58 protein-coding genes, 1 other RNA gene, 2 pseudogenes, 2 riboswitches and 2 other annotated features (2 of these 65 running past the window's edge) are annotated in these 57,671 nt (G+C 37.6%); of the genes and pseudogenes, 49 read left to right on the forward strand and 12 right to left on the reverse strand.

Going from position 1 to position 57,671, the window contains the following annotated elements:
* The 10 genes from ABS917_RS03275 to ABS917_RS03320 all read left to right on the forward strand — a co-directional run.
* Positions 1-863 carry the 3' portion of a PstS family phosphate ABC transporter substrate-binding protein gene (locus tag ABS917_RS03275; RefSeq protein ID WP_350477656.1) on the forward strand. Its footprint begins 109 nt before the window's first position, so the window shows 863 of its 972 coding nt (coding positions 110-972); the start codon falls outside the window, past its left edge; it ends in the stop codon at positions 861-863.
* Positions 864-968: 105 nt separating this feature from the next.
* Positions 969-1,913, forward strand: a complete 945-nt coding sequence (gene pstC, locus ABS917_RS03280) for a phosphate ABC transporter permease subunit PstC (RefSeq protein WP_350477657.1) — start codon at positions 969-971, stop codon at positions 1,911-1,913.
* A 1-nt stretch (position 1,914) separates the two neighbouring features.
* Positions 1,915-2,793, forward strand: coding sequence for a phosphate ABC transporter permease PstA (gene pstA, locus ABS917_RS03285; protein ID WP_350477658.1), 879 nt, complete (start codon positions 1,915-1,917; stop codon positions 2,791-2,793).
* Positions 2,794-2,847: 54 nt separating this feature from the next.
* The gene (gene pstB / locus ABS917_RS03290; RefSeq protein WP_350477832.1) at positions 2,848-3,621 is read left to right on the forward strand and encodes a phosphate ABC transporter ATP-binding protein PstB; all 774 of its coding nucleotides are present in this window, start codon (positions 2,848-2,850) and stop codon (positions 3,619-3,621) included.
* A 22-nt stretch (positions 3,622-3,643) separates the two neighbouring features.
* Positions 3,644-4,297: a phosphate signaling complex protein PhoU gene (gene phoU, locus ABS917_RS03295; protein WP_350477659.1), complete on the forward strand. Its 654-nt coding sequence runs from the start codon at positions 3,644-3,646 to the stop codon at positions 4,295-4,297.
* Positions 4,298-4,455: 158 nt separating this feature from the next.
* Positions 4,456-4,884, forward strand: coding sequence for a GatB/YqeY domain-containing protein (locus ABS917_RS03300; protein WP_350477660.1), 429 nt, complete (start codon positions 4,456-4,458; stop codon positions 4,882-4,884).
* A gap of 105 nt (positions 4,885-4,989) precedes the next feature.
* The gene (locus ABS917_RS03305; RefSeq protein ID WP_350477661.1) at positions 4,990-5,553 is read left to right on the forward strand and encodes an NUDIX hydrolase; all 564 of its coding nucleotides are present in this window, start codon (positions 4,990-4,992) and stop codon (positions 5,551-5,553) included.
* 184 nt (positions 5,554-5,737) lie between these two features.
* Positions 5,738-5,959 carry a phosphate-starvation-inducible protein PsiE gene (locus tag ABS917_RS03310; protein ID WP_079527783.1) on the forward strand — a complete coding sequence of 74 codons (222 nt, stop codon included), beginning with the start codon at positions 5,738-5,740 and terminating at the stop codon, positions 5,957-5,959.
* Positions 5,960-6,118: 159 nt separating this feature from the next.
* Positions 6,119-6,904 (forward strand): vWA domain-containing protein, encoded by a 786-nt coding sequence (locus tag ABS917_RS03315; protein ID WP_350477662.1) that lies wholly within the window; start codon positions 6,119-6,121, stop codon positions 6,902-6,904.
* Between the two features lie 135 nt (positions 6,905-7,039).
* The gene (locus tag ABS917_RS03320; protein WP_350477663.1) at positions 7,040-8,239 is read left to right on the forward strand and encodes an iron-containing alcohol dehydrogenase; all 1,200 of its coding nucleotides are present in this window, start codon (positions 7,040-7,042) and stop codon (positions 8,237-8,239) included.
* Between the two features lie 72 nt (positions 8,240-8,311).
* Here ABS917_RS03320 and ABS917_RS03325 read toward each other — a convergent pair whose 3' ends face one another.
* Positions 8,312-9,916: an N-acetylmuramoyl-L-alanine amidase family protein gene (locus ABS917_RS03325; RefSeq protein WP_350477664.1), complete on the reverse strand. Its 1,605-nt coding sequence runs from the start codon at positions 9,914-9,916 to the stop codon at positions 8,312-8,314.
* Between the two features lie 155 nt (positions 9,917-10,071).
* Positions 10,072-10,307: a binding site (T-box leader), on the forward strand.
* An 86-nt stretch (positions 10,308-10,393) separates the two neighbouring features.
* Here ABS917_RS03325 and hisS point away from each other — a divergent pair.
* The 6 genes from hisS to ABS917_RS03355 all read left to right on the forward strand — a co-directional run bounded on the left by hisS (position 10,394) and on the right by ABS917_RS03355 (position 16,123).
* Entirely contained in the window at positions 10,394-11,662 is a 1,269-nt protein-coding gene (gene hisS / locus ABS917_RS03330; protein WP_350477665.1) for a histidine--tRNA ligase, read from the forward strand.
* A 14-nt stretch (positions 11,663-11,676) separates the two neighbouring features.
* Positions 11,677-13,449: an aspartate--tRNA ligase gene (gene aspS / locus ABS917_RS03335; protein ID WP_350477666.1), complete on the forward strand. Its 1,773-nt coding sequence runs from the start codon at positions 11,677-11,679 to the stop codon at positions 13,447-13,449.
* Positions 13,450-13,607: 158 nt separating this feature from the next.
* A non-coding RNA gene (ssrS, locus tag ABS917_RS03340) (6S RNA) lies at positions 13,608-13,805 on the forward strand.
* Positions 13,806-13,997: 192 nt separating this feature from the next.
* Positions 13,998-14,759 (forward strand): tRNA threonylcarbamoyladenosine dehydratase, encoded by a 762-nt coding sequence (locus tag ABS917_RS03345; RefSeq protein ID WP_079527771.1) that lies wholly within the window; start codon positions 13,998-14,000, stop codon positions 14,757-14,759.
* A gap of 319 nt (positions 14,760-15,078) precedes the next feature.
* Entirely contained in the window at positions 15,079-15,483 is a 405-nt protein-coding gene (locus tag ABS917_RS03350) for an aminopeptidase (protein ID WP_350477667.1), read from the forward strand.
* A 145-nt stretch (positions 15,484-15,628) separates the two neighbouring features.
* Complete coding sequence (locus ABS917_RS03355; RefSeq protein ID WP_350477668.1) at positions 15,629-16,123, forward strand: GTPase; 495 nt, start codon at positions 15,629-15,631, stop codon at positions 16,121-16,123.
* A 64-nt stretch (positions 16,124-16,187) separates the two neighbouring features.
* On the opposite strand, the gene ABS917_RS03360 is transcribed toward ABS917_RS03355, so the two are convergent.
* On the reverse strand, positions 16,188-17,468 hold the full coding sequence (locus tag ABS917_RS03360) for a replication-associated recombination protein A (RefSeq protein WP_350477669.1): 1,281 nt from the start codon (positions 17,466-17,468) through the stop codon (positions 16,188-16,190).
* Between the two features lie 132 nt (positions 17,469-17,600).
* Between ABS917_RS03360 and cymR the strand changes: the two genes are divergently transcribed.
* The 9 genes from cymR to ABS917_RS03405 all read left to right on the forward strand — a co-directional run bounded on the left by cymR (position 17,601) and on the right by ABS917_RS03405 (position 25,897).
* Positions 17,601-18,020, forward strand: coding sequence for a cysteine metabolism transcriptional regulator CymR (cymR, locus tag ABS917_RS03365; RefSeq protein WP_008408540.1), 420 nt, complete (start codon positions 17,601-17,603; stop codon positions 18,018-18,020).
* A gap of 25 nt (positions 18,021-18,045) precedes the next feature.
* Positions 18,046-19,191, forward strand: a complete 1,146-nt coding sequence (locus ABS917_RS03370; RefSeq protein ID WP_350477670.1) for a cysteine desulfurase family protein — start codon at positions 18,046-18,048, stop codon at positions 19,189-19,191.
* Between the two features lie 59 nt (positions 19,192-19,250).
* Positions 19,251-20,369, forward strand: coding sequence for a tRNA 2-thiouridine(34) synthase MnmA (mnmA, locus tag ABS917_RS03375; protein ID WP_350477671.1), 1,119 nt, complete (start codon positions 19,251-19,253; stop codon positions 20,367-20,369).
* A gap of 57 nt (positions 20,370-20,426) precedes the next feature.
* Entirely contained in the window at positions 20,427-21,092 is a 666-nt protein-coding gene (locus ABS917_RS03380; RefSeq protein ID WP_350477672.1) for a tetratricopeptide repeat protein, read from the forward strand.
* A 154-nt stretch (positions 21,093-21,246) separates the two neighbouring features.
* Positions 21,247-21,888 (forward strand): ATPase, encoded by a 642-nt coding sequence (locus ABS917_RS03385; protein WP_350477673.1) that lies wholly within the window; start codon positions 21,247-21,249, stop codon positions 21,886-21,888.
* Positions 21,885-23,252: a hypothetical protein gene (locus ABS917_RS03390; RefSeq protein ID WP_350477674.1), complete on the forward strand. Its 1,368-nt coding sequence runs from the start codon at positions 21,885-21,887 to the stop codon at positions 23,250-23,252. The genes ABS917_RS03385 and ABS917_RS03390 overlap by 4 nt, the downstream gene beginning before the upstream one ends.
* A gap of 50 nt (positions 23,253-23,302) precedes the next feature.
* Positions 23,303-23,510: a binding site (T-box leader), on the forward strand.
* A gap of 53 nt (positions 23,511-23,563) precedes the next feature.
* Entirely contained in the window at positions 23,564-24,952 is a 1,389-nt protein-coding gene (trpE, locus tag ABS917_RS03395) for an anthranilate synthase component I (RefSeq protein ID WP_350477675.1), read from the forward strand.
* On the forward strand, positions 24,949-25,542 hold the full coding sequence (locus ABS917_RS03400) for an anthranilate synthase component II (protein ID WP_350477676.1): 594 nt from the start codon (positions 24,949-24,951) through the stop codon (positions 25,540-25,542). Before trpE ends, ABS917_RS03400 begins: the two co-directional genes overlap by 4 nt.
* Positions 25,526-25,897 carry a DUF5071 domain-containing protein gene (locus tag ABS917_RS03405; protein ID WP_350477677.1) on the forward strand — a complete coding sequence of 124 codons (372 nt, stop codon included), beginning with the start codon at positions 25,526-25,528 and terminating at the stop codon, positions 25,895-25,897. The genes ABS917_RS03400 and ABS917_RS03405 overlap by 17 nt, the downstream gene beginning before the upstream one ends.
* A gap of 284 nt (positions 25,898-26,181) precedes the next feature.
* Here ABS917_RS03405 and ABS917_RS03410 read toward each other — a convergent pair whose 3' ends face one another.
* Complete coding sequence (locus ABS917_RS03410) at positions 26,182-26,652, reverse strand: glutathione peroxidase (RefSeq protein ID WP_350477678.1); 471 nt, start codon at positions 26,650-26,652, stop codon at positions 26,182-26,184.
* A 239-nt stretch (positions 26,653-26,891) separates the two neighbouring features.
* Between ABS917_RS03410 and ABS917_RS03415 the strand changes: the two genes are divergently transcribed.
* The gene (locus tag ABS917_RS03415) at positions 26,892-27,743 is read left to right on the forward strand and encodes a DegV family protein (RefSeq protein ID WP_350477679.1); all 852 of its coding nucleotides are present in this window, start codon (positions 26,892-26,894) and stop codon (positions 27,741-27,743) included.
* Between the two features lie 19 nt (positions 27,744-27,762).
* Here the strand turns inward: ABS917_RS03415 and ABS917_RS03420 are convergent.
* From ABS917_RS03420 to ABS917_RS03430, 3 genes and pseudogenes are all read right to left on the reverse strand, one after another.
* Positions 27,763-28,967 (reverse strand): annotated as a pseudogene (locus ABS917_RS03420) (MFS transporter).
* Positions 28,968-29,053: 86 nt separating this feature from the next.
* The gene (locus ABS917_RS03425; protein WP_350477680.1) at positions 29,054-29,542 is read right to left on the reverse strand and encodes a hypothetical protein; all 489 of its coding nucleotides are present in this window, start codon (positions 29,540-29,542) and stop codon (positions 29,054-29,056) included.
* Positions 29,539-30,003 carry a hypothetical protein gene (locus ABS917_RS03430; protein WP_350477681.1) on the reverse strand — a complete coding sequence of 155 codons (465 nt, stop codon included), beginning with the start codon at positions 30,001-30,003 and terminating at the stop codon, positions 29,539-29,541. Before ABS917_RS03430 ends, ABS917_RS03425 begins: the two co-directional genes overlap by 4 nt.
* Positions 30,004-30,223: 220 nt before the next feature.
* Here ABS917_RS03430 and rpmG point away from each other — a divergent pair, with 220 nt between their 5' ends.
* The 4 genes from rpmG (at position 30,224) to ABS917_RS03450 (ending at position 33,517) form a co-directional block, all read left to right on the forward strand.
* Positions 30,224-30,373, forward strand: a complete 150-nt coding sequence (rpmG, locus tag ABS917_RS03435) for a 50S ribosomal protein L33 (protein ID WP_008408521.1) — start codon at positions 30,224-30,226, stop codon at positions 30,371-30,373.
* 144 nt (positions 30,374-30,517) lie between these two features.
* A complete protein-coding gene (locus ABS917_RS03440; protein WP_350477682.1) occupies positions 30,518-31,081 on the forward strand; it encodes a 5-formyltetrahydrofolate cyclo-ligase in 564 nt (187 codons plus the stop codon).
* Between the two features lie 17 nt (positions 31,082-31,098).
* Entirely contained in the window at positions 31,099-31,299 is a 201-nt protein-coding gene (locus ABS917_RS03445) for a YqgQ family protein (RefSeq protein WP_350477683.1), read from the forward strand.
* A gap of 313 nt (positions 31,300-31,612) precedes the next feature.
* A complete protein-coding gene (locus tag ABS917_RS03450; RefSeq protein ID WP_350477684.1) occupies positions 31,613-33,517 on the forward strand; it encodes an LTA synthase family protein in 1,905 nt (634 codons plus the stop codon).
* Between the two features lie 83 nt (positions 33,518-33,600).
* Here ABS917_RS03450 and ABS917_RS03455 read toward each other — a convergent pair whose 3' ends face one another.
* Positions 33,601-33,777, reverse strand: a complete 177-nt coding sequence (locus tag ABS917_RS03455; protein WP_008404364.1) for a DUF2759 domain-containing protein — start codon at positions 33,775-33,777, stop codon at positions 33,601-33,603.
* 172 nt (positions 33,778-33,949) lie between these two features.
* Between ABS917_RS03455 and ABS917_RS03460 the strand changes: the two genes are divergently transcribed.
* Positions 33,950-34,594, forward strand: a complete 645-nt coding sequence (locus ABS917_RS03460) for an MBL fold metallo-hydrolase (protein ID WP_350477685.1) — start codon at positions 33,950-33,952, stop codon at positions 34,592-34,594.
* Positions 34,595-34,646: 52 nt separating this feature from the next.
* Here ABS917_RS03460 and ABS917_RS03465 read toward each other — a convergent pair whose 3' ends face one another.
* Positions 34,647-34,889 carry a DUF2626 family protein gene (locus ABS917_RS03465; protein WP_008404362.1) on the reverse strand — a complete coding sequence of 81 codons (243 nt, stop codon included), beginning with the start codon at positions 34,887-34,889 and terminating at the stop codon, positions 34,647-34,649.
* A gap of 117 nt (positions 34,890-35,006) precedes the next feature.
* A complete protein-coding gene (locus tag ABS917_RS03470; protein WP_350477686.1) occupies positions 35,007-35,705 on the reverse strand; it encodes a helix-turn-helix transcriptional regulator in 699 nt (232 codons plus the stop codon).
* A gap of 182 nt (positions 35,706-35,887) precedes the next feature.
* On the opposite strand from ABS917_RS03470, the gene comGA reads away from it, so the two are divergent.
* From comGA to ABS917_RS03500, 6 genes and pseudogenes are all read left to right on the forward strand, one after another.
* Positions 35,888-36,904 (forward strand): competence type IV pilus ATPase ComGA, encoded by a 1,017-nt coding sequence (comGA, locus tag ABS917_RS03475; protein WP_350477687.1) that lies wholly within the window; start codon positions 35,888-35,890, stop codon positions 36,902-36,904.
* Complete coding sequence (comGB, locus tag ABS917_RS03480) at positions 36,885-37,958, forward strand: competence type IV pilus assembly protein ComGB (protein ID WP_350477688.1); 1,074 nt, start codon at positions 36,885-36,887, stop codon at positions 37,956-37,958. Before comGA ends, comGB begins: the two co-directional genes overlap by 20 nt.
* A 15-nt stretch (positions 37,959-37,973) precedes the next feature.
* A pseudogene (locus ABS917_RS03485) lies at positions 37,974-38,120 on the forward strand (prepilin-type N-terminal cleavage/methylation domain-containing protein); the annotation flags it as partial.
* Positions 38,121-39,124: 1,004 nt separating this feature from the next.
* Positions 39,125-39,763, forward strand: coding sequence for a hypothetical protein (locus ABS917_RS03490; RefSeq protein WP_350477690.1), 639 nt, complete (start codon positions 39,125-39,127; stop codon positions 39,761-39,763).
* 175 nt (positions 39,764-39,938) lie between these two features.
* A complete protein-coding gene (locus tag ABS917_RS03495; protein WP_350477691.1) occupies positions 39,939-40,898 on the forward strand; it encodes a hypothetical protein in 960 nt (319 codons plus the stop codon).
* A 51-nt stretch (positions 40,899-40,949) separates the two neighbouring features.
* On the forward strand, positions 40,950-41,207 hold the full coding sequence (locus tag ABS917_RS03500) for a hypothetical protein (RefSeq protein WP_350477692.1): 258 nt from the start codon (positions 40,950-40,952) through the stop codon (positions 41,205-41,207).
* A 607-nt stretch (positions 41,208-41,814) separates the two neighbouring features.
* Here the strand turns inward: ABS917_RS03500 and ABS917_RS03505 are convergent.
* The gene (locus tag ABS917_RS03505) at positions 41,815-43,308 is read right to left on the reverse strand and encodes a DNA/RNA helicase domain-containing protein (protein ID WP_350477693.1); all 1,494 of its coding nucleotides are present in this window, start codon (positions 43,306-43,308) and stop codon (positions 41,815-41,817) included.
* A 352-nt stretch (positions 43,309-43,660) separates the two neighbouring features.
* Here ABS917_RS03505 and ABS917_RS03510 point away from each other — a divergent pair, with 352 nt between their 5' ends.
* A complete protein-coding gene (locus ABS917_RS03510) occupies positions 43,661-44,290 on the forward strand; it encodes a recombinase family protein (protein WP_350477694.1) in 630 nt (209 codons plus the stop codon).
* A 386-nt stretch (positions 44,291-44,676) separates the two neighbouring features.
* Positions 44,677-46,488 carry a recombinase family protein gene (locus tag ABS917_RS03515; protein WP_350477695.1) on the forward strand — a complete coding sequence of 604 codons (1,812 nt, stop codon included), beginning with the start codon at positions 44,677-44,679 and terminating at the stop codon, positions 46,486-46,488.
* 74 nt (positions 46,489-46,562) lie between these two features.
* Here ABS917_RS03515 and ABS917_RS03520 read toward each other — a convergent pair whose 3' ends face one another.
* Positions 46,563-47,477 carry a hypothetical protein gene (locus ABS917_RS03520; protein ID WP_350477696.1) on the reverse strand — a complete coding sequence of 305 codons (915 nt, stop codon included), beginning with the start codon at positions 47,475-47,477 and terminating at the stop codon, positions 46,563-46,565.
* 99 nt (positions 47,478-47,576) lie between these two features.
* On the opposite strand from ABS917_RS03520, the gene ABS917_RS03525 reads away from it, so the two are divergent.
* The 8 genes from ABS917_RS03525 (at position 47,577) to gcvPB (ending at position 54,325) form a co-directional block, all read left to right on the forward strand.
* Positions 47,577-47,750 carry a competence type IV pilus major pilin ComGC gene (locus tag ABS917_RS03525; protein WP_350477697.1) on the forward strand — a complete coding sequence of 58 codons (174 nt, stop codon included), beginning with the start codon at positions 47,577-47,579 and terminating at the stop codon, positions 47,748-47,750.
* Positions 47,751-47,755: 5 nt separating this feature from the next.
* Positions 47,756-48,304 (forward strand): prepilin-type N-terminal cleavage/methylation domain-containing protein, encoded by a 549-nt coding sequence (locus ABS917_RS03530; RefSeq protein ID WP_350477698.1) that lies wholly within the window; start codon positions 47,756-47,758, stop codon positions 48,302-48,304.
* Entirely contained in the window at positions 48,213-48,506 is a 294-nt protein-coding gene (locus ABS917_RS03535) for a type II secretion system protein (RefSeq protein ID WP_350477699.1), read from the forward strand. Before ABS917_RS03530 ends, ABS917_RS03535 begins: the two co-directional genes overlap by 92 nt.
* Positions 48,503-48,958 (forward strand): competence type IV pilus minor pilin ComGF, encoded by a 456-nt coding sequence (gene comGF / locus ABS917_RS03540; protein ID WP_350477700.1) that lies wholly within the window; start codon positions 48,503-48,505, stop codon positions 48,956-48,958. Before ABS917_RS03535 ends, comGF begins: the two co-directional genes overlap by 4 nt.
* A 309-nt stretch (positions 48,959-49,267) precedes the next feature.
* The gene (locus ABS917_RS03545) at positions 49,268-49,780 is read left to right on the forward strand and encodes a shikimate kinase (RefSeq protein WP_350477701.1); all 513 of its coding nucleotides are present in this window, start codon (positions 49,268-49,270) and stop codon (positions 49,778-49,780) included.
* Positions 49,781-49,906: 126 nt separating this feature from the next.
* A riboswitch (glycine riboswitch) is annotated at positions 49,907-49,999 on the forward strand.
* Positions 50,000-50,002: 3 nt separating this feature from the next.
* Positions 50,003-50,111, forward strand: a riboswitch (glycine riboswitch).
* 163 nt (positions 50,112-50,274) lie between these two features.
* Positions 50,275-51,378: a glycine cleavage system aminomethyltransferase GcvT gene (gene gcvT, locus ABS917_RS03550; protein WP_350477702.1), complete on the forward strand. Its 1,104-nt coding sequence runs from the start codon at positions 50,275-50,277 to the stop codon at positions 51,376-51,378.
* Between the two features lie 126 nt (positions 51,379-51,504).
* Positions 51,505-52,851 (forward strand): aminomethyl-transferring glycine dehydrogenase subunit GcvPA, encoded by a 1,347-nt coding sequence (gene gcvPA, locus ABS917_RS03555; protein ID WP_350477703.1) that lies wholly within the window; start codon positions 51,505-51,507, stop codon positions 52,849-52,851.
* Complete coding sequence (gene gcvPB / locus ABS917_RS03560; protein ID WP_350477704.1) at positions 52,844-54,325, forward strand: aminomethyl-transferring glycine dehydrogenase subunit GcvPB; 1,482 nt, start codon at positions 52,844-52,846, stop codon at positions 54,323-54,325. Before gcvPA ends, gcvPB begins: the two co-directional genes overlap by 8 nt.
* A 171-nt stretch (positions 54,326-54,496) precedes the next feature.
* Here gcvPB and ABS917_RS03565 read toward each other — a convergent pair whose 3' ends face one another.
* Positions 54,497-54,880, reverse strand: a complete 384-nt coding sequence (locus tag ABS917_RS03565; protein ID WP_079527702.1) for a rhodanese-like domain-containing protein — start codon at positions 54,878-54,880, stop codon at positions 54,497-54,499.
* Positions 54,881-54,976: 96 nt separating this feature from the next.
* Between ABS917_RS03565 and ABS917_RS03570 the strand changes: the two genes are divergently transcribed.
* Both ABS917_RS03570 and ABS917_RS03575 read left to right on the forward strand, forming a co-directional pair.
* The gene (locus ABS917_RS03570) at positions 54,977-55,813 is read left to right on the forward strand and encodes a lipoate--protein ligase family protein (RefSeq protein ID WP_483316045.1); all 837 of its coding nucleotides are present in this window, start codon (positions 54,977-54,979) and stop codon (positions 55,811-55,813) included.
* Between the two features lie 262 nt (positions 55,814-56,075).
* A protein-coding gene (locus ABS917_RS03575) for a vitamin B12-dependent ribonucleotide reductase (protein ID WP_350477705.1) crosses the window boundary here: on the forward strand, positions 56,076-57,671 show its 5' portion. The gene runs 972 nt beyond the window's last position; only the first 1,596 of its 2,568 coding nucleotides appear in the window; its start codon is at positions 56,076-56,078; the stop codon falls past the right edge of the window.

Genomic DNA, 57,671 nt, shown 5'->3' on the forward strand with positions numbered 1-57,671 from the left:
CAAACACAGAACAAGCAGAAGCTGGCAGCGCACAATTAACAGGTAACGTAGTAGGCGATGGTTCATCAACAGTTGCTCCAATTACAGAAGCGTTAGTTGAAGAATACGCGGCGGTACAAAAAGATGTACGCGTAGCAGTTGGTGTATCTGGTACAGGCGGCGGATTCGAAAAATTCATCAATGGTGAAACGGATTTCTCAAACGCTTCTCGTCCAATCAAAGATACTGAAATGGAAGAGCTTAAAAATGCAGGAGTAGAATATACAGAATTTGAACTTGCTTACGATGGTTTATCAGTAGTTGTACATCCTGAAAATACTTGGGCAAAAGATCTTACAGTTGATCAATTAAAACAGATTTGGGTTGAAGACGGTTCTACGAAAAAATGGTCTGATATTGATCCTTCATGGCCGGATGAAGAAATCGTATTCTACTCACCAGGTTCTGACTCAGGTACGTATGATTACTTCGATGAGATCATTTTAGATGGTGAAGACATTGTTAAATCGGCAACATTATCTGAAGATGACAACGTGTTAGTACAAGGTGTAACAGCAGACAAAAATGCAATCGGCTATTTCGGTTATGCGTACTATCTTGAAAATAAAGACAAATTACAAGTTGTAACGGTAGACGGAGTGGAACCGACAAACGAAACAATCGAATCAGGTGAATATTCTCCATTATCACGTCCACTATTCGTTTATGTGAAAAACAGTGCAGTTAAAGACAATGAAGCTACATATGACTTCATGAAGTTCACACTTGAAAACGCTGGTGAAATGGCAGAAGTAGTAGGTTATGTTAGCCTGCCAGATGAAAAGTATGAAGAAGCTCTAAAAGAGTTGGAAACACTAAAATAATTTCGATGTTTAATAGTGTGGGGTGGCTCTCATGCCCCACACATTTTTTAATTCTGAAAATTGATCGATTTAATTTATATAGATGACTGGAAGGAGTTTTCGCACATGGCTCTTAAACAACAGGAGCAAGTAAGTGTCCAACAATTAATCGAGCGTTCGCGCAATCGCAAAGGAAAGAAAGTAATCGAAAAGTTAGTACCGATGGGGTTATTTCTAGCAGCGACGATTTCGGTTCTTACGACGTTTGGGATTGTATTTACACTGATATTCGAGACATTCGAATTCTTTACGCGAGTGTCGATTACAGATTATTTATTTGGTACAGAATGGCTGCCGTTCTCAGGTAAGGAGCCGTTGTATGGAATATTACCATTAATATTCGGGACATTTAAAATTACACTGATTGCTATTATTGTAGCAGTACCATTCGGTTTAGGCGCTGCCATTTATCTGAGTGAATATGCATCAGAACGTGTACGAAAAATCATTAAACCGATTTTAGAAGTACTTGCAGGAGTACCGACAATTGTTTACGGGTTCTTTGCCTTAACTTTCATTACACCGATATTACAGGGATTTATTCCCGATCTGAAAATTTTCAATGCAATCAGCCCTGGTATCGTTGTCGGAATCATGATACTTCCAATGATCACATCCATGTCCGAAGATGCGATGAGCTCAGTTCCACGGTCGATTCGTGAAGGTGCGTTAGGTTTAGGTGCAACAAAATTCGAAGTGGCAGTTAAAGTTGTTCTGCCAGCAGCATTATCAGGAATTGTCGCCTCTGTCGTATTAGGTATTTCCCGGGCAATAGGTGAGACGATGATTGTTTCCTTGGCAGGGGGATCTACACCAAAATTCGACTTTGGCTTTACTGATTCGATTCAAACGATGACAGCCTATATTGTGCAAGTTACGACAGGTGATGCCGGTTATGGTACAACAATTTACTACTCAATTTACGCTGTAGGATTCACGTTGTTTATTTTCACGTTAGCGATGAATTTACTCGCAACGTATATTTCAAAACGCTTCCGAGAGGAGTATTAATATGCGCTATATTCAAGAAGATTTAGTGATGAAGCGAATGAATAAACGCCTCATTTCAAATAAAATATGGAAAATAATTTTTATTCTTGCCACAAGTTTTGCGCTTGTTTCATTAGGCATGTTGCTTTATCGAATTTTGACACAGGGACTCGGTTTTTTAGATATAAATTTCATTACAAACTTCGCCTCGCGTATTCCTGAAAATGCAGGGATTAAAGCAGCATTGGTTGGATCTTTATGGCTGATGAGTGTAGTTGCTCCTGTTTCAATCATTTTAGGGGTGAGTACAGCGTTATATTTGGAAGAATACGCAAAGCAAAATAAATTGAATGACTTTATCCGGATAAATATTTCTAACTTGGCAGGGGTACCTTCAATTGTTTTCGGTTTACTAGGGTTAACAATTTTCGTACGATTGTTTGGCTTCGAAAAAAGTATTCTGGCGGCCGGATTGACGATGAGTCTACTAATATTGCCGGTTATTATCGTAGCGGCACAAGAAGCTATCCGCGCGGTACCAAATGAACAGCGGGAAGCTTCATACGGAATGGGTGCGACGAAATGGCAAACGATTGTCCGTGTCGTGCTGCCGGCTGCTATTCCAGGAATATTGACAGGTAGTATTTTAGCGTTATCCCGAGCAATTGGTGAAACAGCACCATTAGTAGTAATCGGAATTCCAGTGATATTACAATTTTTACCAACAGGTTATCTCGATACATTTACCGCATTGCCGATGCAGATTTTCGACTGGGCAAAACGTCCGCAAGAAGCTTTCCAGTATGTGGCATCTGCAGGAATCATCGTATTAATGATTTTCCTATTAACGATGAATTCCATTGCAATATTTATTCGAAATAAATTCCAAAAACGATATTAGGAGTGAAATGGAATGGTTCAACTATTAACGAAAAATAAAGTACGTCAACCTGTAATGGGCCACGAACCGAATCAAGCGAATGTCATGCAGTCTAATAACTTTAATTTATGGTATGGGGATCACCATGCTTTAAAAGATATCAATCTGGAAATGAAGGAAAATGAAGTAACGGCAATTATCGGTCCTTCTGGATGCGGTAAATCGACTTATATAAAAGCATTAAATCGTATGGTCGAACTTGTTCCAATCGTACGTACATCAGGGGAAATCAATTACCGCGGCCGCAATATTTTTTCAAACGGCTATGAAGTGGAAGAACTTCGCACGAAAGTCGGTATGGTGTTCCAAAAACCGAACCCGTTTCCGAAATCAATTTATGATAATATCGCATATGGACCACGTATTCACGGTATTAAAAACAAAAAAATTCTGGATGAAATTGTAGAAAAGTCACTGCGTGGTGCAACTATCTGGGATGAGGTAAAAGACCGCTTAAACCAGAATGCCTATGGTTTATCAGGTGGTCAGCAGCAACGTATTTGTATCGCACGCTGCTTGGCGATCGAACCGGATGTCATTTTAATGGATGAGCCGACATCAGCGCTTGATCCGATTTCGACATTAAAAGTGGAAGAGCTTGTACAGCAGATGAAAGAACAGTACTCGATCGTAATCGTTACACATAATATGCAGCAGGCAGCACGTATTTCCGATAAAACCGCCTTCTTCCTGAATGGGGAAGTAGTAGAGTTTGATAAGACAGATATCATTTTCTCGACACCGTCAGATCAGCGCACCGAAGACTATATTTCCGGCAGATTTGGATAATCAGAAAAGGAGAATGAAATCGATGATTCGTGAACGTTTTGAACATGATTTAATAGCTGTTCAGCAAGATTTAATGGAACTTTGTGATTTAAGTATTCATTCATTACAGGAGTCTTTTAAAGCCTTTTTAAAAAAGGATATTGATTTAGCTTTACAAGTTATTGATACCGATCCGAAAATTAACCGATTGGAAGAAATAATTAATGACCGTGTAATTTTACTGATTGCAAAACAGCAGCCTGTTGCGACTGATTTACGTCGATTGATCGTTGTCATTAAAGCGGCATCGGATATGGAGCGAATCGGAGATCATGCGGTCAATATCGCAAAGGAGTCGATACGAATCGGAAAAGCTCCGTTTGTTACGAGCGTGGAACCGATTGAGGAAATGTTCCATAAAACGACCTTAATGCTGCGCCAAATTGTCGATGCCTTTATTGAGGAAAATACAATAAAGGCCAAGGAAATTGCAAATCTTGATGATGAGGTCGACGAATTAACAGGCAATACGCTCAGTAACTTAATGACGCTGTCCGTTTCCAACGAACATGTAGCGCAAGTGACAAGTTTATCATACGTATGCCGCTGTATCGAACGTGCGGCAGACCACGCAACAAATATTGCCGAACATTTATTCTACCTTGTAAAAGGGAAGCATTATGAACTGAATAATTAAGTATTTAAAGTATAGGGAGGAAACTTCTTATACTTTTTGTTTTTTACTTTATTTCAACATTTTGTGTATGAATAATTTATGTAATGAAAGGGTACATGGTACAATAAAGGTAATTCAAATAAGTTACGTACTTATTTATGTGTAAAGGGGTAGACAGCATGTTAAAAACAATTGTGTTTGACCAATTAAAGCAAGCGATGAAGAACAAAGATGCGTTAGCTAAAGGGGTATTGACTTTAGTGAAGTCCGCATTGGATGCTGCAGAAAAGGAAAAGGGCGCGGAATTGACGCCACAGGAAGAAACTGCTGTCATTAATCGTGAAATTAAGCAGACAAACCAGTCACTGGAAGGCGCAAAGCAAGCGTACCGTTCAGACTTAATTGAAAAAGAAGAAGCGAAATTAGTTATTTTAAAAAGCTTTTTACCAAAGCAGTTAACTGAGGAAGAAATTTCAGCTGAGCTTCAGACAGCTGGTATTACTTCCGGCATGAATATGGGTGAGGCGATGAAAATTGCAAAGCCGTTACTTGATGGAAAAGCAGATGGAGCGACAATTTCAAAAGTTGTCAAAACGCTCATTTCCTAAATTAAAAAATCTTGGAAAAGGAGGTGTGCCCCAATTCATATGGCGGTCACGTCCTTTTCACTATATTATTTTCAATCAAAAGGAATTAGGATAGGGAGGATTAAAATGACATTACATGAACAGATTAAACTGTATGTACCTTACAATGAACAGGAAGCAAAGGATCAGGACATCATTTTACGTGCAATGGCTACTTTATCGGATGTCCTGACACGAAACAATGAAGTTCTGCATTTTACTGCGTCAGCTTTTGTGTTCAACCCGGACCGTTCACGTGTATTAATGGCTCATCATAATATTTATAATTCATGGGGCTGGATGGGCGGTCATGCAGACGGTGATCCGGACTTATTTAATGTAGCAAAAAAAGAGCTTTTTGAAGAAGCTGGCCTTACAGAAGCAAAAGCGATACAGGAAGATATTGTTTCGCTTGATATTCTACCTGTTATCGGTCATATGAAAAAAGGGAAATATGTTGCGGCACACTTACATTTCAATGTGACTTATATATTTGAAGTCGGAGATGAAGCAACATTTAAAGCGAAGCTCGATGAAAACAGTGAAGTCGGCTGGATTGAAATGGGCGAAGTTGCTGAGAAATGTACAGAAGCGCATATGATTCCAATATATGAGAAAATTATTGAGAAGGTAAAAAAAATCGGCTGTTAAACGAAAAAATCAGTTGATAAGTATGTTATTTAACAATGAAGTTTTTTCATACGAAGATTTTCTGGATACAACTGGCTGATGCACAGAAAAACACAAACGATTGCTGAAAATGAAATAATTTCACAAAATTAAACAGCCGTGTGCTAAAATAACGTTGTATAAACAAAAGGGAGGCTATTTTCAAATGGCGAAAAAAGTAAAAGAATATAAAATTAACCCAGACCGAGTGGAAGAAGCATTATTAATTCAAAATCGTATGCTTATTGAATTATTCGTTCAAGTTTTAGATGAGCAACTAGTAATTGAACGTCCTGTCTTACACGAACGTTTAGAAAACTTAATCGAGCTTTCAAATAACGATCGTGATTTGAAAGATACTTTACACGCTTTAACTCAAAAATTATAATTACATACATTTATGTGTGGCGCGGTATCCTAGAGATACCGCTTTTTTTTATACAGAAAAACACGAATACTATTCGCGTGCAGTTTAAATTACTACTTTTTAATATTGATTTTCGCTATACTATCGGTATTGATTTGAAAACAGATGGAGGGGTTTCACATGACAAATGAATATAAGACTGTTTTAACCGATGAAATTCTTCATTTTTTATATCGTAATGCATCTTTTCAAGCTTTAGAGGAAAATCAGCAGCAACAGTTTCTCGAGAAATTTGGTCAACAACCATTATTCATAGAGGTCATCGAAATTGCAATTGCACTGGAAGAAATGATTACAGAAGTGGAAGCAACAATGCCAAAAATACAGGATAAAGATTATTTATTCCCGATTGAGCAACAAAAGCGATTGCTGAAAGATCGGACGGTTATTGATGGAAATGTATTGTATGTGCCGTTTGATGAGATGAAAAATCTTTATTCGCCAATGATTGTCATCGTACAGCAATCTGACGCCATGCAGGGGTATGAAGCCTTTACAAAAGGGACCATATTACCGCTATTTAATTTATGCGCTGTCCAGAAGAGGGATTTAATCATACTTCCGTTTAGTAATAAACCGGCTCAACCGCTTCTTTTTAAAAATGGAGCAATTGATATTGGATTGTTCGACCAGTTTTTGCAACAGTATTTAACTGGAGACGCTCAGATTATGCCGGCAATAGACAAGGCGATTGAATTCTTTATTCAAGACAATATCGATAATCAGCGGGATCTCATGATTATTACGGACAATCAATTTACCGATTTCCATAAATTGAATCAACAAGTTACGGCAGAAAAAATGCAGGAGCTTGATATCGATCTGGCCGTCATCGCAATGAGTGAGACGGATTTTGAAAAACAGCCAATTGCATTTGCTGACAAAGTATTTTTTGCAAACGAATAATGACTTCTATTAACGAATCCGTTTACGGGTTCGTTTTTTAATTGGTCGAATTTTGTTATAGACAAGGAATTTTATAAGAAGATGCGGAATAATTAAAGAAAGGATACATAAATAGAGAGAAATGGAGTGTGTTCGATGTATACAGCTTATTGCAGAACCGTCCAAAGTTCAATGCGTGTCGGTATGAAGCTCATGAACTGGAGAAAGCCAGAATTACTTCAAGGGGAAAACAGTCTTGAAAGATTGCCGGACCTTGTGAAAAGTTTGGATTTAAATATGATTTTAGTGATTACAGATGATGGAATTAACAAGCTGGGGCTTATGGATACGTTACTAGAGGGGTTACAGGAGCAAAATATCACATTTGTTGTTTATAATAAAACGGTTCCAAACCCGACTTTCACAAATATTGAAGAAGCGCTGGAACTGTATTATGCACATAATTGTGATGGGATTATAGCATTTGGCGGAGGGTCACCGATGGATTGTGCTAAGGCGGTTGCAGCAAGAATTGCACGCCCTGAAAAATCACTGGCTGATTTAAAAGGTTTATTTAAAGTAAGAAAAGAAATGCCGCCGTTTTTCGCGATCCCGACAACGGCAGGTACGGGAAGCGAAGGGACGATTGCCGCCGTCGTATCAAATAGTGAAACACATGAGAAATTCGCCATTATGGATCCGGTACTTGTACCGCACTATGCTGTATTGGACCCGGTATTAACAATTAATTTGCCTCCGCATATTACATCTACAACAGGAATGGATGCATTGACACATGCCGTGGAAGCCTATATTGGTAAAAGCAATACTGAGGAGACGAGGAAATATGCCCGTGAGGCTGTTATTCTTATTTTTAAGTATTTAGTACGCGCCTATGAAGATGGGACAGATATGAAAGCCAGAACAGAAATGCAACGTGCCTCGTATTTGGCAGGTCTTGCATTTACCCGGGCATATGTTGGTTATGTTCATGCCATTGCCCATACACTCGGCGGATTTTATCAAGTACCTCACGGTTTTGCCAATGCGGTGATTCTGCCGCATGTACTTCGATTCTACGGGGAAAGCGCTGCTAAGCCGTTAGCAGATCTTGCAACAATAGTTGGAATCGGAAAAATAACAGATAGTGATGAAAAAAAGGCAGAGTTATTTATCGAAGCGATTGAAGAATTGAATAACAAGATGGAAATTCCTCGCAAAATAACAGGGATCATCAACCGTGATGTGCCATTGATGGTAGAGCGCGCATTACAAGAAGCGAACCCGCTTTACCCGGTACCACGCATTGTAAATCAAGAGGAAATGTTTTATTTATACCAAATCATCCAGGAATAAAAGATGAGGCTATCTATAAAGTAAACCCCGATTTTCTTTTAAAGAAAATCGGGGTTTAAGATTGGCTGTATGTTATTGTTCAAGCTGGTCGTCAAAGTAGTTTAATAACCCTTGATAAATGCCCAGCGTTGCTTGTTCCCGGTAATAATCTGTAGTAATTGCCCTTTCTTCTGAAGGATTACTTAAATAGCCAAGCTCAAGTAATATAGCATTCTGACGGTTTTCGCGTAGTACTAAATAGTTGCCGAAGCGTGGTCCACGATCCTTCAAATTAACTTTTGACGCCAATCCTTCATGAACATATTCCGCGAGCTTTTGCTGAAAACCATTCGTATAATAGGTCGTAAAGCCGCTCACTGAACTATCTTCATTTGCGTCATAATGAATACTGATAAAAGCATCGGCGCCTGCCTGATGAGACACTGCAACACGCTTTCGCAGGTCGACAAAAATATCGGATTCACGCGTCATGACAACATTTGCACCAGCTGACTGTAATTTGGAGCGGAGCAGTTCTGCTGTAATAATATTAATATCTTTTTCGTCTGTTCCACGAACACCGGTCGTACCACGGTCGTTACCTCCGTGACCGGCATCGAGTACGATTGTTAAGCCCTTTAATGTACCTTTTTTACGTTCGGCTGCCTGACTTATATTGTTTTTAGATGTAGTTCCTTGTGAATTATTTTCACTTACAACCCAGTTTGCGACGTACGCGGTTTGACGATCATTTACTGCGATTTTAAACCAGTCGCCTTCACTTTCCACTATCGGATATGTATGACCAGCATCTGCAATGACAACAACATTTGAAGAAGTCGAAGGGGATTCCCTTAAATTTGTCCCATTATAAATAATCGTAACAAAGTTTTTCGTTTCTTCTTTTTCAGATGAAGGGTTTTGTTTCAATTGTTTTGTAAACGTTCCGTAAAAACTGTATACCCAACCTTTTTTGCCTTTTTCATATTCAATCTCTACCCAATTATGATCTCGGCTAACTACTTTAAATTGCTGTCCTTCAGTGGCAAGCCCTAATTTTTTGGAAGTCAAATCAGGTTTTTTTCGGATATTGACAGCATTTACGTTAACGGTAAATGTGTTCGGGTCAATTTGTTGTATTGGTTCATTTGATTGTTCCTGTTGCCCATTATCAGAAGGAGGAGCCGGCGTTTCCGTCTTCGCTTCTTTCACTGTGACATATTCAGCAAATACCCAACCTGTTATTTCGCCGGACTGAATCTGAATCCAATCCTGTTCTTGTTTTAAAAATTTACTTTCCGCGCCGGAAGAAATTTTTGTCTGCACAGAAGCGGATAATGATGGTGCTACACGAACATTTAAAGAGTTTACCTGAGAAATGACTGTTTTTTCAGTTGATGAGTCTGATTGCCCATTTACTGTTTTCACAAGCCATGCCGCAACCCAGCCCTTTTGTTGTCCGACTTGAACATGGTGCCAATCACCTTGTTTTTCAATCGAAATAATCTCAGTTCCTTCTTTTAATGTCTCAAGTATCGGATAAGAAAGGCCTGGACCTTCACGTAAATATAAAATTTCCGCGTTTACATATAACGGTTCCCCGTTGGCATGAGCAGGACGGGCGGAAAAATTATATGGAACAATTGCCGTGAATAATAATAAAAATGATAAACCTATTATTATTTTATTTTTTTTCATAGTTTCCTCCTTTTAATATAATTTAGTTAAATGACCCTTTCACTATATACCCCTATATTATAAAAGTATTTATGACAAAAAATATAGCGTTTTTTTGAAAATGGTTGACAACTTGTCATGACATCATTAAGATTAGTGTTAATTTAACAAAAGTAACATTGCCAATGACCAAACAAGTAGCGGTTGCCAATGCTGAAAAGAGAGGGAGAGACTTAGGCTGTAATCTTTCCTGCAGTATGTAACATGTGAACAACAGTTGAGAGGCGTTTCCTCGAAAAATTTTTTTCTAGTAGGGGAAGACGGAATCGGCCGTTATCCGAATTTGAGAGGATGTAGTCATACATCAATTAGGGTGGAACCGCGGAAGATTATACAAGCTTTCGTCCCTTGCAGTTTTTGCAAGGGGCGGGGGCTTTTTTTATTTTCTTCTTAATTAGCACGCGAACAGTTTGGTCAACTAAGAGAGGAGTGCTTTTTATGAATTTTAAAGTACCTAAAGGAACACAGGATATTTTACCGGGTCAATCCGAAAAATGGCAGTATGTAGAACGTGTCATTCGAGATTTATGTGATAAATATCGCTATAACGAAATTCGCACACCAATGTTTGAATCAACAGAACTATTTCAACGTGGTGTAGGCGATACAACGGATATCGTCCAAAAAGAAATGTACACATTTACGGACAAGGGAAATCGTTCGTTAACATTACGTCCAGAAGGAACAGCTTCAGCGGTACGTGCATATGTGGAGCATAAAATGTTTGGTCAGGCAGATCAGCCTGTCAAACTTTATTACACAGGCCCAATGTTCCGTTATGAACGTCAACAGGCAGGCCGCTATCGCCAATTCGTTCAGTTTGGTGTAGAAGCTATCGGCTCAGCCGATCCTGCGATTGATGCAGAAGTAATGGCACTTGCAATGGATGTGTATACAACACTTGGCTTGACGGATTTAAAATTAGTCATTAATTCATTAGGTGACAAAGAGACTCGTGATGCACACCGCACTGCATTAATCGAGCATTTCACTCCGGTTGTTGGAGAACTTTGCAGTGATTGTCAAAGCCGTCTGGAGAAAAATCCTTTACGAATTTTAGATTGTAAAGTAGATGCGAAACACCCGGCGATGGCAACTGCACCGGCTCTAACAAATTATTTAACGGATTCTTCAGCGGAATACTTCACGAAAGTAAAACAATATTTGGATGTGCTGGGCATTTCCTATGAAGTGGACCCTAACTTAGTACGGGGGCTTGATTACTACAACCATACGGCGTTTGAAATTATGATTACTGGTGATGGATTCGGTTCAATTACGACACTTTGCGGTGGCGGTCGCTATAATGGTCTAGTTGAAGATATTGGCGGACCGGAATCACCTGGTATCGGATTTGCCCTATCCATTGAACGGTTATTATTAGCACTGGAGGCAAAAAATATTGAGCTTGCAACGGGTAATAATCTGGAAATGTATGTTGTAGCAATGGGTGAAGAGGCAAAACTAAAAGCGGTGGAGCTTGTAAGTTCATTCCGTGCAAAGGGCATTTCAGCAGATATGGATTATTTAGACCGGAAAATGAAGGCGCAAATGAAAGCTGCCGACCGTGCTAATGCAAAATTTGTCATTGTACTAGGTGAGTCAGAATTAGAAGAGCAAGCAGTAAACGTCAAAACAATGGAAACAGGCGATCAGACAAAAGTTGAATTCGGTCAGCTTGTCCAATACGTTTTAGAAAACAAATAGTTGGAGGAATAACAATGGCGCAAAGAACACATGCATGCGGTTTAGTAACAGCTGCAGAAGCGGGACAGGAAGTCGTATTAAAAGGTTGGGTACAAAAACGTCGTGACTTAGGCGGATTAATTTTCGTAGATATGCGTGACCGTGAAGGCATCGTACAGGTAGTTTTCGGTGATCAAGCGAAAGACGCTTTAGAACTTGCAAATAAAATTCGTAATGAGTTTGTCATTGAAGTAAAAGGTAAGGTTGTTTTACGTGATGCTACTCAAATAAATAAAAATATGAAAACAGGCGAAATTGAAGTGGCAGCTTCTGAACTGACTATTATTAACGAAGCTAAAAACCCTCCATTCGCAATCGATAACAATGTGGAAGTTTCGGAAGAATTACGTTTGAAATACCGTTATTTAGATTTACGTCGTCCTGTAATGTATGACACATTTAAAATGCGCTCTGATGTAACACGTACAATCCGTAATTTCTTACAAAACGAAGGCTTCCTGGAAGTAGAAACACCAATTTTAACGAAATCAACACCAGAAGGAGCGCGTGACTATTTAGTTCCATCACGTGTACATGACGGCGAATTTTATGCATTGCCGCAATCACCACAGCTGTTTAAACAGCTACTAATGGTAGGTGGCTTTGAGAAGTACTTCCAAATCGCCCGATGCTTCCGTGATGAGGACTTACGTGCAGACCGTCAGCCGGAATTTACACAAGTTGATATTGAAACTTCATTCTTATCAATGGATGAAATTATCGAAATGAATGAGCGTCTTCTTACTCAAGTTATGAAAGATGTAAAAGGCATTGATGTCGTTACACCATTCCCGCGCATGAGCTATAAAGAAGCAATGGACCGTTTTGGTTCAGATAAACCAGATGTACGTTTCGGGCTTGAATTAAAGCAGCTTTCAGACATCGTGAAAGAATCTGCTTTCGGTGTATTTGCAAATGCAGTAGCAAATGGTGGCGAAGTGAAGGCGATCAATGTGAAAGGCGCTGCAGCAAACTATTCTCGGAAAGATATTGATGCATTAGGCGAATTTGCCGGCCGATACGGAGCAAAAGGTTTAGCTTGGTTAAAAGTGACGGAAGAAGGCTTGAATGGTCCAATCGCGAAGTTCTTTGAAGGAGAATCTGCAGACGGAATTATCCATGCAACAGAAGCACAAGCGGGTGACTTATTATTATTCGTTGCAGACAAATCTTCTGTAGTCGCAGACGCTCTAGGCGCATTACGTTTAAAATTAGGAAAAGAATTAGGCTTAATCGATGAGTCGAAATTCGAATTCTTATGGATTGTTGATTGGCCATTATTCGAATACGATGAGGCGGAAGGTCGTTATTATGCGGCTCACCATCCATTCACTCGTCCATTCGATGAAGATTTAGAGTTAATGAATACAAACCCTAAAGAAGTTCGTGCTCAAGCCTATGATATCGTATTAAACGGTTATGAGCTTGGCGGCGGATCACTGCGTATTTATGAGCCGGATTTACAAGCGAAAATGTTTGAACTGCTAGGATTCAGTGAAGAAGAAGCGCGTGCACAATTCGGTTTCCTACTGGAAGCATTTGACTACGGCGTTCCTCCACATGGTGGTTTAGCAATGGGTCTTGACCGATTAGTAATGCTTCTTGCTGGTCGCACAAACTTACGTGATACAATTGCATTCCCGAAAACGGCAACTGCAAGCTGTTTATTGACAGATGCACCATCACAAGTTTCAGATGCACAGCTTGAAGAGTTAAGCTTACGTATCGCAGCAACAGCAAAAAAATAAAAAGTGAAGGTATTTCTTCTCTCGGGAAGAAGTACCTTTTCTTAAAAAGTAAAATGGTACCATATATTTCTAATAAGTTAGTTCAATTTTAATAATTTATAAGAATAGAATGTTTTCGATTGAATAATCAGAATATTGGTGTTAATATATCCTTAATACGAATCCTGAAGTGTTCGTCGCTATATTTGTTACTAGACACTTTTGACCGAACAATAAATCGTTGGGAGCTACTATTACCGTAGAAGCAAACATGCCCCATTTGGAGCGGGAAGTTTAACGCTGCGATTAGTGCACCCCCTTGCTATAGACGCGGGATCAAAACGATGTTGTAGCAAGACGGCATATTTGGGATTCGTCAATTTCTAATTTTACTCTTCTGCTTTCATGTAGAAGAGTATTTTTATTTTGCGTTCAAAACCGGGATTGAAGCATTCACGAAGCAAAATTATCGGAAATGCTACTTTCTGTCATTATATTGTTGCTTGCATCTCGTAATTGATGTCGATATAATGCCTAGTAGAATGATAAAGATTGAGGGGTAAAATTAGATGTTACATCAATTTTCACGAAACGAATTAGCTATTGGAACAGAAGGGTTAGAAAAGCTTAAAGAAACGACGGTTGCAATTTTAGGTGTAGGCGGTGTAGGCTCGTTTGCAGCGGAAGCATGTGCACGCAGCGGGATTGGCCGTATCATATTAGTAGATAAAGATAATGTGGATATAACGAATGTTAATCGTCAATTAGTTGCCTATTTATCAACAGTCGGAAAATCGAAATCTGCTGTTATGAAAGAACGCATCGCAGATATTAACCCGGAGTGTGAAGTAATTGATATGCATATGTTTTATACAGAAGAAACATATGAACAATTTTTTGCGCAAGGAATCGATTATGTAATCGATGCATCCGATACAGTGATGTACAAAATCCATATTATGAAAGAATGTTTAAAACGTAACATTCCAATTATTTCAAGCATGGGTGCTGCCAATAAAATGGACCCTACACGTTTCCAAATTGCTGACATTTCAAAAACGCATACAGATCCACTGGCAAAAGTAATTCGTACAAAGCTTCGTAAAGAAGGCATTAAAAAAGGTGTAACTGTTGTATTTTCAGATGAATCTCCAATTGTTGTGCGTCCTGATGTTGCACAATATGTAGGAAAACCAGAAGCTGAAATTCGCAAAGCACAATTACCGCCTTCATCAAATGCATTCGTACCATCTGTTGCTGGCTTAATTGCAGCAAGCTGGGTAATTAATACGATTTTAAAAGATGTCCAAATTAACCGCGTTCAAGGGTAAGCAAGGACTTCTTTAAATAAAAGGATGTGTAAAGGGGTTTTCGGACCCTTTTTACACATCTTTTTTATTGGATATTTGCTATACGATATAAACTAATTTAAACTGTTTTTTTCATTTATAATTTTATTGTGGAAGAGATTAAACAAAAAATTAATATTCCATCAATCACTATATTGCGCAATAAATTACATACTTTATTTAGTTATACAAAAATTTCCTAAGAAAGCTATAACATTATGAATAGTTATTCATTTTTTGATTTAGGTTGTTATTATTGTGGTAAAATAATAAAAATGTTTAAGAAAGGAAGCTTAAAAAAATGGTCATTCAGCAAATGGAGTACCGGGGCTTGAATTTAAATGATGTGATCGGGTCAGTGGAAATTGCGATTGATGCCAATTTAAATACAATCCACATTTATGATACAGATCATATTGTCGAACCTGAATATGATTTTTTAACGAAAAACTTCAAGCTAAGTGAAGGTTTCTGGAAAATGGCGGGTGTAATAAAAGAAAAACAATTATTTTTGAGCAATGATGAAAAAAGATTAGATAGATGGATTGAATCGTTTCAATGGGTTTTTTACAGTTCAGGCCAGTCAATAAAAATTTATAAACAAGGTGTAATGGCGGTTTATAATATCAGTTATATTGCTAACGAAAAGTTATTATACGAAAAATACTTTTCTCGTTTGACAGATGAATCTTTGGATAGCAAATGACATAATATTCTATTAAGAGATTAATTATGGCAAAAATATGGCAGGATTTTAATGATTTTTTCGTTTTTGCAGAAAAATTCCTTTTTTTTGCTATAGTTAATATCGTATTGATAATATGCATGGGGATGCAAGGAGGAACGATAGAATGACAATTGAAATGAAAAATGATTTATTGAATTTGCCGAGTCTGCAGTTGAAAATGGATACAATCGTTTTTGAAAATATCGATACGAAACCAAATTGGTCGAAAGCTTTTGAGCAACTTGATGAATTATTGCATAAAGTAGCGAATAATTTTAATGATTACATCGCGAAAAATAACGGGGAATTACCATCAAGCACTACTTATTGGACACTTTATATGGATATTGCTTCAAAGCTTTTATACTTTACAGGTTTAGCGCATGCAAATTTAATAGCAGAAGATGAAGTGGATGCACGTTCACATGTGATCAAGCTATATGAATTAAGTGCGAGCTGTATCCCAAACGCGCATATTGAAAGTAATGAAGAATTGCTTTCGGAAATTCAAAAGAGTATTCATCAGTTAAATGATGAAGAAGTTAAGCTGACAGTTGCCGACAATGTGGAACAATGTATTAAAGCGTTTAAGCAATTTGCCGAGTCATACGAAAAGTGAATTATAAAAGAGTCATTTTCATTAATGTGAAAATGACTCTTTTTGTGTATTTTATAAATGACGTTTATTTTTTAAAAGATTTCAGCTTTTCATATATGGCGGCCATTCTTTTTTCTTCACCTGCAATGACGGGCTTGTAAAATTCGGTTCCTGCAAGTTCATCCGGTAAATATTGCTGTTGTACCCAGCCGCCGAATGTTCCGATAGGAGAGTCGTGCGGGTATTTATATCCGACATGACCGAGTGTTGCCGCGCCAGCATAATGGGCATCCTTTAGATGATTCGGAATATCCCCGGTTTTCCCTTCATGAATTGCTGCAATCGCGGCATCCAAAGCTTTATAGGCTGAATTCGATTTGTCCGATAAACACATTTCAACGACAGCGGTTGACAGGGGGATGCGCGCTTCCGGCAACCCGAGTTTCACGGCTGCTTCAGTTGCTGCCTGCACATGTGCCCCGACACTAGGATTTGCAAGTCCGATATCTTCATATGCCATGACGAGAAGTCTTCGACACACCGCAACTAAGTCCCCATTTTCGAGTAAATGAGCCAAATAATACAGTGCAGCATTTGGATCACTGCCACGTACCGACTTTTGAAGAGCCGACAATAAGTTATAGAAATGGGAGCCTCCTTTATCCCCAAAAATCCCGATCCTTTTTGCAAGGGCATCAATCGCATTATCATTAATAATAGTTACCCCGTCTTTTTCATCTGAAGCATAATAAACCGATTCCAAAAGGGTTAATGCTTTACGGGCATCGCCATTTGAGGCATTCGCAATTTTTTCGGTTTGCTGTTCTGTAATATCAATAGCTAAATGTCCAAGTCCCCTTTCTTTATCTGACAATGCCTGATTGAGCAACTGGACAATATCAGCGCCTGTTAAGCGTTCTAATTGTAATATTTCCCCGCAGCGTGAACGGATGGCAGGGTTTACATCATGGAAAGGGTTTTCCGTAGTTGCCCCGATTAAGACGATTGAACCGTTTTCTACATGCGGCAGCAATGTATCCTGCTGGAGTTTGTTAAAACGGTGGATTTCATCTAAAAACAACAGGACTTTACCGCTCATTCGTGCATCCATCACGATTTGTTCAATATCTTTCTTTCCGGCATGTGTGGCGTTTAATGCAAAGAAAGGAAGTTTTGAACTGCCGGCAATCGCATTTGCAATTGATGTTTTTCCTACCCCGGGAGGCCCGTACAGCAATATCGAAGGTACATGTCCTTTTTCAATCATTTTAAACAATGGTGTTGCCGGTCCAATAATATGCTGCTGACCAACAACTTCGCGAATTGTACGAGGTCTCATTTTATAGGCGAGCGGTTCATTTTGCATAATATTTCGCTCCTTTTCTTTTCTGTTGAATAAAATGGTTTTGTTAATAATCATAAAGGATTTCCGAGTGGTTTAAAAGGAGTTGTGTTATAATGAATAATATTAAAGGACTAGAAAATAAGAGGTGTAACGATGAAAATATCGACTAAAGGACGTTACGGTTTAACGATTATGATTGAATTGGCAAAGCATTATGGTGAAGGACCGATTCCGTTGCGACAAATTGCTGCGGATAAAGATTTATCTGAAGCGTATTTAGAACAGTTAGTGTCACCACTACGAAATGCAGGCCTAGTAAAAAGTGTCCGTGGCGCATATGGCGGTTATATGTTGGCACATAAGCCAAATGAAATTTCTGCAGCTGATGTCATCCGAGTATTGGAAGGGCCGATTCAGCCGGTTGAAGGAATTGAAAATGAAGAAGCACCACAGCGTGAATTATGGATGCGTATTCGCGATGCAGTAAAAAATGTGTTGGATACAACGACGATTGACGATTTGGCAAAATATACGAATAATGAAGTATCTGACGGCTATATGTTTTACATTTAGTGTTATTTAAAGGAGTTAGTTTGTTTTGAAAAATACAATTTATCTTGATCATGCAGCAACTTCCCCCATTGCACCGGAAGTAATTGAAGTAATGGCACGTGCAATGGTCGAGGAAAGCGGTAATGCATCAAGTATTCACACAGTTGGACGCAGTGCACGTAAAGCACTGGATGACTCACGGGCTAGTTTGGCAGCAAAAGTAAATGCGAAGCCCTCTGAAATTATTTTTACAAGCGGTGGAACAGAAGCCGATAATATGGCGATTTTTGGAACAGCGTATGCGCGCCAAAAAGAAGGAAAACATATTATTACAACAGCAATTGAACACCATGCCGTTTTACATGCTTGTGAAAAGCTTGAAAAAGAAGGTTTCATGGTGACGTATTTACCCGTTGACAAAACAGGGCGAATCCGCGCTGAACAGGTGAAAGAGGCCCTACGTGATGATACCATTTTGGTTACAATAATGTATGGTAACAATGAAGTCGGTACAATCCAGCCTATAGCAGAAATTGGAGCTATCTTAAAAGACCATACCGCTACATTCCATACAGATGCTGTCCAAGCATTCGGACTAGAAAAAATGGATGTAGAAGCACTTCATGTTGATTTGCTGAGTGTTTCTGCCCATAAAATAAACGGTCCTAAAGGAATTGGCTTTTTATATGCAAAAACAGGAGTCAAATTAACAAATATCCTATATGGCGGCTCCCAGGAGAAAAAACGCCGTGCAGGAACGGAAAATGTCCCGGCGATAATTGCGTTTGCAAAAGCTGCCGAGTTAGCAGAACAATCTGCACTACAGCGTATAGAGAAGTACAACGGTTTCAAAAATATTCTAATCGAACAGTTCCAGCATGCGGATATTGATTTTCATCTGAATGGACATCAAAAGAGCGTTTTACCGCATGTATTGAATGTCACTTTCCCCGGAACGGATGTTGAATCATTTTTAATCAATTTGGATATGACAGGAGTACTCGTATCAAGCGGTTCTGCTTGTACGGCAGGTTCGATTGACCCGTCCCATGTACTTGTTGCCATGTATGGACAGAACGCGCCTGAGCTTCGTAGTTCCATTCGTTTCAGTTTTGGGTTAGGATTAACAGATGAGTTAGTGCGGGAAGCAGGGAAGCGTACTGCTGAAATTGTGAAACGACTAACTTCGTAAATTTATAAGAAAGACTTCGCGCCTTTTACGCGATTTGTCTAAGAAAAGGTGAATAGTAAATGGTAGAAACAAGAGATCCATCCCAAATTCGAGTAGTTATTGGAATGAGTGGAGGAGTAGATTCATCAGTAGCCGCGTATCTATTGAAACAGCAAGGCTATGATGTAATCGGTATTTTCATGAAAAACTGGGATGACACAGATGAATTTGGTGTATGTACAGCGACAGAAGATTATGATGATGTAATCGCAGTATGCAACCAAATCGGCATTCCATATTATGCGGTCAACTTTGAAAAACAATATTGGGACAAAGTATTTACGTACTTCCTGGAAGAATATAAAGCAGGCCGTACACCGAATCCTGATGTCATGTGTAATAAAGAAATTAAATTTAAAGCCTTCTTGGAGCACGCACTGGCACTTGGCGCGGATTATTTAGCGACAGGCCACTATGCACGTGTAGCACATGACGAAAACGGTGTGAAAATGCTTCGGGGCATTGATAATAATAAAGATCAAACGTATTTCTTGAATCAGTTAACTTCAGAACAACTGGAAAAGGTCATGTTCCCAATCGGACATTTACCGAAGCCTGAAGTTCGTAAAATTGCGGAAGAAGCAGGTTTGGCTACAGCGAAGAAAAAAGATTCAACAGGAATCTGTTTCATCGGTGAACGTAATTTCAAAGAATTTTTAAGCCAGTACCTTCCTGCACAGCCAGGCAATATGGAAACATTTGACGGTGAAGTAAAAGGTACACACGACGGTTTAATGTACTATACATTAGGGCAACGTCACGGCCTGGGAATCGGAGGCGACGGTGAACCTTGGTTTGTTGTAGGTAAAGATTTAACACGCAATGTATTATATGTTGGCCAAGGCTTCCATCATGATGCATTGTATTCCGATGCGTTGACTGCAGTAAAGATGAGCTTTACTGGGGAAGCGAAAACGGGCACATTTAAGTGCACGGCTAAATTCCGCTATCGTCAGGAAGACTCACCGGTAACAGTAACAATGCGTGAAGACGGTACAGCATATATTGAATTTGCCGAGCCGGTTCGAGCGATTACACCAGGACAAGCTGTTGTTCTGTATGATGGCGAAGAGTGCCTAGGTGGCGGTACAATCGATGGCGTATTTAAAAATAGCGAAAAGTTAACATATGTAGGGTAATAGACGATAGACGTTCATTTAAAATGAGCGTCTATACATATTTATAGAGGTGAAAGAATGGATACAAACTATAATGAAATTGGGATTAAAGCATTTCAGGAAAAGCGTTATGAAGAAGCTGCACAAGCTTTCACACAGGCAATTGAAGCACAGCCGAATGATGCGATCGGTTATGTAAACTTCGGTACTTTGCTAGCTGCGATGGGGGATATCGAACGTGCTGAACGCTTCTTCCAAAAGGCGATCACAGTTGATGAAAAAGCTGCTACAGCGTATTACGGATTAGCAAATTTATATTATGAAGCTGAACGCTATACAGAAGCCGCAAAATTATATCAAAAATCTATCGATTACGGAATTGAAGGGGCAGATGCCTATTACATGCTGGCAAAATCATTTGAACGCGAACAGCAATTCAAGTTGGCCCTGCCATTTATGCAACGTGCTGCGGAGCTTGCCCCAAAAGATCTGCAAATTCGTCTAGCATATGGCATTTTGCTTTGCTCTCTGGAGATGTTCGATTTTGCAAAGCCAGAGCTGGAGTACGTTATTGAGGAAGACTGGAATAATGCGGATGCACATTATAATTTAGGTGTACTATACGCTGTAGCTACATCAGATACCGATAAAGCAAAATATCATTTGAAACAAGCCTATACACTGCAGCCTGAGTTTGATCAGGCGAAGTATTTATATGATATGATTTGCCAACGTTCGAATTAATTTAATAAAAAAATATAAAGTGATGTGTTGGAAAGAGATTGTTTCAACCATCACTTTTTTTATATTAAAATGATATTAAAATGAAATACTTCAGAACAGTAAGTTTATGATATGATGGATGAAACTGACAATTATTTGAGGTGAGATATGTAACATGCACGCTAAAATAGATAAAGCAGATTGTATGTTTTTAATTTCTGATGAGACAATGTACCAATTTCAGCAGTTGATCGATGAACTTAATTTATTCACATTAATACTTCCATTCAGTGAGGAGTCCTACCAACGTTCAGTCATCATATTTGATATTTGGTATTTATTGTCTACTGAAGAAATCGATCGTATTTCCAATCCGGAAAATACGATGATTTATCCAATTCGAAAATTTTTATTGGATACAATTAAAACCTTTCAAATAAGACGCTATATTCAGCTTGCTTTATTAGAAAACGAGAAGCTGGCGTTCATTTGTGCAATTTATATTTATTTAAAGCAGGAGCAGTTTCTCGTGCAAAAATTAGCAGATAATGAGGAAGTGGCGGCAGATTTTCAGGCTTTGAAAGGCTTCAGTAGTAAAAGTTTAAGACCTTATTATGATTCGAAATATATTGAAGTTGAAAATTATCCGCAAAAGCTGGCTATATTGCAAAGTACTATATTAAAAGAATTGCAGGAGCAGTTGATAGAATTCGAACAGGATCTCCTTCACGACTATGAACAAGCAATTGCTGAAGCAAGTGAGATTTATGAAGCTGTATTTGGATTAATCAATGACTGGGGTGGGCGAGTGACATGAAAATTTCAAACCAGATTGAACATTTGCGAAATCTCTTCAATGAAATGCGATATATGGAAGTGATCCAGTTCAGCACGATTACATTACCGATCACACTTGAGGAAAAAAGGTATGAAGAAGCACTCCTATGCTATGAATATTTGGCATCAACATATTTTGAAATAGGGAGCTATCAAAACTTTCATGCGGTCATGGATGATTATGAAAAGCTTTGTTTAACATATGGCAAAGATGAAAATAAGATGGTTTATTACTATTTGTTCAGTCTTGAACATATCTTTACAAAACATCATGATGAATCGATAGAAGCAGCAAAAAAATCGCTTAAATATGCGCATCTTTTGCAAAACGATGAGCTTATAATTATTAATTATTGCAATCTGGCAGCACAGTACCGTTACAAAAATGAACTGGAAAATGCTCATATCGCTATAAAGTTGGCGAAGTATTATAAACAGAAAATTCCTGCTGTCAATGCAACAATCGTTAGAGGTTATTTAGGAGCGCTCTATTATTATGCTTCAACGAATTGTGACATGGAATTTAACCAGATAAAGCACGATATCATGCAGTATCTGGATGGCAAATACCCTTATTATGCCGGGAATATACTGTTTGCGGAAGCGATATTAAACTATAGGGCTGGCTATGGGAATGAAAGCTTGGAAATGTTTGAACAGGCGTTTATTCTATTGGAAAACCAACAGAATTATGTATTATTGTCCGTACTTGAAAGATACCTTCAACGTTTTGGACTAATCGGGCAGTTTCGTTATAAAAAGGAATTGCAGCATCTGATTGAAAAGTATAAAAGTGAGCCGATCAGTGTACGCAAAGTACATAACATACATGCGGACTTTTTTTTCGAAGAGGAAACGACCGCGCTTACAGTTAAATTCCCGCATGTCGTTTCGAAAGAGAGCACCATCGAGTTTGTAGAACATGCGCTAACGAACAATGAGGCGATTTACTGTATTCACTGGTGCTTTATCCCAGATAAAATTGAAGAGCTGTTCGGCACCTTATTTACTGAGCAGTTATTATTTACATTATTTGAATCGATTTATTCGAATATTTTCGAGTATGAGGCAAAGGTTAATGTATTATCGAAAAATGCAGGAGAAGCGTTTATAAAAAATATTTCCGAAAGTGACTTTTTCAAGTTGTTAATGAAGCTGGAGGAGAAGCTTCGAACTACTGCTGTTCATTCGACATCAGGAGTCGTAGAAATCCCGATTCATTTTGGATTTATCCATTCAGACCAATTGAAAAAAGAGGAAATATCATATGAACAATTAGTAGCCTTTGCCGACGCAAGTCTATATTATGCAAAATCAAACGGGCAACTATACATTTACAGTTAATTTAAAATAGTTTGTAAAATTAGGACTGAAACGATACAATAGCAAGTATAGTAAAAGCTATGATGAAAAAAGAGTAGTAAAGCGGCGTTTTTTAGAGAGCTGACGGTTGGTGGAAGTCAGTAAACGTACTTTATGAATGGACTTTCTAGCTGCACAGAGGAAATGCTGTGCCGTAGCACTCACGTTACGAGTTTTGAGTGGACTAAATGAATTGTATTTAGTCAATAAAGGTGGCACCACGGCTCTTTCGTCCTTTAAAAGCGAAAGGGCCTTTTTGTGTCCACGAAAAGAAAAGCTGAGGAGAGATGAGCATGGCAGTAAAGACAGACAAATTTGTAATGAAACAGGTAAATGGTGATACTTATACGCCAATTTCAATTTTTGAATCAATCGTTGGAACGAAAAAAGTATTATTCGAATCCAATGCAAAATTTAAGCAAAACGGGCGCTATTCCTTCATCGCCTTTAATCCGGTCGGTGAGCTGAAAGGAAATGCGGAATCCAGTTCTTATTCTATCCATAATCAGGAACTGACGACAGAACAGAAACCGGTATTAACTTTGCTGAAAGAGCTATTGCCAATTCAAAAGGAAGACGCTCCGTTTGCCTTTTTTGGTGGGGCAATCGGTTATTTTGGCTATGAAACAGCATATCATTTTGAACAAATCGGGGAAATTGTAGGCGATGTATACAATATGCCGGATGTTCATGTATATTTTTACGAAACGTTTATCGTAATCGATCATCTGTTACAGCAAGTATCGATCGTGGCAACGGATCTGTTTCAGGCGGGTCATACGATAGAATTGATGCAGCAAAAAGTGGATGATATCGAACAGATGATGATGTCATCTTTATCATATAAGCATACACCAGACATCGACGTACAGTTCGCACCGACTATTAAAAAAGAGGACTTTATTGAAATGGTTGAAACTGCAAAGCGGCATATACGGAATGGGGACATTTTCCAAGTTGTTTTGTCCCAAACGTTTGAAGCTGATTACCTTGAAAACCCTTTGACGCTTTACAGGAAATTACGGACGTCAAATGCTTCGCCGTATATGTTTTTTATGGAATTTGGGGACTATACGGTACTTGGCACATCACCGGAAAGTCTTGTGAAAGTTCAAAAAGGGCTTGTAACTACAAATCCGATTGCCGGAACGAAGCCTCGTGGACAGAATGCAAAGGAAGATGAAGCGATTGCGAATGCATTGCTGCAAGACGAAAAGGAAACTGCCGAGCATAAAATGCTTGTAGATTTAGGACGTAATGATATTGGACGTGTTGCGCAAATCGGAACAGTAGCTGTTACAAAATATATGGAAATCGAAAAATATAAACATGTAATGCATATTGTTTCGGAAGTTACAGGAAAGTTACGGGATGACGCCCACCTAGTCGATGTAATAGCATCAAGCCTGCCAGCCGGAACGGTATCGGGTGCGCCGAAAATTCGTGCGATGCAAATTATAAATGAGCTGGAACAGAGAAAGCGCGGAATTTATGCAGGAGCGATTGGTTATTTATCGGCATCAGGGGATATGGATTTAGCCCTTGCGATTCGCACAATGATAATCAAAGATGAGAAAGCGTATGTTCAGGCAGGTGCAGGGATTGTTTATGATTCAGTACCTGAAATGGAATATGAAGAAACATTAAATAAAGCAAAAGCATTGCTGGAGGTGCGCAAATGATTTTACTTATCGATAATTATGATTCATTTACGTATAATCTGTATCACCAAATCGCACAGTTTGGGGAAGACGTAAAAATTGTCCGAAATGATGCGATGATGGTTGAGGAAATCCGCACATTGCAGCCGAAAGCGATTGTTATTTCACCAGGACCCGGGGAACCGAAAGACGCAGGTATTGTCATTGAAATGATCGGCCAGCTATACAAAGAGATTCCGATATTGGGAATCTGCCTTGGCCATCAATCGATTGGTGAAGCGTTCGGTGCAACTGTGAGCCGTGCAAAAAATATTATGCATGGGAAAACAAGCATGCTTCAATATGAAAAAACAGGTTTGTTTGCACAATTCGAAGGAAAAGTTGAAGTGATGCGCTACCATTCGCTTATTATTGAAAGGCAAACATTGCATAATGATTTTCGAGTTATCGCTACAAGTGCAGATGATGGGGAAATTATGGCTATTCAACATGCCCAATATCCTGTATATGGGCTGCAGTTTCATCCTGAGTCTATCGGAACAGAACTCGGTACATCCATGATTAGTGAGTTTTTAAAAAAGGTGGAGGTTTTGCATGATACCGAAAGATAAACATGACATTGCAGCGGTGGAAAATCTGAAAAGTACGGATGCAGAAGCGGTCGTTCCTTTACTGCCGAAGCTGCTTGAGTGGGTACAGGATATGAACTGGCCTGTCGCAGAGCCAATGGTTGAGCTTCTGCTTCATTATCCGAATGAGCTTACGCCACTTGTTGATGAAGTCCTACGCGGGGACGATGACATGTGGATTTACTGGTGTCTCGTTTCGATTGTACCGAAGCTGCCGTTTTATTCGAAGCTCGTATTGGCAGATGCTATCGAACAAATTGCCATACTGGAGAAAACACCATTCAATGAAGATAATATTGAAGCTGCTCAAGAAACCTTAATAAGTTTTCAGCCATAATAGATTCGCCTAATCATAAATTGGTTAGGCGTTTTTTTATAAAATTTAGAAGAAATGCGTCCAAAATAACTTTGCTTGCGTCTATAAGGGTGAAAGGAGGGCGGCTAGTGGAAATTGATAAACTAATTGATACATACAGTGATTATTTGTACCGCTTTATGTACTCACTATGTTTTTTGTAGTTATGCCATTGTATTTGGAACTAGCAGAGGAAGAGGAGTTCTTGTTTTAAAAAAAGCAGCCGAAATCAATGCGGCTGCTTTATTCTATTGTACAAGTGAACTTTAAAGCAGTTTTGCAATATCATTTTCTGCTTTTGTTGGAGAATCCTGAGGGGCATAACGTTTAATGACATTACCATCACGGTCGACTAAAAACTTCGTGAAATTCCACTTAACCGACTGTCCTAAAAGACCTTTAGCTTCAGAAGATAAATGTTTAAATAGAGGATGCGCTTCTGAACCATTCACTTTCACCATTTCGTGCATAGGAAACGTTACACCGTAATCCAGGCGGCAGAACTCGGCAGCTTCCTCACCGGAAGACAACTCCTGTTTAAATTGATCAGAAGGGAAACCGAGTACGACAAATCCTTCCTCTTTATATTTATCGTATAGTTCTTCCAACTGTGTAAACTGATTTGTAAAACCGCACTTGCTTGCCGTATTGACAATCATCATTACTTGGCCTTTGTAGCGGTCTAAATCATATTGCTCGCCTTTTTCTGTCTTAACAGGAATATCATAAATATTCATGCTTTCGTTCCTCCTCGAAACTACTAATATAATTGTTTTGTACTATTATCGTACGGAAAAAAAGCCCAGAAGTAAAATAAACGGTATCCGTTAAAAATGAAAATAAAACTCGAATCTTGTCGAAATAATGTCGGCCATAGAACTTATCCATTCGAATATGACATGTGTCACTGTGCCGTTACTATGATTACGCTTACATTTTTGTGAGACATAAAATTTTAACATCAAGGAGTTTTATAATGAAGAAAAAGATTGCATGGATAACAGATACTGCAGCATTATTACCAGAAAGTTTTATTAAAGAACACTCAATTCATGTGCTTGCATTGAACATCGTTTTTGAAGAGGGCGCACTTCGTGAAACAGTGGACATGACGCACGATGAATTTTACAATAAATTAAGAAATTCAAAAATGCATCCGAAAACATCTCAGCCTGCATTCGGAGAGCATGTAGCTTTATACGAAAAATTAAAAGATCAGGGCTATGACTGTGCCATTGCGATTCATACTTCAGAGCAACTTTCGGGTACTGTACTAAGTGCTCCAATGGCTGCAGAACAGGCGGGTTTCAAAAGTTATGTTATTGATGCGAAAATTGGTTCATATCCAATGCAAGTCATGCTGGCACTCGGAATTGAGCTTGAAAAACAAGGACATGCCCCGGAAACAATCGTAGAGAAAATAGAAGCAATGCGTGGCAAGTCAGAACTTGCTTTTATCCCTGCAAGCTTGGAGCAATTGCATAAAAGCGGACGTGTTTCAGGAATGGCGATGTTCCTCAGCAACTTGCTCAATATTAAACTAGTGATTGAATACAATAAAGAAGGCGGCGTTGAGGTGGCGAAAAAAGTACGTGCTGATAATCGTGCCAAAAAAGCCGTCATTGAAAAACTTGAGCAAGCTATTTTAAAGTCACCCGTAAAAGAAGTTGCTATTATTCACTGTAATAATGAAGCAGGGGCTATCGAGTGGAAAAAAGAATTATTGAAGGACTTTCCGTCAATTCAATTTACCCCAACACCACTTTCTGCCTGTGTAGGTGTCCATGCGGGAGAAGGAACATTAGGTTTGACTTGGGTGCGGGAATAAAAAAATGCAGGGCCTCTTCCTAGGCGCTCTGCATTTTTTCGTATTTACATTGAAAGTATTGAATAAAGCCAGCTAAAATAAATGTTATTACGAGTGCCGAGCCGATGAAAAGGACAACGCCAGTCCAACCGTACTGCATCCAAAAGATACCGCCGAGAGTTCCTCCGATACTTGACCCCATATAATAGGCGAACAAATATAATGAGGAAGCCTGGGCTTTATCGACTTTGGCTAAATGACTGACCCAGCCGCTTGCAATGGAATGCGCACCGAAAAAGCCAAAAGTAAAAATAATTAGTCCGCTTATTTTTAAAGGCAAACTTACAGGGAAAGTAAGAACTGCACCTAAGAGCATAATGACAATTCCGCTGTATAGAACATTTTGCCGGCCATAATGATCAGACAAGCTTCCGAACCATGTAGAGCTCCAAGTCCCTACTAAATAAACAACAAATAGCCAACTCACAAATGTCATGCTTAAATTATAGGGAGATTCAACCAGTTTGAAGCCGATATAATTATACATTGTTACAAAGCTGCCCATTAAAGTAAATCCAATTCCGAATAATAGAACAAGCCGTCTATCTTTTAAATGCTGGAAAAGTGTTTTAGTCAGTAATCGGAATTGTAATGGACGTGGTGTGAAATGTTTGGATTCTGGTAATGCCCATACAAAGTAACAACTGATAATAATGCTTAAAATTCCGAGTACAATCATTCCGATTTGCCAGCTGAACAAATCACTCATCGTGCCGATTATGATACGGCCCGATAATCCGCCGATCGCATTTCCACTTATGTAAAGACCCATTGCCATACCTAAGCTTGCAGGTTCCATTTCTTCTCCTAAATAAGCCATCGCTATGGCAGGAACACCGGCAAATACAAACCCTTGAATGATACGCAATGCGAGAATCGTTTCAAAATTAGGAGCAAACGCTAGTGCGAGTGTTAAAACGGAAGCAGCAAATATTGAAGCGGTCATCAATTTTTTTCGCCCCAAGCTTCCGACAATGAACCGAACAGTAGCAGGCTAAATGCCAAAACGGACGTAGCAGCAGATAACGATAAACTGGCTATGGCAGGAGAGACGTTATAATCATTTGAAAACTGAGGCATTAGTGGCTGCGTAATATAAAGGTTGGCAAAGGTGATAAAACCTGCAGCAAATAACGCGAAATTCGTCATTTTAAAAGCTTTTGTTCCTTTTTTCATATTGTCCATGTAATCCCTTCAATCTTGAAAACTTATGAATATCCGATAGTTCGGAAGAAGACCTGCTTGCTTCTATCTATAATTTAAAATTGCAATTATTCGGCTGGTTGCCCTGTTAGCACTTGGGCAATTTCTTCAACTGTCATATCGGAGCGGAGATCAAATGCACCTTTTTGAATAGAACGCGCAAATTCCGGTTTGGACAAATAAAGTTCCAGCTCTCGGCCGCTAGTGACAATACCTAAGTCTTCCGCTTGCTGTCCGATTGTATAAATAGAAACATTTTCATAAATATAAATGGTCGCTTCCACAACGTCTGATTTGTTTTCTTCCTTTGTAGAAGCTGTTTTCTCTTCCGTTGTACTAGTTGTTTGCTCGTCCGCTTTTTTAGAATTGGCGGAACCCGGGTTTTGCTTGTTTAACTGTTTTGTCAGTTCAGCGATTTGTTTTTTATAGTCTTCTAATTGCTTTTCGTAAGCGGCGTTATCTTTCTGGCTGGAATCAGAAGGTAACTGGTCGAACAATGCCATGCTCGCACCTGCCACAAAAAGACCGATACCAAATGCTCGCAACGATGATTTCATTGTTGACCTCCATTTGCTATAATCGATTGAATTTGAGCATGAGATAATGTTGAAAGTTTACTAATTTCCTCAATTGTCAGGCCTTGACTATTGAGAGCGAGCACCTGGCTAACTAAAATACCGTTAATCGGTTTCGCGCTTTTTTGCGGAGTTGCCTTAGAAGCCGTTCCATAGCTTTGAGCCGCTTTTACTTGGGCTGCTACTTGTTGGAAAGATGAAAAGGCAGCTTGCTGTTCTGAATTTTGTTGGACAGAAGAAGGTTTACGAACTTGAAAGTTTGGTTCTACAAGCAGTTCCTCTTCCAATGCTTTTATGCGTCGTTTTAAAGCATTCGTTTCTTGATAAATATTGATCGATAAATCTTCGACATCTCTTTCAACCTTTGCTGATTTATCTTTAAACAAGAGGGATATAATAATGACAGCCATTCCAGCAATCATTAATATTGAAGAAAGTCCCATATGAAGTCCTCCATTTCTTTTTATCTTTGTTAGTGTTTTGACAGTAAACTTGCAATTGAAGTAGGTAATTGTTTTCTTACTGCAGATTTCCTTTATTTTAACATAGTAAAACTTATTAAGAAATCATACTAGATTTTTTAAAACAGTGTGTTATAATAGGTAAGTCGTATAAATCATGCTCAAATAAATTTATTCTTAATTTAGAGTGGGAGGGTTAATGATGCGCGTAAACATTACTTTAGCTTGCACAGACTGCGGCGAACGTAACTACATTTCAAAAAAGAACAAGCGTAACAATCCAGAGCGTCTTGAACTTAAAAAATATTGCTCTCGCGAGAAGAAGTACACTCTTCACCGTGAAACAAAGTAATAATCGCTCATTTAGCCAAAACCACTCGTTGGTTTTGGCTTTTTACTTGGTATCCTATTGAATTTTACTATGATGATTCAATGAATTTTGATTTATGATAGTAAAATTTAACTTAAAACAGATTTATTGAAAGTAGGGATTTGTTTGGAGAAAAGAGACTATCGTATAAAAGTGCAGGAAAAGTTGTCCAATATGACAGATCAGGAATATCATGAACGTTCATTGGAAATCGCTCAGCAATTATTACAGGAACCTTCTATTCAAAAAGCAAATATTATAGCAATTACTTTATCAAATCGGCCGGAAGTGGATACGACGTTTATTATTGAAGAATTATGGAAATTAAATAAATATGTTGCAGTTCCGAAATGTAATCCGAAAGATCGCTCGATGCAGTTTTACAAAATTAACAGTTTTGATGAAACCGAACGAGCATATCAAAATATATTAGAACCGATACGAGAAAGAACGGAACTGGTCGAAAAAGAACGAATTGATGTAATGATCGTGCCGGGGGTTGTTTTTGATCATCACGGATACCGCATTGGATTTGGTGGGGGTTACTATGACCGCTATTTAGTTGGGTTTAATGGAATGCGGATGTCCTTGGCATTTGAGGAGCAGTTGTTAAACGAAATACCGAGAGAATCACATGATCTTCCGGTACATATACTAGTTACAGACAAAAATCGCATAATCTGCGAATAATTGGTGGAGGAACAAGAATGAAGTCAATGTTGGATGTGCTTGACATCTTAAAACAATACGGCATTTACATTTATACAAAGGACCGTATTGGAGATTTATACTTAATGGAAGACGAAATTAAGGAATTATATAAATCGAAATTTATTGATACGAAAGATTTTCAGATGGCCTTGTTAATCCTGCGTCAGGAAGAGCAAAGGCTTAAGTCTGGAAAATAACTGGTATTTAACGTATAATAGTATGGATTGTATAAAGAAATGACTGTTTACTTAGGGGTTTTAAACTTTTTGATGCACATATCCTGAGTGAAACAGCGGGAGCAAACCGCTGTTTTCATATTTAACGAAACCTTTTCAAGTTTAATACGTACTAAATATTAGTGCTATTTTATGAATGTAATCTGTTTAAACGAAATAATGTTGCGGATTTGTAAGAAAAGCTTTAACATAGGTTTTGTTTGAAAGAGGATTTTACACAAATAAAACAATGTATTAAAAAAAATCGAATATGTAAAGAGAGGATGTATAGGATATGAAAGATTTCAAATGGCCTAAACATTCGATATTAGCGATTGCCGTAATAGCAACCTGGATTAAAACTGTAATTGTTTATGAAACTAGCTTTGATATGAAGATAGAAAATGCAATGCAATTGTTAATTTTGTTTATCAATCCATTAAGTTTCTTATTATTCTTCTATGGATTGTCATTGTTCTTGAAATCACAAAAAGCGCGAAATCGCTATATTGTCGGCAGTAGTATTTTACTGGCCTTAGTATTATACGGGAATGTTGCCTTTTACCGTTTCTATAATGACTTTGTGACATTGCCTGTTTTATTCCAAACGAGCAATTTCGGAGAGTTAGGTACATCCGCAGCAGCAATTATCAGCTGGATGGATATATTCTATTTTGTTGATGTATTACTGATTATTATTGCTGTGAAGCTTTTACCGAAGGCGGAAGAACAGTTACTGCCTATACGTAAAGATGCGCGTAAAGCATACTTTGTCATGACGGCAGCTATTTTATTTTTAAATTTAGGTTTAGCAGAAACAGAGCGTCCGCAATTATTGACACGAGCATTTGACCGTGAACTGTTGGTGAAAAATATCGGAACATATAACTATCATCTATACGATGTATATGTTCAGTCGAAATCGTCTGCACAGCGTGCATTGGCGGATGGCAGTGAGCTTGTTGAAGTGAGCAACTACGTTCGCGCAAACCAGGCGGAACCTAATGTTGAAATGTTCGGCAAGTATGAAGGCCGAAATGTAATTGCAGTTTCCCTGGAATCATTGCAGACATTTGTTATTAATGAAGAAATGAATGGGGAAGTAGTAACACCGTTCCTGAATTCATTGACAAACGATAAAGATACGTATTACTTCAGTGATTTTTACCACCAGACTGGATTAGGAAAAACTTCGGATTCTGAGTTTATTTTCGAAAACTCGTTATATGGCTTAGGTCGAGGTGCAGTATTCTTTACACATGGCGAAAATACGTATAACTCCTTTGCAGAGCGCTTAGGGGAAAATGGATATTTCACAAATGTTATGCATGCGAACAACAAATCATTCTGGAACCGCGATATGATTTACAAATCATTTAAATTAGATCAGTTTTATGATCTCGAATCATACAATGTTACAGAAGAAACATCTGTAAACTGGGGATTAAAGGATATTCCATTCTTTGAACAATCTGCAGCATTAATGAAAGAAATGCCACAGCCATTTTACAGCCGTCTCATTACTTTAACAAACCACTATCCGTTCTATTTGGATCCGGAAGATATGATGATTCCTGAATATGATTCAAATTCAGGTACATTAAACCGTTATTTCCAAACTGTTCGCTATTTGGATGAATCGGTGAAGGAATTCTTCGATGATTTAAAGGAACAGGGTTTATATGAAAATTCGATTATCGTGATGTACGGAGACCACTACGGGATTTCCGAAAATCATAATAAAGCAATGGCAAAATATTTAAATAAAGAAGAAATCACACCATATGACAGTGCGCTTTTACAGGCTGTCCCATTATATATCCACATCCCTGGTTCAAATGATGGACAAGTGATGGAGAATGTAGCGGGTCAGTTGGATATTCGTCCAACATTACTGCATCTTTTAGGTATTGAGACTTCAAAAGATATGCAATTAGGTGCTGACCTTTTCTCGGAAGAGCATGAGGATTTCGTTATTTTCCGTGATGGTCGCTTTGTAACAGATCAATATGTGTATGCAGGTGAAGTATGCTACGACCGGGAAACGGGAGAAGCAATTGATACGGAAGCATGTCAGCCGTTTATTGATCGTGCAACACAAGAACTGGAATACTCGGACCAGATTATTAATGGTGACCTGTTGCGTTTCTATGATACAGAAACAGGGAACTTGCTGATTGATACGAACTATAAAAATTAAAGCTGCCCCGGAGAAATCCGGGAGCAGCTTTTTTCCATTTAAAAAACGTATTGCTTCTAAAGCAATACGTTTTTTGGTTGCAATTAGTGAGTTGGTGGATAGCCTTGATTTAATACCGTCATAATGACGAACCAACCGAAAACACCTGCAGCTAAAGCATTGAAGGCAGCAGCTAAAAGGTTTTTCTCTTTGATTGATTGGAATATGCCAATTACGCCAAAAATTGCAACTAAACCAAAAATAACCATTAATAAGTTCATAAAAAATTGACACTCCTTTCGACATTCCAAAAAATGTCTCAACAATATTCCTCTTTTATTGTAAAGGTTTCCAAATCGTTTGTCGAGAACTAAAAGTGGCGTTTGTTTGAACGATAACTTTCACTATGAGAACGATAGAAAAAATGTATAATGGAAACTGAGGTGATGATTTATGTTAAATGTTAGAAAATATAGTCTAGGACCGATCCAAACAAATTGCTACATAGTAAGCAATAAAGAAAAAGACTGCTTAATTTTTGATCCTGGTGAAGAAGGGGCACGTATTGTAAATGAATTGCGTAAAAATGGATTAAATCCATTAGCTATTTTATTAACCCATACACATTTCGATCATATAGGTGGAGTGGATGCGATACGGGGCATATACAATATCCCGCTGTATGTCCATGAAAAAGAGTTGGACTGGCTAGCTGATCCGATGAAAAATGGTTCAGGCAAATATGCCGAATTGCCAAATTATATCGTGAAAAAACCTGATGGAGAACATATTATCCGAAAAGAAGGGGAAATGACAATCGGTGCATTTACCTTTACTGTAGCCCATACACCAGGGCATTCTCCAGGAAGTGTATCTTTTATTTTTAAAGAGGACTCTTTTGCGATTGTAGGCGATACATTATTCGAACAAAGCATTGGACGGACTGATTTAATTGGAGGTTCGATGAATGTCTTGTTGAAATCGATTCACGATAAGCTTTTATCGTTACCGGAAGATACAATTATTTATCCAGGTCATGGTGACTATACGACACCTGCTGCGGAAATGGATTCCAACCCCTTTTTAAATGGGTTTTAACCAACTTGTAAATGAAAAAACGACCGCTCTCTATTGAAGAGCGTGTCGTTTTTTAATGTCCGCCACCTGGAGTGTGTATGAATGTTGTGTAGTAGGTGAAACCGGCGAAGAAAACAGTTAAGTATGCGCCAAAAATGTACATGTACATGCGTTCTGAAAGATTTAAGAAGCCTAATAATAAAAATAAACCTGTATTACCTACGAATAATAGCGAAACCTCGTTCATACCTCCAAGGTAGAACATAACGGCGAAAATAGCAGTCCAGAATGCCATAACTTTATACATATTGCTCATGAAATATCCCTCCTTTTCTAAAAAAATAGAATAGTCTCTCATTCATTATAAATCAAGTTTCTGGATAATGTAAACTGGGAGATATGGAAGAGTTGTGACAAACGCATGTTTTTTCCATTAATTGTGTACGGAAATTTTGTATTTACAAAAATCACAGTCACTTACCATGCTTTCAATTTTCGTAATTTCATGTCGTTCAAACAATGTATCAACTTGTCCATACAAATAGGATTCATGTAGCTGGCAAACAATTTCTCCATAGTTCGATATTTGTTCTTGGAAGGGGCAGTTGAACAGCGAGAATATGATTGATTTGGATTGGTGATGCTCAATTACTTCTGGAATATAACCAATTAATGTGGCGCTTTTAGTTAACATGGCCAATTTCTCGTCAAAAGTAAATGGAGATTTTCGTTTAAGAGAATTCATTTGTTCAAGCATCGACTGTTTCCCGTCACGATAACTGATTTCCTGCGCTTTACTCAAAGCTGCTTCACCAAGTTCGCGAATAAGTTCAAGTGACCATTTAATTAATGAAGATGTATCGCGTCTAGGAATACTTAAATTGACTCCTTCTTGTTTTGCTTTATATACTCTTCCAGGTCGCCCGCCTTTTCCGGTTTTTAAATGTTCGGAAGAAATGGCACCGATTTCTGCAAGTTTGGTTAGATGCAAACGTGCTACATTGGAATGGATTTTAAATTGATCTGCAATATCCTGAACGGATAAAAATTGCTTTTGCTGCAACATAAATTCATAAATAGAAAACCGGGTTTCATCTGCAAAAGTGCTCGAAATTTTAATCGGATGTATCATATGTAAACCCCCAATACGGTAAAAATTAAAAATGCTTACTTTATTATTATTCTACATGAATTGTTAGCATATTTGTTGATATTGAAAGAAAATTCCTATTAAAAAGAAATTTCATCTGTTTTTATATGAAATATTGGATAACCCATTTATAATGGAGTCACATCTAACTAATTTGTGAAGGGGTGATTTCCATAAAACAATTATCGATCATTGAACAAAAATGTTTGGAGCTTTTATCTAAGGCAGCACAGCTTAGCGTTACAGACATCCATTTACTCCCTAGAGAAGAATGCTATGATTTGTTAATGAGAAAATACGGCCGTTTTGAAAAGGAGGATGAACTCCCTACAGAGCTCGCTACCCGTATGATTTCCTATTTTAAATTTCTTTCTTCGCTTGATATTAGTGAAAAGCGAAAGCCTCAAAGTGGTTCCTTCCAAAAATTTATCGATCAGTCCATGCATGCCTTCCGGATTTCCACGTTACCTTCCAGCTTCTTTAAAGAAAGTTTAGCAGTTCGAATATTACGGCAGAACTATACGGTCCCATTACAGACTTTATGTCACTTCCAGGAAAGTGTTGAACAGTTGTACAGGTTGGCAAGACTGGAGAGCGGTTTAATATTAATTAGCGGTGCGACCGGAACCGGCAAAACGACAACGTTATATTCATTGCTGCAATATTGTTCTCAGAATTTATCTCGACACGTCATTTCTTTGGAGGATCCAGTGGAAAGCAGACAAGAGCAGCTATTACAAATTCAAGTGAATGAACGAGCCGGAATGACGTATTCAGCTGGTTTAAAGGCTATTTTAAGGCATTCTCCCGAAGTTATTATGCTCGGGGAGATTCGGGACAGGGAAACAGCAAAGGTCGCAATAGAAGCGGCGTTTTCCGGACATCTAGTTATTTCGACGATTCATGCAAAGGATACGGTGAACTGTATTTACCGGCTTCATGATTTGTCGGTTTCATTTGAAGAAATGCGGCAGATGCTAAGAGCAGTTGTTTCGCAGCGTCTAATCCAAACAGAGGATAACGTTTATAAAGCTATTTTCGAATTTTTAACTGATGATCAATTACAGCTTGCCTTTAAATCCATCATTCAAGAAAAATCATTTACATTACCGTTTGATCAAACATTGGCAGGTCAAATCGCAAAACTTCACGGGGACTACTATGAATATACCGCTCCTTAAAAATACAGCATCTGCTGCTTTGTTTAAAAAACCTGTTATAAAGTCCTCTGAGCTTCCTACATTACTCCAACGAATCGCCACACTGTTAAACGAAGGCTATACATTTGCCCACAGTATCGAAATGCTGTTGCCTTATCATGTAAAACAATATGAGCCGGTCCAACAGGAAATTTCCAATATATTACGCGGGGGTGGCAGTGCAACACAAGTTTTTCAGCTGCTTCGGCTTGATAAACAATATTTAGTGTCAATTGAGTTGGCAGAAGTGACGGGCAAGCTAAGCGAAGCGATTGGTCTTGTCGCTAAACAGCTCGTTTTTCAACAGCAGGCAAAAACGAAACTAATAAAAGTGATGTCGTATCCGCTCATTTTATTTACATTTTTAATAATACTGTTTTTAGCATTTCGAACATACTTTCTACCGAATATGTCTTCAGTTATTACATCCCGCGTCCATAGCGAATCGTCCGCCAGCATTCAGTGGTCGAAGTTTTTCCTCCATATGCCAGACTACATTATTGCAGTTGGCATTGCTCTCGGCATTGTCCTCTCCCTTTCTATTTATCAAATTCGTAAGAAACGAATTGATTTGCAGCTTTCTCTATTGTTTAGACTCCCGTTAATCGGTCTTTTTTGGCGGCTATTTTTGACAAGACAGTTTGCTCGCCATTTAGGCAATCTATTATTAGCTGGCTTCTCGCTCCAAAAGGCATTCGATCATTTAAAATCCCAACATCACCAAAAGCACATTGCGTATATTGCCGGTATACTCCAAGAACGCATTCTAATTGGCGACTCATTGGAGCGTGCGGTGGAAATCGTCGGCTACTTTTATCCGAAATTCGAGCATTTTATTGCCCACGGTGAGGCAAGCGGTTTGTTGGGACGGGAGCTTATTTTATATTGTGAGCTTTTGGATGAAAAGCTTCAGAAAACAATTGAACGAATACTGGCGATTATTCAGCCGCTACTATTTGTGATCATTGCCATTTGCGTTATTGCTGCGTATTTAAGTATTTTAATTCCGATGTACGATGTCATTGATTTTATATAAGAAGAGGTGGAATAGATGAAAAATGAAAAAGGATTTACTTTAGTAGAAATGCTTGTTGTTTTATTGATTATTTCTATTTTAATATTGGTCACAATCCCAAACGTATCAAAGCACTTCGCATCAATCGATGAAAAAGGCTGTGATGCATATATTCTTGTAATTGCATTAAAAAACAACTTTAGTTAAAAAAACAGTCGTATCAAGGGTTTGTAGAAAATAAATGTAAATACATAATTGTATAGATTTGTTTAGAATTATAAAGTTTTGAACTTATAGATAATTTTATTGTAAATAACAATAAAATGGTATAAGATTATTGTAATTAAGTGACGCTAGGAGAGTTCTATCTAGTGGTTACTACATATTTTTCTTTTAGTGTTGCTGAATATAAAACACACTAAAAGGGGAATTTGATATGGAAATGATTTTTTTAACTAATTTTTTTATGGATGCTACAGTATTGGTGAATTTTTATGTTTATGGAATACTATTAGTTTGTGTAGTTTTGCCATTTACAAGATATAAGTCGAGTGAATGGGAATTACATACGAAATGGTTTTCTTTTAAATCCACCAAGAAAAAGTAGTATAGGTAGCTGATAATGCAAGGAGGGAGCAATTTATTGCTCTTGTTCTTGCAATATGAACAAATAATAATTATTGCGAAATAAACGCTAAATTATTTTTTGAAGAGCTAAGCTCAAAATTTTTTAGGATATTACCCATATCAGATTCTCTCTTGTGTTTTTCGTGCCTAGTTTTTCTAGGCACGTTTTTTTTTGTTCTTCTTACTTTAAGAATTTAAAGCTTTAATAAGAAGGAATTAAAATAATTTATATCATATTCTGTAACACGCTAACTAAATATTTAGCGTGTTTTTGTATTAGTATAGACAATACTAACTAAAAGTTTAACTCTTTAATATATCATTTGTTTATTATAAAAGATATATTAAAATTGTGACAATTTAGTGAACTCTATTGAGAAGCTTACGTGTTTGGTTTATTATGGTTACCACACAGTAGAAGAAGGGAATAAATGTTCTTTTTGTGTTGCTTTACATGGAGTATAAATTTGAGTTGAATTTGTATCTTGCTTGTTTTGTGACAGAAGATAAGCAACTGTACAAATTAAAAATAAAAGAACTTATAGAATCGAGGAACATTAATGGCAACAAATACTATTGAAATGAGCGAGAAAAAAAAAGAGCAGACTGCGACAGTACGCAAACAGTTTGTTAATAAAGGCATTGATTTGTCTTTATTAGATGCAGGGGTATCACTTTTTTCTTCGTTAGAACAAGCTTTAAAGCGAACAAAAAACGATAAATCATATATCGTTAAAGGCATCGAGTATAGACTTAATTTAGTTGAAAAAGATGGCAAACAAATTAAATTAGCTCCTAGATATGCTTTGATTAATGTTATTCAAACTGACAACGAATTATGGCAATTATGGATTAAACAGCAAGAAATTTTTAATAGAACAGGTCTAGAAGCTGATAAACCATCTATACACAGACCAAATCCTGATGGTCACTATGAAATTGGGAATATTGCTGTTTTACCTTTGGGAGAGCATTTACAGGAACACGCTATCCCTGTGATAGTCTTTGAAACAGATGCAGAAAAGCTTGCTACTTACAGAAGCCAAACAGCGTTTCAAGATGCTGAAAACGTTAGCAAATATCGAGTTGAAAAAATGAACAAAGCCTTTCGTGATGATGAAATTTCTTTACAAAGAAAGCAACAAGTGAGAAAGGAAATGACTGATAAAAACAAAGTGTATTTTGAAAGTTTGACGTAATGGTAAGTGAGGTGCCTTTCTTTTTGAGGGGTGCTCATCTACCTCTAAGCAACGGGAAAATATCTTACATAATAATTCAAATTCATGAAAATTAATTGATTTAATATTGTGGGGTTTTTCAAATGATTTAACAAAGTAATTTACTTAAAAGTGAAACATGAAGGGAACGGAAATTGTGACGAGCATTGTAATTCAATCTCAACAAGAAATTGTTGATAAAGTAAGTGTAATCGATTCAACAGCACATCAAAGTATTGTTTCATATGACACATTGGAGCTTAATGCAAAGCTATCCTACACACAAATTAAAGAGTTTTTCAGTGTAATTGATGAATCGAATTTCTATGTAGACAAAAACTATCGCTATGTATTTCACGATAAAGAGCGGGGTTTTACATTGAAAATGTTACAGCATGATTCAGCAAGACAAGTTCAGTATAACGCTAAGATAACGATTCACAGAGCGTTCTATGAGACTAGTAATACAGGTTATTTACTTGAGATTATCAATCTGTATCGTGATAAATGGTGTGTGAAAAAAGTGGATGTGGCTTTTGATTTCCTAAGTAACAGGGACAACAGTTTGATAATCAAGCATCATCTAAATGTAAAGGGAACAAAGCTAACGGACTTAGAGCATCATGTGACTGACTACACAGGCTCATTGAAGTATTCCAACAGAGCAGGAGCTAGGTTAGTAGTTAACTATGACCGTAATGAACGTGAGCAGGCACGTAATAATGAATCAGACTATACCTTTGCCAATCGCTTAGAGGTTCGTATGGCTTTCAAGACTGATGAAATCATGTTTAAGGCTTTTGCTAATAATGATGAACAGGCTCATGGCATTATCTCAAAGCATTTAGAAGGCTTGTTATTCATCGTTGACCTAGATTCAATGGTAGAGTGTTCTGCTTACCTGTTGCGTTCATTTAAAGCTATACAGCGTGATACTAATAAGGTAAATGAATACAAGAAGCGTAAGAGCAAGAATAAGCTTTTAGCTGAAATAAAGCGTGTAGCAAAGGTCAACAGATTTAACTTTGAGTTAGCTTATGGCAATAATCGTAGCAGGCTGACAGAGCCTTTTAAAGAGCATATGAGCGTTGATACTGATTCAAAACAATTGGCTTGACAAAGCCAATTGAGCTTCATGCTTCAATACAAACACTAGGAGGAAGAAAAAATGAATAAACGCAGAAAGAAAAATGACTTCATATGGTTATATATGGCGGATGATGGAACAGAGGAATTAAGATTACGTAAAGAAGAAGCTTTAAAGAAAATTGAAGCATACAAAAAGTCGAAGGAAGATCTAAAGATTGCTGAGAACAAAGAAGCATTTCATGATAATGATTTTCAAAAGCAAGTAATCAGTATGCTAAGTCAGCTATTAGAGAAACAAAGTGAGTTAGAAAAAAATATTAATAGGATATTTCGGTAAGGTTGTTTTTAAAGTGGGGCTTCTAACAAGAGTTTAGTGGCTCGATTTCATCAGGTTGTTATTCAATCGATACGAGAAGGTTTTTGTGGCGGTTTACTAGATTTATAACGACTAAAATGTTGATATAGACATGATTTGTTAGCTTGATGCAGTTTGAAGTATTTGAGCAACAGTAGGAGAGCCATGGTATTAGTTAATGTGGACTGAATATGGTCTTTGTAGTAGATAGAGGAAGAGTTGGCGATATGAGTAGCGATAGGAGTTACTATGAGCTTTTAGCTTTTCTGTATGTAAGTTAGCTTTATGTCAGGCTCAAGCTTTTAGATGAAATTAAGTGTGTATATCAGGATTCACTTTAAAAAAGCTTACAGTAACCATCGTAGCAAACTAACAAAGCCATTTAACGAGCCTGTGATCGTTGTTATGTTGGAGCTGAAGATTCATTACACTGCTAATCTGATTATTGGTATAAAGCAATGTGTTGGGTTAGAGAAGTCATTTGGAAAACTAAACAAATGGATTTGTGCGTTATTTTACGCACAAATCCAAGACAGATATGTGATGTTCTTGTTAATTGCTGAAAAGACAGTGATAGCCTCAGTATTACTTAAACAATAACAGGAACATTAGAGTTTAATGTATCTAAAATTACTGAAAGCATTTGTGGGTTATTAACAATAATTATCTGTAATTCTTCTCTGGTTCTAGTTAGATTTTGATAAAGCATTTTATCTATAGAATACACTCCACCGCTTACATTTTTTGCTTCTAATTTTTTACCTTGATTGTAGTAAAAATGATGGTCTATAAAGACAGCAACTTTATCAAACTCTTGTCCAATAACGTCATGGGAGTTCTTATTCCCTAAGGGTTGAATATCATCATATGTTACTTTATTGTATAAGGATTTAGTGAAGTTAATTACTTCCCAATCACTAAATGATAATTCTTTTGCATATTTATGGGCAGAATTATCCTCACTAAAGTATTGAACCTGGATGTTCTTGTATTTTTGGCTAGTATTAATTTTATTTAAATCAAATAATGTGACTATAAAAGAAGCAATTTCTTTGTTTGTTCTAATTTTATCAGTTAGTTTGTGGTCTTTCTTGTTCGTTAGACCTTTTATCCAAAAATCAATATTTCTATTTGCTTCTTGATGAGTTAAGCATTGGTCGGGGTCATAACTAAATAAACATTTTGCGTTATTTTGTATAACAATGCCTTCTATTATAGAAATTTGATCGACTTTTAATCTTTGAGCTTCATCAATAATTACAATGTTAAAACTTAGCGAAGATAGCTTACCAAACTCTTTTATTGGGTATATTTCCCACCCGTATTGGTCTATTAAAGCTTTATGCCCTTCGTTAAGATTACCGCAATGGAATATGACAACATTTAAGCCTAAATTATTTATTGTTTTTGCAATATCATATGTTATTAGTGTTTTACCTGTTCCTGGTTTACCTGTAATTGATATAAATTCATGATGTGATGAATAAACAGTGTCAATAATAGTAGATTTAATATTGTTTTGGTGTTCTGTTAAAAAATACTCGTTGCGAATAAATTTATCTGTTGAATTAAAAGGTGAAACTAAGTAATTGCTTGGTTTAAATAAAGAATGAATATCTGGAATGTCAATTAATTCTTGCGAATGTAAAGTGTCAATCAAAACTTGAGGTTTAATTAATACAAGATTATTAGCATTATCTAAAAAATAAATTTCATTAGTCTCTGATACATAAGTAAATGTATGTACAGGTAAACCTAAAAATTGAAGATAATACTTATTTTGTATTAATTGTTTTTGTATTTTTTCAGGCGTGCTTTTTCGCTTTAGTTCAATATTAACAATACTATTAGCACCAATTCGAAGTAAATCAAATTGCTTACTGATTTGTTTAATGGTAAACCCTATAAAAAAATTGTCTACGTTTTTGAGTTTGTTAGCTTTTAACAATGCCAATAGATTGGAAAGATCTTGAATCTCATCACCATCAAACGTTATACCTAAAAAATTAAGATAATTATTAAAAGTACTTGAAGATAAGTTTGTTGTCGATTCAATTAATGAATCTAGATTAATATATTTCATTTGTGTCCTCCGTATATAGTATTTGTCTTTGTTCTTTTGCCTGATGTGAATCTACTACCTTTTAATCCTCCTTATTTACTATTAGGGCAATATAATTATGGAACATTTTCCCTTGTTTTTCAATTGAAAAAATAGTACTTATTAACATTTTGTTAGATAGGCAATGTGAAAACAAATGGGTTTAATGCAATTCAAATGAGAATCTAAAGTTTTTAATCAAAAAGTTTGTAAAGGCATACCTTTAAAAACTATTATGGAACACTCTGATTTATGTTTATAAAGGTATTGAAAAGTATTTATAAACGTTTATAATAATAGATACACCATTACAAACTGAAATGAGGGAAACAGCATGACAGATACAAAAATTTTTGGCTATGTTCGTGTATCGACAAAAGAGCAGAACACTGAACGTCAAATAGTAGCCATGCAGGAACTAGGTATCAATGAGCGTGATATTTTCATCGACAAAGCGAGCGGTAAAAATTTTGAACGTCCACAGTATCAAGCTCTAAAAGCACAGCTACGTAAAGGTGACTTAGTTTACATTAGTTCACTTGACCGCTTAGGACGTAATAGTGACGCAATCAAAAAGGAATGGGAAGCCATTACAAAAGAAATAGGAGCAGATATGGTAGTGCTTGATATGCCATTACTTGATACTAGACAGCACAAAGATACACTAGGAACGTTTGTATCTGACTTAGTTCTACAGGTGTTATCATTCATGGCTCAAAGTGAACGTGAGAAAACACTAGCACGACAAAAGGAAGGAATCGCTGTTGCCAAAGCCAAAGGGAAGCATTTAGGTAGACCACAGTTAAATCTTTCAACTTTATCAAAGCAACAGCGAGCGGATTTAGAAGCCAACTATCAAGCATGGAAAGATAAATCATTCACAGGTGTTCAATTCATGGAGTTATTAAAGTTAAAAAAGAATTCGTTTTATAAAATTATTAAAGAATATGAGGAATTTATTTAGCCTAATATCCTTGCTATATAAGGATTTTTGAGCTTTTCATATTTTGAGATTCTGCAGGTAAAAGAGAGATTTTATTTTGGAAGTGCTAGAGGTCACTAGAGCCACGTGTGACCTCACAGCGTTCAATCTAAGCTCGCCTGTATAGTTCTAAATGCCATTTGCTCATGAACGTTTAAAATGTCTTAGAAGATATTCTTACAATGATTTGAAAAAGTGGGATGGATACCCTGTATTTTAGTCCGTTGGAGCAATTGTTGTTTGAAATAGTGGGCTACCTACTACAGCTATACATATAGCCCCCTATTTTCCGATATTTAAGTATTCGATAATATGAAAATTGGTTTACCTGCTACACAAACACACCACTAGAAAGAGAGCGAAACGATATGGTAAGAAAAAAAGCGGTTGTATATACAAGGGTTTCCACTGATAAAGAAGAACAAAAGCTATCTTTAGAAATACAAAGAGAAGTTTATGAGGAATATTGTGTAAGAGAGAACCTAGAGCTTGTAGAAATCTTTGCAGATGAAGGTTTCAGTGGTACTAATGCGAGACGTGAAAAATTTATTGAAATGATGTATAGAGCAGGCTTAGATTTTGTGAAACGTGAAAAAGACGGTGACATTTTTGAAACATCAGACAGAGAGCCAGAGTTCGATTATATTATAACTAAAGATGTTTCACGTTATGCTCGTAATGAAGAAATTGGTATGTCTACAGCGAAACAACTAAGAGCATTAGATGTATACATTAGATTTGAGCATGGTGGGGTTTCTACTGAGGATAAGAACTGGAAACTAATGCTTTCAATACTTTTCAGTGTAGCGGAGGGTTATTCACAAGACCTAAGTGAAAAGATAAAGTTTACAAAGAAGCATAATGCTGAAAAAGAGCGTTACAGACCTGCAAGGTTGCCTTATGGTTACACATGGGATAAGGATAGAAACATTATTGAAATTTCCGAACAAGCTAAGGTTGTAGAGAGAATTTATAATAGTTATGCTACAAAAGGCGGTATGCTTATAGCTAAGGAACTAAATGAAGAAAAGATTCCGACACAAAGAAATCATATGTGGTCAAGTGATAAAATAAACCGTATAATAAAAAACCTTATCTATACGGGTACAGCAGTTGTTCATAAGACGTACAAAGATGATGTTACAGCTACTGTTCGTAAAAAGCGTCACGAGAGTGATTATATTAAGATTCCAAATGCAGTACCTTCTATTGTATCGTTAGAGCAATTTGAGGAAGCTAACAAGATACGAGAAAGCAGAATCTCTCGAGGCGAAAAGAAACGGGGAAGAAAACCGACTTATACTGATGTGTACTTTCAAAAGATTGTCTGTGGTATATGTGGTAAAGGTTTCAAGAAACATACAACTACAGGTAGTGGAAAGAATAAAAAAATTAACTATTTATGTATGAGTAGGACTAATCAAGCTAGGTGTGGTTGTAGAGGGGTTTCGCTGAATAATTTGAATAAGGGTTTAGCGGAAATTAATATCAATTATTTAGCAGATACAATGAAAGAACAAGGTCAGTATAAGGTATTGGTTAGCGATATCGCTAATCAGCTTGCTCGTGTTGAGGAAACTAGAAAGCATTTACTGGAGCAAATTGATCAATTGCAAAATGAATGTGATAGCCTAGTTCATTCTATACAAGGTTATAAGAAGCAAGGTAAAGATAGGTTAGTTAAAAGCTTTGAGAAAAACCATGATAAAGTTGCAAAGAAACTTGAAGTGTTAGAAGCTCAATTTGAATCTATGAATGTTGAAAAGATTCAAAAGCTAAAGCGTAAAGTAGAGCGGAAAAAAGAGCTTATAGGACAAATGAGGAAGAATCAGACCTTTTCCATTGAAGAAAAGTTACAGTTATTGCAAAAAGTTGTTGTAACGGATTATGAGCTAGAGTATTTATTTACCATGCCCAATTATGATGATGAAATTCAAGCGTTCAATAGCATCTTTAAAGAGAATCCAATTGAGAACTCAATAGAAACTATGTTCAATGGTATCAGTATTAGAAGAACCCATAAGGAAGCCAGAGAGTATTGGAATCAGATTGAAGAAAGTAGAGAAGCAAGGGAACAGTATATGAAGGATTATCCTTATCAAGATGAAGAAATGTTAGAAGCTCAACATTATGAAGATTGGGAAGAAGCAAATAGACTATTAGCAGAAGGTAAACTTTAGTTCCCTCTATACATTTGAGAAAATAATAAAACACGCTTCCATCATCATTGGAAAGCGTGTTTTATATTTAAAGGTTACTTTTTTCTCTTAAATCTAATAACTTTTGATTCCTCAATCCATCCTTCAATAGAAACTTCATTTAAAATTGCTTCAACTTTAAACCAATTCTTTCTTCTTTCAACAATAGTAACCACTGTATCTAATGGTACTTTCTCAGAGTGGATTGGAGTAGCACGTTTATTAGGAATTATCCTTATATATGAAGGAACTCTAATAAGACCGATTAAGTTTAAGTTTTCGTATCTAGAAAGACCTTCCTTCTTGATTACTTTTTTGGCATGTGCATATCCTATAACATAAATTCCATTGTAAAGTGAATTTTGTATGGTTTCTATTATTATCGTATGGTTGTCTACTACATAGTTCCACATCAAGTATAAGAAAGGCAATATAATAAGATTAATAAAATGTTTGACTACGTCTTGTCCATAACTAAGTAATAGTTCATGTACAAATTTTTTAAATCCGGTTTTTTCTCTACTTGCACTTTCTAAACGACTATCAATTATATCTATAAGATCTTCATATGAAGTCCGTTGCTTTTCATTAACTGTATTATTAAAAGGTATCTCACTGCTACCGTTTGTGTATTTTTGTTTATTTTTATCATCGTATTCTTCAAATACCTCACTTATTTCTCGAATAGAAAAGTTGTTTAGTAAGTTAAATGATTTTGCAAAGTTAATTGAATCGAAATGTTTAATAGAAGAAACTAACTTTTGGTTAGAGTTAGACCAATCATTACGAGTGATGTTTTTGATTGCTTGGTGTAACGAACTAGTTTGAGTAGCCCAATCTTTACGAGCGATGTTTTCGACTGCTTGGTGTAACGAACTAGTTTGAGTAGCCCAATCTTTACGAGCGATGTTTTCGACTGCTTGCTGAATATTTGATAGAGAATTGAAATCCATTTTATTATATTTTGCCATAACATGCTCCTATCCCCATGATTTGTATATTATAAGTGTAACACAGGTACATTTATTTATGAAAATTGAAAAAGGTTGTATTTCAAAGCATTTATACTGATGCTTCAAGGTCAAGTCGAGGCATATAAACTAAACCATAATGAATATCCGGCTTCGGCCTCAGATTTAGTTAAAGAGGATTATATTGTAGAAGAAGATTTAAGATGTCCGGATAATACGGAAATTAAAATAGTGGACGGTAAAGTCATTGGACCTGAGACCAGTGAAACGTAACGAAGATGCAGAAAGTTAAATCACTGTTAACAGATGAAAAAGGATTTACATTAATCGAAATGCTCATCGTCCTCTTTATTTTTTTAGTCGTCAATTCAGCGATTCTCTATTTTTCACAAAAGCCGTTAATGGATTTTACAGAAAAACAGGTAATGAACCAAAATGAGATGTTAATACGTATGACACAATTACTATCCATTGAGACCGGAACGTACCATAGCTTTGAAATTATTAACTGTCACCGTATTCAAGTAAGGGAGCGCAATACTTCTAATATAATTTATGATCAGCGAATAGCTCGGGCAATTGACATGTATTTATCCACTCCAAATAACCGGCTGGTATTTAATACGAGAGGCAATGTCCAGGCGTTTGGACGACTAACGTACCATTTTGAGAATAAAAGCCATCAATACACTGTTAATATCGGGAAAGCCAGAATTTTAGAAAAGGAGATTTTTCATGAACCAGGAAGGACTAACTCTTGTAGAAACACTGTTAGCAGTCGTCATTTTGTTTTTCCTTTCGTCGACAATCATTCCGTTCACATTTAATATGAAACAGCAAATAGCCATACAAAAAGTACAAGCCCATGCTGCAGAAGCAGCTTTTATAGGAGCCATGAAATATAAAAGGTTTGGACAATCAGCCGGAGTACAGCAAATTGATGGCGTTCAGTTTCAATGGAGTTATGATGAAAATCAAGTATGTGTCCAATATGACAACAATGAAAAAGAAGAGGAACTGTGTGTATGAAATGGAGGCAAATATTAAATGAGCGAGGTTTTACACTACTGGAAAGCTTGTTTCAGTTAACTGTGTTTGTACTTTTTACCGCAATAAGCCTGCTTATCCTTATATGGGTTCGGGATCTTCAACAGCTTGAAAGGATGAAAGATGAGGTGAACTGGGAATTGTTCGTTTATGATCTACATCAATACAATATGAATTCTGCATCTGGTAGGGTGCTGAGTTCGAATATGCTGCAACTGGAAATATTAAATGACCCGGAGGAGCGGTTGTTTGTGTTTGATAAATCAGAACAGCATTTGCGTAAAAGGTCGAATAAAGGGGGGAATGAAATTATGCTGCCTTTTGTTGAGAAATGGGAGCTGGCAGTTGATGAAAATGAAGTGAATATGAGAGTAGAGATGAAAAATGGAACAAAGCGAGAAAGAGACATCGTATTACCATTGCCTGCAAAATGAGAAAGGTGCATTATTTTTGCTGGCAGTATTTTTATTGTTCATAGTTTCCGGAGCTGCTGTTTTCTATACAAATGCATATTTTGCGCAAATAAAAGTATATAATTCATTGGAATCTATTTACGTTCGTGCTACGATAAATATGCTAAATTTACCTTAAAGTTCGACTTCTTTTTGCAAAGTCGAAAAAATGTCGCATTATGCGATTTGGTTTGACCTAAAAATATTTCTATTTATGACGCAAAATAGAAACGAAAGAATAGGTAGAGGCGTAATTAATTAAGTAGTCCGTAATAGAAGAAGGTGAACAGCATGCGAAAAATTTATTTAGTAGGATTTATGGGGTGCGGAAAAAGTGCGATTGGAAGACGTTTAAGTTTTTTCTTGAAAATGCCGTATTACGATATGGATCATGAAATTGTACGACAGCAGGGTATGACAATTCCTGAAATTTTCGAGAAATACGGCGAAGCACACTTCCGAAAAATCGAGACGGAATTTTTAAAGAATTTTCGTGATGAAGCATGCATTATCGCTACAGGCGGTGGGGTAGCCGTGAATGAAGAAAACAGGAAAATTATGCGCCGGACAGGGCTTGTATTTTTTCTTGATGCAAAATTTGAAGATATTTATATGCGTATTCGGAATGATAAAAACCGTCCCATTGTTCAAACATCAACGGAGCAAGATTTGGAAAACCTGTATCACCAACGCAGAAAGAGTTATCGACTAGCTGGGCATATACAAGTACTGACAGCCGGGAGAACATTAAGACAGATTGTTGAGTATATCGGGTTTCAGGTAAAACGCCTTAAAGGCGAATGATTTCTAAATATTTTTCGTTAATGTTCGTATTTTGAATAAAATTAAAAAAAGATTGCGTTTGCATTATATTCAATGTTAGGATATTGCTAAGAACAGCAATAACATGAAGTGAATAATCTAACGCGGATGATGGTACGGGGAGAGAACGTGATGTCACGTCGCCGAAGGAGCAAATAGCCATGCTATGAATCTCTCAGGCAAAAAGACTCGTATTGGACGCAACTCTGGAGAGTGCTGTTATAGCTAATGTTGCAAACAGCCACCAACGGGGAAAGCCTAAATTGTGATAGTAGATCAAATTTGGGTGTAACTTTCAGGTGCAAGGACAGAGAATCTCGGTAAAGGGGATTCGTCTGTCTTTTTTTTGTGGAGAAATCGGCTTTTAATATTCTGATGATTCTAATAAAAAGATAGATTTACACTTTGATAGGTGTAATGTTGTTTCCCCCTTTGCAAAGCAAAACGATTATACATAACTTAAGGAGGAAATGAACATGACAAATGAATTAAAGCGCACTCCACTATTTGATGAATATGCAAAGTATGGTGGGAAAACTGTTGATTTTGGCGGCTGGGAATTACCGGTACAATTTTCTTCGATCAAAGAGGAGCATGATGCGGTACGTAACCGTGCAGGACTTTTTGATGTATCCCACATGGGGGAGATTATCGTAGAAGGTCCGGATGCACTTGTCTATCTACAAAAGATGCTTTCCAACGATATTTCTAAAATTACAGTTGGCGGGGCTCAATACAGTGCACTATGCTATGAAGATGGCGGTGTTGTCGATGATTTACTGACATACCGTTTGGAAGATAGCCGTTATTTACTATGTGTTAATGCAGCGAACATTGAAAAGGACTTTGAATGGTTACAGCAGCATGTCGAAGAGGATGTCAAAGTGACAAATATGTCAGATGACTATGCTCAAATCGCTTTGCAAGGACCATTATCTCAGGAAGTTCTTCAAACATTAACAGCAACAGACTTAACAGCAATTAAATACTTTAAATTCCAGGACAATGTAGATGTAGGCGGTCATTCGGTACTTGTTTCTCGCTCTGGCTATACAGGGGAAGACGGATTTGAAATTTACGGTGCACCAGCAGCAATTGTTGATCTTTGGAACAAAATTTTGGAAGCAGGAAAAGACAAAGGTGTAGTAGCTGCAGGTTTAGGAGCACGTGATACACTTCGCTTTGAAGCTTGCCTACCATTATATGGCCAAGAGATTTCAAAAGATATTTCACCACTGGAAGCGGGCATTGGCTTTGCAGTGAAGTTGGCGAAAGATCCGCAATTTATCGGTCAGCGAGCATTAATTGACCAAAAAGAAAATGGCCTAACACGTAAATCTATAGGTATCGAGATGATTGATAAAGGTATTCCTCGTCATGGCTATAAAGTATTTAAAGATGGCGAAGAGATTGGCTTTGTAACTACCGGAACTCAGTCACCAATGACAAAGCGCAATATCGGTCTAGCTTTAATCGACGCAAATTTCACAGAAGTTGGAACTGAATTAGAAATTGAAGTACGAAAAAATAGAGCAAAAGCAGTTGTTGTAGAAACTCCATTTTACAAACGTGCAAAATAAAGTGAAACTTCAATCAGTGGGGTCTTCATCCCCCTAGATTGATAGTTGAACCAATCTGCTGCCTTTCGAGGAAGATAAATTACTACCCGTTAATGCGGGATTAAACTTTTGAAAAGAGGGTTAACAATGAAACATCGTTATTTACCAATGACGGAACAAGATAAACAAGAAATGTTAGACCGTATCGGGGTTGCGACAATTGATGAGCTTTTCGAGGATATTCCTGAGAAAGTTCGCTTCCAAGGAAGCTACAATATTAAACCTGCAAAGTCAGAAGCTGCTTTAATGAAGGAACTGGCACAACTCGCTTCAAAAAATAAAGATACAGCAAGCAATGTTTCGTTTTTAGGTGCTGGTGTCTACAATCACTATAAACCGGTAATTGTCGATCACGTTATTTCACGTTCGGAATTCTATACTGCGTACACACCATATCAGCCGGAAATTTCTCAAGGTGAACTTCAAGCGATTTTTGAATTCCAGACGATGATCGCAGAATTGACAGGCATGGATATTGCAAACTCTTCTATGTATGATGGCGGTACGGCATTGGCAGAAGCGGGTATGCTTGCTGCAGGTCATACACGTCGTGGTAAATTACTTGTTTCAGGGACTGTACATCCGGAGTATCAAGATGTTGTGAAAATGTATGCAACAGGACAATCAATTGAAGTCGTTACAATTCCTGCAAAAGACGGTGTGACAGACATCGAAGCACTAAAAGACTTAATTGATGATCAAACAGCTGGTGTAATCGTTCAATATCCGAACTTCTTTGGTCAAGTTGAAAACCTACAGCCGCTTGCAGACATTACACATGATGCAAAAGGATTATTTATCGTATCTGCAAACCCGTTAGCTCTTGGCGTTTTAACACCTCCTGGAAAATTAGGGGCAGATATTACTGTTGGGGATGCACAAGTATTCGGAATTGCTGAAGCATTCGGTGGTCCACACTGTGGTTATTTCGCTGTAACGAATAAGTTAATGCGTAAAGTACCGGGCCGTCTTGTTGGGGAAACAGTAGACCAAGATGGACGTCGTGGTTATGTATTGACATTGCAAGCACGTGAGCAGCACATTCGTCGTGACAAAGCGACATCTAATATTTGTTCTAACCAGGCATTGCTGGCACTTGCTTCTTCAGTAGCAATGACAGCCCTTGGAAAACAAGGTATGCAGGAAATGGCGAAACAAAATATCGTGAAGACACGCTTTGCTAAAAATGCTTTTGAAGCAGCTGGTTTTGAAGTTGCTTATCAAGGTGCACACTTCAACGAAATCGTAGTAAATACAAAGCATAATGTGACAATGCTAAACAAAGCATTAATCGAAAAAGGGATTATCGGCGGATTTGACTTAGGTCGTGTTTATCCACAATTAGAAAATCATGCACTCATTGCTGTTACGGAAATCCGTACAAAAGAAGAAATCGAGCAATTAGTTGCAGAAATGGGGGCTTACAATGCATAACGAAAACCAATCACTCATTTTCGAAATTACAAAACCAGGTCGTGTCGGCTACAACTTAGAGCCATTGGATGTTCCTGATTTTGATCTAGAAGAACTTCTGCCGAAAGAGTTAGTACGCCAAGAAGCGGCTGAACTGCCGGAAGTTGCAGAATTAGATATTATGCGTCACTATACAGCACTTTCAAAACGTAACCACGGTGTGGATTCAGGCTTCTACCCGCTTGGTTCTTGTACGATGAAATACAATCCGAAAATCAATGAAACGGTTGCACGCTATGCTGGTTTTGCCAATGTTCACCCATTACAAGATGAGTCAACAGTACAAGGTGCAATGGAATTATTATATGACCTGCAAACATCCCTTCAAGAAATTACAGGTATGGATGAAGTAACATTACAGCCGGCAGCAGGCGCACATGGTGAATGGACAGCATTAATGATGATCCGAGCATTCCATGAGGCAAATGGGGAAGGTCACCGTAACAAAGTAATCGTACCGGACTCAGCTCACGGTACAAACCCGGCTTCTGCTACAGTTGCAGGTTTTGAAACAATCACAATCAAATCAGGTGAAGACGGCTTAGTTGATCTTGAAGATTTACGCCGTGTTGTCGGTCCTGATACAGCAGCGCTTATGCTGACAAACCCGAACACTTTAGGCTTATTCGAAGAAAATATTTTAGAAATGGCTGAAATCGTGCACGGTGTCGGCGGTAAGGTTTACTATGACGGCGCGAACTTAAACGCTGTTATGAGTAAAGCACGTCCTGGCGACATGGGCTTTGACTGTGTTCACTTAAACTTACACAAAACATTTACAGGTCCACACGGTGGTGGTGGTCCGGGTTCAGGTCCAGTCGGGGTAAAAGCGGATTTAATCCCATTCCTGCCTAAACCAGTATTAGTGAAAAAAGAAGATGGTACATTCCACTTCGATTACAACCGTCCACAATCAATCGGTCGTGTAAAACCTTACTACGGAAACTTCGGCATTAATGTCCGTGCATATACGTATATCCGATCAATGGGACCAGATGGCTTAAAGGCTGTAACAGAATATGCTGTACTAAATGCAAACTACATGATGCGCCGTCTGGAAGAGCATTTTGATTTACCGTACGACCGTCATTGTAAGCATGAATTCGTGCTATCAGGCCGTCGTCAGAAAAAATTAGGTGTTCGTACATTGGATATAGCAAAACGCCTTCTTGATTTTGGCTACCATCCACCAACAGTATACTTCCCATTAAATGTGGAAGAGGGTATTATGATCGAGCCAACAGAAACAGAATCAAAAGAGACATTGGATGCATTCTGTGATGCAATGATTCAAATTGCTCAAGAAACAATCGATAACCCATCAATCGTACAAGAAGCACCACATACAACGGTAATCAGCCGTTTAGATGAAACGCGTGCTGCACGTACACCGGTATTACGTTATACAAAAAAAGAAAAAGTAACAATTTCATAAATTGTGACAAAAAGGTCAGAGTTGTTTTCTGACCTTTTTTCTATGAGTAAGGTTAGACTTCTAACGTGTCACTATATAATAGTAGGAACTGCTGATATTCAGACTATTTCAATTCGTTGGGCAGGTGAATGAAAATTAAAAAGCCCTCTACGATGTAGAGAACTTTTAGAATTAGTTTTTCGATTTAACTTTACCTGTCCAAGTTTTGAAACCACCTTGTAATTGGAACAGTTGGCTATAGCCTTTTTTCTTTAATGTCAGCGCTGCTCGTGCACTACGACCAGAGTTTTGGCAATAAAGGTATACAGGCAGGTCTGGACGGATTTCTTTATGACGTGTATTAAGTTGCGTCATCGGAATGTTTCGAGCACCTAAGATGTGTCCCGCTTCAAATTCTTTAGGTTCGCGTAAATCGATTAATTGTGCTTTACGGTAGCCTTCAATAAATTGCTCCTGTGTTAAATTTGTTACGGATTTTTTCAAGCGCATAGAGTTGATTACTACGTAAGCAACGATTACTACTAAAATTACTAGAATCGTATATAAAATTGTCACTGCGATATTGCCCCTTTCTTTCTGTACTATCTATTATAAGAGATGAACTAGAGTTAGTCGAGCGAGTTTGTTAAAATGAATTGGTGGAGGCGAAAAATTGTGAAAAAACAATGGTATTTTATAAATTCGGGTCCATGCAGCCCGGCCTATAACATGGCACTGGATGAAGCATTGCTGGATTGGCATAGCCAAGGGGAAATCCCGCCGGTTATTCGTTTTTATGAGTGGAATCCTGCAACATTATCAATCGGTTATTTCCAGCAAGTACATAAAGATATTAATTTAGAAGCTGTAAAAAAGCAAAACTTAGGTTTCATCCGTCGACCTACAGGTGGACGTGCCGTTTTACATGACCAGGAGCTTACATATTCAGTGATTGTGTCAGAGAGCTACCCAAATATGCCGGAAACCGTTACAGAGGCATATCGTGTCATTAGCGAAGGAATTTTACAAGGGTTCCGTCTTTTAGGACTGGACGCTTATTTTAGTGTGCCGGAGACGAAGGAACAACTGGATGATCTGAAGAAACCGAAGAGCGCGGTATGTTTTGATGCGCCGAGCTGGTATGAGCTTGTGGTTGAAGGGAAAAAAGTAGCGGGCAGTGCGCAAACACGTCAAAAAGGTGTAATTTTGCAGCATGGCGCCATTTTACTTGATCTGAACGAAGAACTGCTGCTATCGGTATTTAATTTTGCTACGGCTGAGGCTAAAGAAAAAATGCGGAAAAAGTTACCCGAAAAAGCGGTTGCGATGAATCAGTTTGTCGACACACCATTCACAGTCGAGCAATGTGTAGACGCATTTTCTAAAGGATTTGAAATAGCTTTGAACATAGAACTAATTCCTTATGTATTAACAGAGCAGCAAACTCAATATGTAGAACAATTGATGCAAAATAAATATTTGACAGATGAATGGAATTTCAAAAAATAGATTACGAACGTGTGTTTTTATTTTTTGCAAAAAAATTTTTATACCCGAAACGTTGATATAGATGGATTCAACAAAAACAAAAAAAAATCAACCCCTTGTTTGAAAAAAAGATTTATTGTAATCTTTTTTAAGTGAAATTATATAACCCAACATATAGAATGGTATTTAATAAATTAGCACAATATATGGTATAAAATGTGTTTAGTTTACATTCGTGAAGGGAACCTTAAAATTATTAAATCGTTCAAAGGGGGCTTACGCGGTGGCAAGTGTTTTAGAACAATCCATCCAAGTCAATCAATTAAATCAAGATATTGAGCAATTTCCTCAAGTGCACCCGATCACACCGGATATGCATATTACGCATAAAGGTGTATCTCGTCTTGTAATGATTGACCGTTATTCTTTTAAAGATACGGAAAAGAAAACATTAAAAACAGGGGATTTTGTTGTTTTGACAGTTAAACAAGATCCTAAATTCCCGGCGCGTGGACTTGGCATTATTCATTCGATTAATCAGGAAAAGAAAACCGCCCTTATTAAAATTGACGAAGATTACCGTCATGTATTAGAAGGCGAAGAACAAGAGACAGGTATTATCGAACGGTCATTGGATATTATTGAAAAGCCGCTCGAAATTTTTTATGAGCAAATTGCGAAGCGTAATGCGACAGGCTTAGCCTCAGTTGAAAAAACAGAAGAAAAGCGCAAGGAATGGTTCGGGAAGTTTTACGAAGAGCTTGTGTCGATGAACTTTATCCCTGCAGGACGTGTAATTTACGGAGCAGGTTCAGAAACAGAAGTAACATTCTTCAACTGTTATGTAATGCCATTTGTAGCCGATTCCCGTGAAGGCATCAGTGATCACCGCAAGCAAGTAATGGAAATTATGAGCCGTGGTGGTGGTGTTGGTACGAACGGTTCGACACTTCGCCCTCGCAATACATTGGCACGCGGTGTAAACGGTAAATCAAGCGGATCAGTAAGCTGGCTAGATGATATTGCCAAACTGACACATCTTGTTGAGCAAGGTGGATCGAGACGTGGAGCCCAAATGATTATGCTGGCAGATTGGCATCCGGATATTGTGGAGTTTATCATTTCAAAAATGCAAAATCCGCGTATTCTGCGTTATTTGATCGAGAATACAGCAGACGAAACAATTATTCGTCTTGCAAAAGAAAAATTAAAATTCAAGCCTTTAACACAGCAGGAAGATGCGATGTATCAAGGCATTGTGAACTATAAAAATATTGAAGGTTTTGGCGGATTTAACGAAGCGATTATTCGTGACGCTGAAACAAAGCTGCGTGATGGCGGAACGTATTCAGTCCATAATCCGGATTTCCTGACAGGCGCTAATATTTCGGTTACATTAACAAAAGAGTTTATGGATGCTGTAGAAAACGATCAGGACTTCGAATTGCGCTTCCCGGATGTAGAGAACTACACTCCGGCTCAAATGCTGGATTACAATGAAAAATGGCATGAAGTTGGCGATGTTCGCGAGTGGGAGAAACTTGGTTACCCGGTTCGTACGTACCGCACTATCAAAGCAAAAGAACTGTGGAATTTAATCAATGTCTGCGCAACATATGCAGCAGAACCGGGGATTTTCTTCATTGATAACGCCAACGACATGACAAACGCAAAAGCGTACGGTCAGAAAGTTGTTGCGACAAATCCGTGCGGAGAACAACCATTAGCACCATATTCCGTTTGTAACTTAGCTGCTGTTAACCTGGCGAAGTTTGCAAACAAAGAAACGAAAACAGTTGATTTTGAAGCGTTACGCAAAACGGTAAAAGTTGGCGTACGTATGCAGGACAATGTTATCGATGCAACACCGTACTTCCTG

The sequence above is a fragment of the Solibacillus sp. genome (genome assembly GCF_040273735.1).
In the GTDB taxonomy this organism is placed as follows: Bacteria; Bacillota; Bacilli; order Bacillales_A; family Planococcaceae; genus Solibacillus.

Bases quoted from the DNA above. Each gene is read 5' to 3' on its own strand.
- ABS917_RS03470 (WP_350477686.1), bottom strand. From the start codon at position 35,705: ATGATACATCCGATTAAAATTTCGAGCACTTTTGCAGATGAAACCCGG.
- ABS917_RS03315 (WP_350477662.1), top strand. From the start codon at position 6,119: ATGACAAATGAATATAAGACTGTTTTAACCGATGAAATTCTTCATTTT.
- ABS917_RS03455 (WP_008404364.1), bottom strand. From the start codon at position 33,777: ATGAACTTATTAATGGTTATTTTTGGTTTAGTTGCAATTTTTGGCGTA.
- ABS917_RS03515 (WP_350477695.1), top strand. From the start codon at position 44,677: ATGGTAAGAAAAAAAGCGGTTGTATATACAAGGGTTTCCACTGATAAA.
- ABS917_RS03545 (WP_350477701.1), top strand. From the start codon at position 49,268: ATGCGAAAAATTTATTTAGTAGGATTTATGGGGTGCGGAAAAAGTGCG.
- rpmG (WP_008408521.1), top strand. From the start codon at position 30,224: ATGCGCGTAAACATTACTTTAGCTTGCACAGACTGCGGCGAACGTAAC.
- hisS (WP_350477665.1), top strand. From the start codon at position 10,394: ATGAATTTTAAAGTACCTAAAGGAACACAGGATATTTTACCGGGTCAA.
- ABS917_RS03325 (WP_350477664.1), bottom strand. From the start codon at position 9,916: ATGAAAAAAAATAAAATAATAATAGGTTTATCATTTTTATTATTATTC.
- ABS917_RS03445 (WP_350477683.1), top strand. From the start codon at position 31,099: ATGAAGTCAATGTTGGATGTGCTTGACATCTTAAAACAATACGGCATT.
- gcvT (WP_350477702.1), top strand. From the start codon at position 50,275: ATGACAAATGAATTAAAGCGCACTCCACTATTTGATGAATATGCAAAG.
- ABS917_RS03410 (WP_350477678.1), bottom strand. From the start codon at position 26,652: ATGAATATTTATGATATTCCTGTTAAGACAGAAAAAGGCGAGCAATAT.
- ABS917_RS03360 (WP_350477669.1), bottom strand. From the start codon at position 17,468: ATGCAAAATGAACCGCTCGCCTATAAAATGAGACCTCGTACAATTCGC.
- ABS917_RS03400 (WP_350477676.1), top strand. From the start codon at position 24,949: ATGATTTTACTTATCGATAATTATGATTCATTTACGTATAATCTGTAT.
- ABS917_RS03460 (WP_350477685.1), top strand. From the start codon at position 33,950: ATGTTAAATGTTAGAAAATATAGTCTAGGACCGATCCAAACAAATTGC.
- ABS917_RS03535 (WP_350477699.1), top strand. From the start codon at position 48,213: ATGAACCAGGAAGGACTAACTCTTGTAGAAACACTGTTAGCAGTCGTC.
- cymR (WP_008408540.1), top strand. From the start codon at position 17,601: ATGAAAATATCGACTAAAGGACGTTACGGTTTAACGATTATGATTGAA.
- ABS917_RS03390 (WP_350477674.1), top strand. From the start codon at position 21,885: ATGAAAATTTCAAACCAGATTGAACATTTGCGAAATCTCTTCAATGAA.
- ABS917_RS03350 (WP_350477667.1), top strand. From the start codon at position 15,079: ATGGTCATTCAGCAAATGGAGTACCGGGGCTTGAATTTAAATGATGTG.
- ABS917_RS03405 (WP_350477677.1), top strand. From the start codon at position 25,526: ATGATACCGAAAGATAAACATGACATTGCAGCGGTGGAAAATCTGAAA.
- ABS917_RS03415 (WP_350477679.1), top strand. From the start codon at position 26,892: ATGAAGAAAAAGATTGCATGGATAACAGATACTGCAGCATTATTACCA.
- gcvPA (WP_350477703.1), top strand. From the start codon at position 51,505: ATGAAACATCGTTATTTACCAATGACGGAACAAGATAAACAAGAAATG.
- ABS917_RS03530 (WP_350477698.1), top strand. From the start codon at position 47,756: ATGCAGAAAGTTAAATCACTGTTAACAGATGAAAAAGGATTTACATTA.
- ABS917_RS03305 (WP_350477661.1), top strand. From the start codon at position 4,990: ATGACATTACATGAACAGATTAAACTGTATGTACCTTACAATGAACAG.
- aspS (WP_350477666.1), top strand. From the start codon at position 11,677: ATGGCGCAAAGAACACATGCATGCGGTTTAGTAACAGCTGCAGAAGCG.
- pstA (WP_350477658.1), top strand. From the start codon at position 1,915: ATGCGCTATATTCAAGAAGATTTAGTGATGAAGCGAATGAATAAACGC.
- ABS917_RS03345 (WP_079527771.1), top strand. From the start codon at position 13,998: ATGTTACATCAATTTTCACGAAACGAATTAGCTATTGGAACAGAAGGG.
- ABS917_RS03490 (WP_350477690.1), top strand. From the start codon at position 39,125: ATGGCAACAAATACTATTGAAATGAGCGAGAAAAAAAAAGAGCAGACT.
- gcvPB (WP_350477704.1), top strand. From the start codon at position 52,844: ATGCATAACGAAAACCAATCACTCATTTTCGAAATTACAAAACCAGGT.
- ABS917_RS03300 (WP_350477660.1), top strand. From the start codon at position 4,456: ATGTTAAAAACAATTGTGTTTGACCAATTAAAGCAAGCGATGAAGAAC.
- ABS917_RS03465 (WP_008404362.1), bottom strand. From the start codon at position 34,889: ATGAGCAATATGTATAAAGTTATGGCATTCTGGACTGCTATTTTCGCC.
- ABS917_RS03525 (WP_350477697.1), top strand. From the start codon at position 47,577: ATGCTTCAAGGTCAAGTCGAGGCATATAAACTAAACCATAATGAATAT.
- comGB (WP_350477688.1), top strand. From the start codon at position 36,885: ATGAATATACCGCTCCTTAAAAATACAGCATCTGCTGCTTTGTTTAAA.
- ABS917_RS03450 (WP_350477684.1), top strand. From the start codon at position 31,613: ATGAAAGATTTCAAATGGCCTAAACATTCGATATTAGCGATTGCCGTA.
- comGF (WP_350477700.1), top strand. From the start codon at position 48,503: ATGAAATGGAGGCAAATATTAAATGAGCGAGGTTTTACACTACTGGAA.
- pstC (WP_350477657.1), top strand. From the start codon at position 969: ATGGCTCTTAAACAACAGGAGCAAGTAAGTGTCCAACAATTAATCGAG.
- ABS917_RS03425 (WP_350477680.1), bottom strand. From the start codon at position 29,542: ATGAAATCATCGTTGCGAGCATTTGGTATCGGTCTTTTTGTGGCAGGT.
- trpE (WP_350477675.1), top strand. From the start codon at position 23,564: ATGGCAGTAAAGACAGACAAATTTGTAATGAAACAGGTAAATGGTGAT.
- ABS917_RS03380 (WP_350477672.1), top strand. From the start codon at position 20,427: ATGGATACAAACTATAATGAAATTGGGATTAAAGCATTTCAGGAAAAG.
- ABS917_RS03510 (WP_350477694.1), top strand. From the start codon at position 43,661: ATGACAGATACAAAAATTTTTGGCTATGTTCGTGTATCGACAAAAGAG.
- phoU (WP_350477659.1), top strand. From the start codon at position 3,644: ATGATTCGTGAACGTTTTGAACATGATTTAATAGCTGTTCAGCAAGAT.
- ABS917_RS03385 (WP_350477673.1), top strand. From the start codon at position 21,247: ATGCACGCTAAAATAGATAAAGCAGATTGTATGTTTTTAATTTCTGAT.
- ABS917_RS03505 (WP_350477693.1), bottom strand. From the start codon at position 43,308: ATGAAATATATTAATCTAGATTCATTAATTGAATCGACAACAAACTTA.
- ABS917_RS03355 (WP_350477668.1), top strand. From the start codon at position 15,629: ATGACAATTGAAATGAAAAATGATTTATTGAATTTGCCGAGTCTGCAG.
- ABS917_RS03520 (WP_350477696.1), bottom strand. From the start codon at position 47,477: ATGGCAAAATATAATAAAATGGATTTCAATTCTCTATCAAATATTCAG.
- mnmA (WP_350477671.1), top strand. From the start codon at position 19,251: ATGGTAGAAACAAGAGATCCATCCCAAATTCGAGTAGTTATTGGAATG.
- ABS917_RS03430 (WP_350477681.1), bottom strand. From the start codon at position 30,003: ATGGGACTTTCTTCAATATTAATGATTGCTGGAATGGCTGTCATTATT.
- ABS917_RS03320 (WP_350477663.1), top strand. From the start codon at position 7,040: ATGTATACAGCTTATTGCAGAACCGTCCAAAGTTCAATGCGTGTCGGT.
- ABS917_RS03500 (WP_350477692.1), top strand. From the start codon at position 40,950: ATGAATAAACGCAGAAAGAAAAATGACTTCATATGGTTATATATGGCG.
- ABS917_RS03310 (WP_079527783.1), top strand. From the start codon at position 5,738: ATGGCGAAAAAAGTAAAAGAATATAAAATTAACCCAGACCGAGTGGAA.
- pstB (WP_350477832.1), top strand. From the start codon at position 2,848: ATGGGCCACGAACCGAATCAAGCGAATGTCATGCAGTCTAATAACTTT.